Below are 57671 nucleotides of genomic sequence, written 5' to 3' on the forward strand. Positions count from 1 at the left end.
GGGCCATCGCGATGTTCCTCTCGGTAGTGATCCTTGGTCGTTTCACCACAGAGACTCACGCGATGGCCCTCTACATCAGCACCGACACGCCGCCACTATTTACACCACGCCCCGGGACGTTCCCAGAATCGTGTAGCGCGAGCCGGACTATTCGCCTTACCAATTTAGCCGCGATTCGTTGCTGGCAGGCAATTCGGGAGGTTCGCAGTGGGACTACCCATAGTGTTGTGGAGCGTTTGGCTGGCCCTCACCGTCTACATCTTTAGTGTCGATGGTGTCGACATGGTTGCAAAGGGTGCCATGTCGTTTGGCGTTGCTGTTGCGGTAGTGGGCGTGCTGCTGAAGCGTGTGCCGGATACGAGCGTTGAAGGCCTTGTGAAGACATGCCCCGACTGCGCCGAAGACGTGAAATATGAAGCTAGAGTTTGCAAGCACTGCGGGTACCGCTTCTCCGACCGTCTCTAGTTTGCCTTCCGCTCTAGCGGCACAACGGTATCCGCTGTCAGCGGTACCGGCCGGGTAGAAGGGCTAGCTTTCCGCCGGTTTCGGAATTTTGAGCACGGCTCTGTAGATGTCCACAGTGGTGCTGATCTTCGCATGACCCAACCGGCGGCTCACGTCCCGAACGTCCTCGGTGGCCAGTGGAGAAACCGCTGCGCTATGGCGCGAGTCGTGCCGGCGCGAATGAGGGGGGAATCCTAGAGCCATTTCGCCCTTTTCCGCGGCCTGCGCCGCCGACAATCCGTCACTGATTACCGCCATCACGGCCCGATACAGCTGCTCAGCCACGGTCAACTCCCTCATCTAGGGAGTGTCAAGCATCAGCCGAAGTAACTGTCAAGCATCAGCCGAAACACTGTCAGGCATCACCCGAAGCCGAAACGTCAAGCATCAACCGAGGTCATACACGGTCTCGGTGCCCCCGGCACGACTCGAACGTGCGACCTAGGGATTAGAAGGCCCTTGCTCTATCCACCTGAGCTACGGAGGCAATACGCAGGTCAGTCTATCCAACCGCGCGCAGCTACCCGATTAGCCCGCGCCACGCGCCTGAAAGGCCTTCCCGCCCCGTGGGTATCGGTTATCGTGTGGACCTCGACACACGTTCATCATCGGTCGGCAACGGGCCGTTAACCGAACGAGGCGTGTGCATGACGTCGAGGGGTGACGTGGCAATGAGCGTGGCCGGCGATCTCACTTCGCGCTGCTCCTGGGCCGGCGCCCAGGCGGCCCGCCTGGCGGCCGAGGCCCGGGACGTCTATCAACTCGGCAATCTGGTGCTGCGCGGCGGGCCGTTCGCGCTGGGCTGTTTCGCCGGTTGGCTTTTCACGGAGTTTCCGCCGCACGTGCTCACCGGACACGCGCTGTCGCGGGTCTCGCATCCCTCCATCGGCCGGGTGGGCAAAACACTGGCCGCGCAGCGCGCCGACCACACCCTGACCGCGGCGCTGCAGGAGTCGCTCGGCCCCGATTTCCGGGACCAGGTATGCCACCCGACCAGCGTGGCGTCGGTGTGCGCCCGGCGGGGTGGCCTGCTGGGCCGGCCGGGGCCGCACCGCCGCTACGCGGCGCAGACGTCCGACATCTCCTACGGTCCGGGCGGGCGCGACAACCTGCTGGACATCTGGCGGCGCGACGACCTGGCGCCCGGCTGCCGGGCACCGGTGCTGATCCAGGTGCCCGGCGGCGCGTGGGCGCTCAACGGCCGGCGCCCGCAGGCCTACACGCTGATGAGCCGGATGGTGCAGCTCGGCTGGATCTGCGTCTCGATCGACTACAGCAAGAGTCCGCGCAGCACCTTCCCGGCGCACCTGATCGACGTCAAACGGGCGATCGCCTGGGTGCGGGAGAACATCGCCGACTACGGCGGGGACCCCGACTTCATCGCGATCACCGGCGGTTCGGCCGGCGGGCACCTGGCCTCGCTGGCCGCGCTCACCCCCAACGACCCAGCCTTTCAGCCCGGCTTCGAAAACGCCGACACCGCCGTGCAGGCCGTCGCGCCCTATTACGGCGTCTACGACTTCACCGACTTCGAGAACATGCACCCGCTGATGGTCCCGTTCCTCGAGCAGTTCGTGCTCAAGGCCCGCTACGCCGACGACCCGCAGCGGTTCGCCGCCGCCTCGCCGATCTCCTACGTGCACGCCGACGCGCCGCCGTTCTTCGTGTTGCACGGCCAGAAGGACGAACTGGTGCCCAGCGGCCAGGCCCGGGCGTTCTGCGCGGCGCTGCGCGCGGCCGGCGCCCGCACGGTGGGCCACGCCGAACTGAGCAACGCGCACCACGCCTTCGACATCACCCCTACCGTCCGGTCCCGGCTGGCCGCCGACGCCGTCGCCGATTTCCTGGGCGTGGTCTACGGGCGGCGCGTCAGCTCGCTGGTGGATTCGCTGCCGCTGCCGGCGACTTCCGCCAGTTGAACGCCGGCTGAGCCGCAGTCGAGCGCCGGCTGAGCCACAGTCTTCGCCGCTTCTTTCACCAGCGCGGCAACCCGACTAGCGTTGTGGAGACCACCGCGGCGGACGGGTGCAAGGCAGGAGGCTTGATCGACGGTGACAAGGTTGGCGCGTCGAGCTGATGACCATGACTGAGTCCGTCGAGACGATCAAATTGTCCGACGAGCTCGGGCCGGTCGACTACCTCATGCATCGGGGCGAGGCGAATCCCCGAACCCGGTCGGGCATCATGGCGCTGGAGCTCCTCGACACCACCCCGGACTGGCAGCAGTTCCGGGCGCGATTCGAAAACGCCTCCCGGCGGGTGCTGCGGCTGCGGCAGAAGGTGGTGGTGCCGACCCTGCCCACCGCCGCGCCGCGCTGGGTCATCGATCCCGACTTCAACCTCGATTTCCACGTGCGCCGGGTGCGGGTCGCCGAACCCGGCACGCTGCGTGAGGTATTCGACCTCGCCGAGCTCATCCTGCAGTCGCCGATGGACATCTCCCGGCCGCTGTGGACGGCCACCCTGGTCGACGGTCTGGCCGACGGGAAAGCCGCGACGCTGCTGCACGTCAGCCACGCCGTCACCGACGGTGTCGGCGGGGTCCAGATGTTCGCCGAAATCTATGACCTGGAACGCAATCCACCGCCCAAGCCGCCGCCGCCGCTGCCCGTCCCGCAAGACCTGTCGCCCAATGACCTGATGCGGCAAGGCATTAACCACCTGCCGTTCGCGGTGGTGGGCGGTGTCGTGAGCGCGCTGTCCGGGGCGGTGTCGGTGGCCGGTCGGGCGGTGCTGGAGCCGGCGTCCACCGTGTCGGGGATCGTCGGGTACGCCATGTCGGGCATGCGGGTGCTCAACCGGGCCGCCGAGCCGTCGCCGCTGCTGCGCCGGCGCAGCCTGGCCACCCGCAGCGAAGCGATCGACATCCCGCTCGCCGACCTGCACAAGGCCGCCAAGGCCGGCGGCGGATCGATCAACGACGCGTACCTCGCCGGGCTGTGCGGCGCCTTGCGGCGCTACCACGAGGCGTTCGGAGTGCCGATCAGCACGCTGCCGATGGCGGTGCCGGTCAACCTGCGCGCCGAGGCCGACACCGCCGGCGGCAACCGGTTCACCGGGGTCAACCTGGCCGCTCCGATCGGCACCGTCGACCCGGTCTCCCGGATGAAGAAGATCCGCGCCCAGATGACCCAGCGCCGCGACGAGCCCGCGATGAACATCATCGGCTCGCTGGCACCGGTGCTCAGCGTGTTGCCCACCGCGGTGCTGGAAGGGATCACCGGCTCGGTGATCGGCTCCGACGTGCAGGCCAGCAACGTTCCCGTCTTCCCCGGAGACACCTACATCGCCGGCGCAAAGGTGTTGCGCCAGTACGGGATCGGCCCGCTTCCCGGTGTGGCGATGATGGTGGTGCTGATCTCCCGGGGTGGATGGTGCACCATCACGGTGCGCTACGACCGGGCCTCGGTGCGCGACGAGGCGTTGTTCGCCCAGTGCCTGCTGGAGGGTTTCGACGAGATCCTGGCCCTGGCCGGTGACGGCGCGCCGCGCGCGGTGCCCGCCTCGTTCACGGAGTCCGCCGTGTCGGCGCGATCGGCCAGCGGCTCATGAGCGATTCGCGTCAGCCGGCACCGCAGCGCGGCACCGAGGATTCCGGGCCGCGGGAGACCGACATGCGGCTGCCGGGCTCGGTGGCCGAGATCATGGCGAGTCCCCCCGGGCCCAGGATCGGCGCGTTCTTCGATCTGGACGGCACCCTGGTCGCCGGGTTCACCGCGGTCATCCTGACCCAGGAGCGGCTGCTGCGCCGCGACATGGGGGTGGGGGAGCTGCTGGGCATGGTGCAGGCCGGCCTCAGCCACACCCTGGGCCGTATCGAGTTCGAGGACCTGATCGGCAAGGCCGCGGCGGCCCTGGCCGGACGGCTGATCGACGACCTGGAAGAGATCGGCGAGCGGATGTTCGTCCAGCGGATCGAATCCCGGATCTACCCGGAGATGCGCGAGCTGGTGCGCGCCCACATGGCGCGCGGGCACACCGTGGTGCTCAGCTCGTCGGCGCTGACCATCCAGGTGAACCCGGTCGCGCGGTTCCTCGGCATCCCCAACACCCTCACCAACAAATTCGAGACCACCGAAGACGGCATCCTGACCGGTGGCCTGGAAAAGCCGATTCTGTGGGGACCGGGCAAAGCCGCTGCGGTGCAACGCTTTGCGGCCGAGCACGACATCGATCTCAAAGAGAGCTACTTCTACGCCGACGGTGACGAGGACGTCGCCCTGATGTATCTGGTCGGCAATCCGCGGCCGACCAATCCCGAGGGCAAGATGGCGGCCGTCGCCAAGCGCCGCGGTTGGCCGATCCTGCGGTTCAGCAGCCGCGGCCCGGTGGGTCTGCGGCGGCAGTTGCGCACCCTCGCCGGATTCGGGTCGATGTTCCCGGTCGCGGCCGGTGCGGTGGGCGTCGGTGTGCTGACCCGCAACCGGCGCCGCGGCGTCAACTTCTTCACCTCCACGTTCTCCCAGTTGTCGCTGGCCATCGCCGGGGTGCACCTCAACGTCATCGGCAAGGAGAACCTGACCGCCCAACGCCCCGCGGTCTTCATCTTCAACCACCGCAACCAGGTCGACCCGGTGATCGCCGGGGCGCTGGTGCGCGACAACTGGGTTGCGGTGGGCAAGAAGGAACTCGAGAAGGACCCGGTGATGGGCACGCTGGGCAAGTTGCTGGACGGCGTGTTCATCGACCGCGACGACCCCGCCGCCGCGGTGGAGACGCTGCACACGGTCGAAGACCGGGCCCGCAACGGCCTGTCGATCCTGATCGCCCCCGAGGGTACCCGGGTCGACACCACCGAGGTCGGCCCATTCAAGAAGGGGCCCTTCAGGATTGCGATGGCCGCCGGGATCCCGATCGTGCCGATCGTGATCCGCAACGCCGAACTCGTCGCCGCCCGGAACTCGACCGTCATCAACCCCGGCACCGTCGACGTGGCCGTCTTTCCGCCGATCTCGGTGCAGGACTGGACACTTGACACGCTGCCGGAGCGCATCGCCGAGGTGCGCCAGCTCTATCTGGACACCCTGGCCAACTGGCCGGTAGGCGAACTCCCCGAGGTCGACCTGTACGCGGAGAAGAAAGCGGCGCAAAAGGCGCGCAGCCGGGCCGCCAAAAGCCCCGCGACAAGCCCTGCCAAAACCCCCGCCAAGAAATCGGCGGCGAAGAAGACCGCGGCCACCTCGGCGGCCAAGACGCGCGCGAAAAAGACTGCGGCCGAACCGAAGTCGCGCACCACCCCGGCCGCACCGAACCCGGAAGCCGCCGCGTCGCACAACGGGGAAGTGAGCCCCTCCCGCGCTACCGATCCGATCGGCGCCGACCCACCCGAAGCGCCGCCCCGAGGGCGTCCGTGACCGAACCGGCGGCAGACGCCAGCGCGCTGCTCACCGAACAAGACTCGCTGGTGTTGGCGTCCATGGCCTCCCCGGTCGAGGTGGACCTGGTCACCGCCTGGCTGGAGCAGCGGCGCGCCGGCCACCCGGGTGCGCAATTCGAGCTGGTCAAACTGCCCGCGCTGGACGCGCCGCCGACGGAGATGACCGCGCTGGCCGAGCGTCTCGAGGCCGGCGACGACCGCTCGGTGGTGCCGGTGCGGGTGTTCTGGCTGCCGCCGCCGGATCGCGGGCGAATCGCCAAGCTGGCCGGGCTGTTTCCCGGCCGCGACCCCTACCACCCCAACCAGCGTCTGCAAGCACAGATCCTGCGCCGCGCCCCGCAGCGGGCCCGGGTGGTGGCCGGTGAGGCGGCCACCGTCTCCGAACTGCGCCGCCAGTGGCGCGACACCACCGTCGGCGACGACCAGCGCGACTTCGCCCAATTCGTCATCCGCCGCGCCATCTTGGCGATGGAGCGGGTCGAATACCGGATACTGGGACCGCAATACAAGTCGCCGCGACTGGTGAAGCCGGAGATCTTGGCGTCCAACAGGTTTCGAGCCGGGCTGGCGAAGATCCCGGGCGCCACCGTCGAGGAAGCCGGGAAGATGCTCGACGAGCTCGCCACCGGGTGGAGCCGGGCATCGGTCGATTTGGTCTCGGTGCTCGGCCGGTTGATCAGCCGTGGCTTCGACCGCGAGATCGACTACGACGAATACCAGGTGGCGGCGATGCGCACCGCTCTGGAAGCTCACCCCGCGGTGCTGCTGTTCTCGCACCGGTCCTACATCGACGGCGCGGTGGTGCCGGTGGCCATGCAGGAGAACCGGTTACCGCCGGTGCACGTCTTCGCCGGCATCAACCTGTCGTTCGGGGCGATGGGGCCGCTGCTGCGGCGCTCCGGTGTCATCTTCATCCGCCGCAACATCGGCAACGACCAGCTCTACAAGTACGTCCTGCGCGAATACGTCGGCTACATCGTCGAGAAGCGGTTCAACCTGAGCTGGTCCATCGAGGGCACCCGCTCGCGCACCGGCAAGATGCTGCCGCCCAAACTCGGCCTGCTGTCCTACGTTGCCGACGCCTACCTGGACGGTCGCAGCGAAGACATTCTGCTGCAACCGGTTTCGATCAGCTTCGATCAGCTGCACGAGACCGCGGAGTATGCCGCCTACGCTCGCGGTGGTGAGAAGACGCCCGAAGGCGTGGGCTGGCTGTACAACTTCATCCGGGCGCAGGGCGAACGCAACTACGGCAAGATCTACGTCCGATTCCCCGAGGCCGTGTCGATGCGCCAATACCTGGGTGCGCCGCACGGCCCGCTGGCGCAGGACCCCGACGCCAAACGCCTTGCGCTGCAGAAGATGTCCTTCGAAGTCGCCTGGCGGATCCTGCAGGCGACCCCGGTGACGGCGACCGGGCTGGTGTGCGCGCTGCTGCTGACCACCCGCGGCGCGGCGTTGACCCTGCGCCAACTGCATCACACCCTGCAGGACTCGCTGGATTACCTGGAACGCAAACAGAATCCGATGTCGACCAGTGCCCTGCGGCTGCGCTCGCCGGACGGTGTGCGGGCGGCGGTGGACGCGCTGTCCAACGGGCACCCCATCACCCGGGTCGACGGCGGCCGGGAGCCGGTGTGGCAGATCACGCCCGAACACCAGCACGCCGCGGCGTTCTACCGCAACTCGGTGATCCATGCCTTTCTGGAGACCTCCATCGTCGAACTGGCGCTGGCACACGCCAAGCACGTCGACGGCGACCGCATGCAGGCCTTCTGGGACCAGGCGATGCGGCTGCGCGATCTGCTCAAGTTCGACTTCTACTTCGCGGACTCGGCGACGTTCCGGGACAACATCGCCGAAGAGATGGCCTGGCACGACAATTGGGAGGACCACGTCGCCGCCGGCGGCGACGAGATCGACGCGCTGCTGTTCGCCAAGCGGCCGCTGATGGCCGAAGCGATGCTGCGGGTGTTCTTCGAGGCCTACGAGATCGTCGCCGACGTGCTGCGGGACGCCCCGGCGGACATCGGGCACAAGGAACTGACGCAGCTGGCCCTGGGGGTGGGCCGGCAGTACGTGGCACAAACCCGGATCCGCAGCAGCGAATCGGTGTCGACCCTGCTGTTCGCCACCGCGCGTCAGGTCGTCGAGGACCAGGACCTGATAGCGGCCGCCCCGGACCTGGCCGAACGACGGGACGCGTTCCTGCGCGAGCTGCGCGCCATCCTGCAGGACTTCGACTACGTCGGCCGCATCGCGCGCGAGCAGTTCGTGGCCCGGGAGGCCAAGGCGCGTCGGGAGAGCCTGGACAGCCGACCGGGATAGCCGACCGCCCCGCCAATACCCTGGGGGGATGACCGTCGCCCCGCCGGCCGGCACCGCCTCGACCGAGGCCGTCCCGCAGCACCGCACGCAGGTGTGGCCGGTGCTGGCCGGCGTCGCCGTGCTGGCCGGCTGCACGGCCGCAGGGATCGGCACGCTGTCGCTGGCGAGCGCGTTGACCGCGACCGGGCTGCCCGACCCGGGCCCGGTGACCACCCTGGGACTGCCCTTCCTGCGCGCGGCCGGCGAGATCGCCGCGGTGCTCGCGGTCGGCTCCTTCCTGTTCGCCGCCTTCCTGGTGCCGCCGCAACCCAGCGGTGTGCTCGACGCCGACGGCTACCGGGCGCTGCGACTGGGCACCGTCGCGTCCGGGGTGTGGGCGGTGTGCGCCGCCCTGCTGGTCCCGCTCACCCTGTCGGACGTGTCCGGTCACCCCGTCGCCGACCTGCGCCCCGCCCAGATGTGGTCGCTGGCCGGTCTCATCACCACCGCCTCGGCCTGGCGCTGGACCGCTATCCTGGCCGCGGCCATCGCGCTGGCCAGCCTGCCGGTGCTGCGCTGGTCGTGGGCCCCGGTGCTGCTGGCCGCGTCGCTGACGACGCTGATCCCGCTCGGCCTGACCGGGCATTCGTCCGCCGGCGGCTCGCACGACCTGGCCACCAACGGCCTGCTGATCCACCTGGTCGCCGCCGCCCTGTGGGCCGGCGGCTTGCTGGCCCTGCTGGCCTATGCGCTGCGCGGCGGTCAGGGCGGCGGTCACCTGGGCCTGGCGACGCGGCGCTTCTCGGCCATCGCGCTGTGGTGTTGGGTCGCCATGGCGCTGAGCGGACTGGTCAACGCCGCGGTGCGGGTCCAGCCGAGCGACCTGCTGGCCACCGGCTACGGCCGGCTGGTGCTGGCCAAAGCCGCGGCGCTGTGCCTGCTGGGCGGCGTGGGTTGGCGTCAGCGGCGGGTGAATGTGGCGGCGCTGCAAGCGGTTTCGACTCTCGCGCGGGCGCGCCGCGCGCTGCTGCGGCTGACCCTGATCGAGGCCGCGCTGTTCGGCCTGACCTTCGGCATCGCCGTCGGGCTGGGCCGCACCGCGCCCCCACCGCCGCCGGCCCGGTTGCCCTCGATCGCCGAGGCCGAGATCGGCTACGACTTCGACGGACCGCCGACGCTGACGCGCATCCTGTTCGACTGGCGCTTCGACCTGATCTTCGGCACCGCCGCCATCGTCCTGGCCGGGCTGTATGTCGCCGGTGTGGTGCGGCTGCGCCGCCGCGGCGACCGCTGGCCACCGGGCCGCATGTCGTCCTGGCTGCTCGGCTGCCTGGTGTTGCTGTTCGTCACGTCGTCGGGGGTCGGCCGCTACATGCCGGCCATGTTCAGCATGCACATGGTGGTGCACATGTGCCTGTCCATGCTGGTGCCGATCCTGCTGGCGCTGGGCGCCCCGGTCACCCTGGCGTTACGCGCGCTGCCCGCCGCCGGCCGCGGCGATCCGCCGGGACCGCGCGAATGGCTGTTGGCCGCGCTGCACAGCCGGTTCTCCCGGTTGCTCACCAACCCCGTGGTGGCCACCGTGCTGTTCGTGGCCGGTTTCTACGGGCTGTATCTGTCCAACCTGTTCGACACCACCGCGAGCAGTCATGCCGGGCACCTGCTGATGAACCTGCACTTCCTGCTCAGCGGCTACCTCTTCTACTGGGTGGTGATCGGGGTGGACCCGACGCCGCGGCCGATCCCGCCGCTGGCCAAGCTGGCCGTGGTGTTCGCCTCGCTGCCGCTGCACGCCTTCTTCGGGGTGGTGCTGATGGGAACCCGGAAGGTGCTGGGCGCCGACTACTACCGCTCGCTGGGCTTCAGCTGGCACACCGATCTGCTCGGCGATCAACGGCTGGGCGGCGGCATCGCCTGGTCGGCGGGCGAATTCCCGCTGGTGATCGTCATGCTGGCGCTGCTGGTGCAGTGGGCGCGCAGCGACCGGCGCACCGCCAAGCGGCTGGACCGGGCCGCCGACCGCGACGACGACGCCGAGCTGGCGGCCTACAACGCGATGCTCGCCCAGCTGGCCGGGCGGGACAAGCCGGGCGAAGGGTCCGCGACCGGTCAGGCGTAGTGATACCGGGCCTGCAGGATCTGCAGGTCGTGAACTCGCCGATTCATCCACAGTCGCCGTTCCTTCCACAGGTTCGCGGCCCGGGGCGCGTCGGGCCCTCGCCTCGTCGGTGCCGCCGGGCTTACTGGCGGCCATGAGAACGGTGACGCGCTCAGGAGCCCGTCGCCACGCCAGAGAAACACCAGGAAGGGATCAGCCCATGTTCGAAACCCCGCTGACCGTGGTCGGCCACATCGTCAACAACCCCGAACGACGCCAGGTCGGCGCCCAGGAGGTCATCAAGTTTCGCGTCGCGAGCAATTCACGCCGCCGCACCGCCGACGGCGGCTGGGAGCCGGGCAACTCGCTGTTCATCAACGTCAATTGCTGGGGCCGGCTGGTCACCGGGGTGGGCGCCGCGCTGGGCAAGGGCGCACCGGTGATCGTGGTGGGCCACGTCTACACCAGCGAGTACGAGGACCGCGACGGCAACCGTCGCTCGTCGCTGGAGATGCGGGCAACCTCCGTCGGGCCCGATGTGTCCCGGGCGATCGTGCGCATCGAGAAGCCCGGCTACACCGGTCCCAGCACCGACGAGGCCACCCCGGCCGCGGCGGAGGCGGCCGACGCCGCTGGTGAGGACGCCGATCGCGGCGACACCGTCGAGCCCGTCGACACGGGCCCGGTGCCACTGTCCGCTTAGCTGCGGGATCCGCCCACCGCGCGATGCCTAGGATGGTCCGCGAGATCACTCGCTAAATCAGAAAGGCACAACCGCGGCATGGCTGAGTTCATCTACACGATGAAGAAGGTCCGCAAGGCGCACGGCGACAAGGTGATCCTGGACGACGTCACGTTGAGCTTCTATCCAGGCGCCAAGATCGGTGTCGTCGGCCCTAACGGCGCCGGTAAGTCGAGCGTCTTGCGGATCATGGCGGGCCTGGACAAGCCGAACAACGGTGAAGCCTTCCTGGCCACCGACGCCACCGTCGGCATCCTGCAACAGGAGCCGCCGCTGAACGAGGAGAAAACCGTTCGCGGCAACGTCGAGGAGGGCCTGGGCGAGATCAAGGTCAAGCTCGACCGCTTCAACGAGGTCGCCGAGTTGATGGCCACCGACTACTCCGACGAGTTGATGGAGGAGATGGGCCGGCTGCAGGAGGAGCTCGACCACGCCGACGCCTGGGACCTCGATTCGCAGCTCGAGCAGGCGATGGACGCGCTGCGCTGCCCGCCGCCCGACGACCCGGTGACGAACCTGTCCGGTGGCGAGCGCCGCCGGGTGGCACTGTGCAAGCTGCTGCTGTCCAAGCCCGACCTGCTGTTGCTGGACGAGCCCACCAACCACCTGGACGCCGAAAGCGTGCAGTGGCTCGAACAGCACCTGGCGGCCTACGCGGGCGCGGTGCTGGCGGTCACCCACGACCGCTACTTCCTGGACAACGTCGCGCAATGGATTCTCGAACTCGACCGCGGCCGCGCCTACCCCTACGAGGGCAACTATTCGACCTATCTGGAGAAGAAGGCCGACCGCCTGGCGGTGCAGGGCCGCAAGGACGCCAAGCTGCAGAAGCGGCTGAGCGAGGAGCTGGCCTGGGTGCGGTCCGGGGCCAAGGCGCGTCAGGCCAAGAGCAAGGCCCGCCTGCAGCGCTACGAGGAGATGGCGGCCGAGGCGGAGAAGACGCGCAAGCTCGACTTCGAGGAGATCCAGATCCCGGTCGGGCCCCGGCTGGGCAACGTGGTGGTCGAGGTCGAACACCTGGACAAGGGCTACGACGGGCGGACCCTGATCAAGGACCTGTCCTTCACCCTGCCGCGCAACGGCATCGTCGGCGTCATCGGCCCCAACGGGGTCGGCAAGACCACGCTGTTCAAGACCATCGTCGGGCTGGAACAACCCGACAGCGGCACCGTCAAGGTCGGCGAAACGGTCAAGCTCAGCTACGTCGACCAGGCCCGCGCCGGGATCGACCCGAAAAAGACGGTGTGGGAGGTCGTCTCGGACGGGCTGGACTACATCGAGGTCGGCCAGAACGAAGTGCCGTCGCGCGCCTACGTGTCGGCGTTCGGGTTCAAGGGGCCGGATCAGCAGAAGCCGGCCGGCGTGCTGTCCGGCGGCGAACGCAACCGGCTCAACCTGGCGCTCACCCTCAAGCAGGGCGGCAACCTGATCCTGCTGGACGAGCCGACCAACGACCTGGACGTCGAGACCCTGGGCTCGCTGGAGAATGCGCTGGTGAATTTCCCGGGCTGCGCGGTGGTCATCTCGCACGACCGCTGGTTCCTGGACCGCACCTGCACGCACATCCTGGCCTGGGAGGGTGACGACGACAACGAGGCCAAGTGGTTCTGGTTCGAGGGCAACTTCGGAGCGTACGAGGAGAACAAGATCGAACGGCTCGGCGCCGAAGCGGCCCGGCCGCACCGAGTGACCCACCGGAAGCTGACGCGCGACTAGTGTCAGCTCTGCCCCGCGCCGTCGAGAAACGGGGTGTTCGAGCGCATTGACAACCGTCGGCAGTTGGGAGCAATCGGCATGACGATCGATCCCAGAGCTCAGCAGGATCTCAAGCCGTGGACGACCTTCACCCGACAGCAGGACATCCCCGAGTGGATCTCGAAAGCCTATGTGGAGAGCTATCGCGGTCCGCATAGCGACGAATCCGGGGGCGCCGAGGCCGGGCCCATCGACCTGACGGTCCCGACGGCGATCGTCACCCCGGCCATGCTCAGCGCGCACTACCGGCTCGGGCTGCATCGCCCCGACGGCGAAAGCCGGGTCGCCGTCTACCCGGCCGACGATCCCGCCGGGTTCGGGCCGGCGCTGCAGGTCGTCACCGACCACGGCGGCATGCTGATGGACTCGGTCACGGTGCTGCTGCACCGCCTCGGCGTCCCCTACACGGCCATCATGACGCCGGTGTTCGACGTGCACCGCAGTCCCGACGGCGACCTGCTCAGCTTCGAACCCAAGCCGCAGGGCGCCCCGCAGTACGCCGGCGAGGCCTGGATCCACGTGCAGCTGCTGCCGTCCGTTGACAGCAAGGGCCTCACCGAGGCGGAGCGGCTGCTGCCCAAGGTGCTGGCCGACGTCCAGCAGGTGGCCAGCGACGCCTCGGCCCTGATCGCCGTGCTCGACGAGCTGGCCGCCGCGGTGGAAGCCAACCGTGACAACCACTTCTCGGCGCCGGACCGCGACGACGTCGCCGCGCTGCTGCGCTGGCTGGGCAACGGCAATTTCCTGCTGCTGGGTTATCAGCGCTGCCGGGTGCACGACGGCCTGGTCTCCGGCGACGGCTCACCGGGGTTGGGCGTGCTGCGCACCCGCACCGGGTCACGGCCCCGGCTCACCGACGACGACCGGCTGCTGGTGTTGGCGCAATCCGTGGTGGGCAGCTACCTGCGCTACGGCGCCTACCCGTATGCGATCGCGGTCCGCGAGTACGTCGACGCCGCGGTGATCGAGCACCGCTTCGTCGGGCTGTTCACCGTTGCCGCCATGAACGCCGACGTGCTGGAGATTCCCACCATCTCCCGCCGCGTCCGCGAGGCGCTGGCCATGGCCGACAGCGACCCGATCCATCCCGGCCAGCTGCTGCTCGACGTCATCCAAACCGTGCCCCGCTCGGAACTGTTCACGCTGAGCTCCGAGCGGCTGCTGGCGATGGCCAAAGCGGTGGTGGACCTGGGGCCGCAACGAAACGCGTTGCTGTTCCTGCGCGCCGACAGCCTGCAGTACTTCGTCTCCTGCCTGGTCTACCTGCCGCGCGACCGCTACACCACCGCGGTGCGGCTGCAGATCGAAGACATCCTGGTCCGCGAATTCGGCGGCACCCGACTGGAATTCACCGCCCGGGTCAGCGAATCCCCTTGGGCGCTCATGCATTTCATGGTTCGCCTGCCCACCGACGATCCCGCCGCCAAGCCCGTGGACGTCTCAGAGGACAACCGGGTCCGCATCCAGGGCCTGCTGAGCGAAGCGGCCCGCACCTGGACCGACCGGCTGGTCGCGGCCGCCGCCGAGGGCGCGGTGGGGCACGCCGATGCGGAGTACTACGCGGACGCTTTCCCCGAGGTCTACAAGCAAGCCATCAGCCCGGCCGATGCGATCGGTCACATCGCCATCATCAAAGAGCTGCAAGACAATTCGGTCAAGCTGGTGTTCACCGACGGCGAGGACGGATCGGCGCAGCTGACCTGGTTCCTGGGCGGGCGCACGGCCTCGCTGAGCCAGTTGCTGCCGATGCTGCAAAGCATGGGTGTGGTGGTGCTCGAAGAGCGGCCGTTCACCGTCACCCGCTCCGACGGGCTGCCGGTGTGGATCTACCAGTTCAGGATCTCACCGCACCCGACCATCGAGCTGGCGTCCACGCCGGACGAGCGCGACGCGATGGCCGAGCGATTCGCCGACGCCGTCACCGCGATCTGGCAGGGCCGCCTCGAGGTCGACCGCTTCAACGAACTGGTGATGCGCGCCGGCCTGCGCTGGCAGCAGGTGGTGCTGCTGCGCGCCTACGCAAAGTACTTGCGGCAGGCCAACTTTCCCTACAGCCAGTCCTACATCGAGGCGGTGCTCAACGAGCATCCGTCCACCGCCCGCTCCTTGGTGGCGCTGTTCGAGGCGCTGTTCGACCCCGACCCCGACTCCTCGGCGGGCCGCGACGCGCAGGCGGCCGCCGCGGCGGTGGCCGCCGACATCGACGCGCTGGTCAGCCTGGACACCGACCGCATCCTGCGGGCGTTCGCGTCGCTGGTGCAGGCCACGCTGCGGACCAATTACTTTGTCACCCGCGAGGGTTCGGCCCGTGCGCGCAACGTGTTGGCGATCAAGCTGGACGCCCAGCTGATCGACGAGCTGCCCCTGCCGCGCCCCAAGTACGAGATCTTCGTCTACTCGCCCCGGGTCGAGGGCGTGCACCTACGGTTCGGGCCGGTGGCCCGCGGCGGGCTGCGCTGGTCGGACCGCCGCGACGACTTCCGCACCGAAATCCTGGGGCTGGTCAAGGCGCAAGCCGTCAAGAACGCCGTCATCGTGCCGGTCGGGGCCAAGGGCGGCTTCGTCGTCAAGCGGCCGCCGCTGCCCAGCGGGGACGGCGCCGCCGACCGCGACGCCACCCGCGCCGAGGGGGTGGCCTGCTATCAGCTGTTCATCTCGGGCCTGCTCGACGTCACCGACAACGTCGACCACGCGACCGGAAAGGTCAGCCCGCCACCGGAAGTGGTGCGCCGCGACGGCGACGACGCCTACCTGGTGGTGGCGGCCGACAAGGGCACCGCCACCTTCTCCGACATCGCCAACGACGTCGCCAAGTCGTACGGATTCTGGCTGGGTGACGCGTTCGCCTCCGGCGGGTCGGTCGGCTACGACCACAAGGCCATGGGCATCACCGCCCGGGGCGCCTGGGAGGCGGTCAAACGGCACTTCCGGGAGATGGGCGTCGACACCCAGACCGAGGACTTCACCGTGGTGGGAATCGGCGACATGAGCGGCGACGTGTTCGGCAACGGCATGCTGCTGTCCAAGCACATCCGGCTCCTGGCCGCCTTCGACCACCGACACATCTTCCTCGACCCGAACCCCGACGCCGCGGCGTCCTGGGAGGAACGCCGCCGCATGTTCGAGCTGCCCCGGTCCAGCTGGGACGACTACGACAAGTCCCTGATCAGCGAGGGCGGCGGGGTGTACAGCCGCGAGCACAAATCCATTCCGGTCAGCCCCCAGGTCCGCGACGCGCTGGGCTTGGGCGGCTCAGGCGGCGGCGACGTCACCGAGATGACCCCGCCCAACCTGATCAAGGCGATCCTGCAGGCGCCGGTGGACCTGCTGTTCAACGGCGGCATCGGCACCTACATCAAGGCCGAGTCCGAGTCGGACGCCGACGTCGGCGACCGCGCCAACGATCCGGTGCGGGTCAACGGATCCTCGGTGCGCGCCAAGGTGATCGGCGAAGGCGGCAACCTCGGGGTGACGGCGCTGGGCCGCGTCGAGTTCGACCTGTCCGGCGGCCGGATCAACACCGACGCGATGGACAACTCCGCCGGCGTGGACTGCTCCGACCACGAGGTCAACATCAAGATCCTGATCGACTCGCTGGTCACCGCGGGCAAGGTCAAGCCGCAGGAGCGCAAACCGCTGCTGGAGTCGATGACCGACGAGGTTGCCGCGCTGGTGCTCACCGACAACGAGGACCAGAACGACCTGATCGGCACCAGCCGGGCCAACGCGCCCAGCCTGCTGCCGGTGCACGCCCGGCAGATCCAGTACCTGGTCGACGAGCGCGGCCTCAACCGCGAGCTGGAAGCGCTGCCGTCGGAAAAGGAGATTCAGCGCCGCGCCGAGGCCGGGATCGGCCTCACCTCACCCGAACTGTGCACGCTGATGGCGCACGTGAAACTGGACCTCAAAGAACAGATGCTGCAGACCGAGCTCACCGAGCAGGATGTGTTCGCGTCCCGATTGCCGCTGTACTTCCCGACGCCGCTGCGGCACCGGTTCACCCCGGAGATCCGCGCGCATCAGCTGCGCCGCGAGATCGTGGCCACCATGCTGATCAACGAGCTGGTGGACGCCGCCGGCATCAGCTACGCCTTCCGGATCGTCGAGGACGTCGGCGTATCGGCGGTGGACGCGGTGCGCACCTACGTGGCCACCGATGCCATCTTCGGTGTGGGGGAGATCTGGCGCCGCATCCGCGCCGCGAATCTGCCTGTGGCGCTGTCGGATCGGCTCACCCTGGATACCCGGCGGCTGATCGACCGGGCCGGCCGCTGGCTGCTCAACTACCGTCCCCAGCCGTTGGCGGTGGGCGCCGAGATCAACCGATTCGCCGCCAAGGTCAAGGCGCTGACACCGCGCATGTCGGAATGGCTGCGCGGGGACGACAAGGCCATCGTCGAAAAGGAAGCCGCCGAGTTCGAGTCCCAGGGCGCCCCCCGTGACCTGGCCTACCTGGTGGCCGCCGGTCTCTACCGGTTCAGCCTGCTCGACATCATCGACATCGGCGACATCAACGACATCGACGCCGCCGAGGTCGCCGACACCTATTTCGCGCTGATGGACCGGCTCGGCACCGACGGCCTGCTGACCGCGGTGTCCGAGCTGCCGCGCAACGACCGGTGGCACTCTTTGGCGCGCTTGGCGATTCGCGACGACATCTACGCCTCGCTGCGCTCGCTGTGCTTCGATGTGCTGGCGGTGGGCGAGCCCGACGAGAGCGGCGAAGAGAAGATCGCCGAGTGGGAACACCTGTCCGCCTCCCGGGTCGAGCGGGCCCGCCGCACACTGATCGAGATCCAGGAAAGCGGGGCCAAGGATCTCGCGACGCTGTCCGTCGCCGCGCGACAAATCCGTCGCATGACCCGCACCAGCGGAAGAGGTTCATCGAGTTGAGCGTCGGATTCGTCGCGGCCGTGCCAGTGCGCTGGTCGGATATCGACATGTACCAGCACGTCAACCACGCCACCATGGTCACCATCCTGGAGGAGGCGCGGGTTCAGTTCCTGCGGGAGGCGTTCGAGGTCGACATCCTGACCATCGGGCTGCTCATCGCCGAGGTCAAGGTGACCTACAAAGGCCAACTGCGGCTTGTGGATTCGCCGCTGCAGGTGACCATGTGGACCAAGCGGCTGCGGGCGGTCGACTTCACGCTGGGCTACGAGGTGCGCTCGGTCAACGCCGACCCCGAGTCCCGGCCGGCCGTCATCGCCGAATCGCAACTGGCCGCCGTGCACATCGAAGAGGAGCGGCTGGTGCGGCTCTCACCGCAACATCGAGAGTATCTGCAGCGGTGGATTCGGTAGCCGAGCGCGGGCTGTGGCTGGACGCCCAGTCACGGGCCGCCCACCGCGCCGACCTGGCCGCGTTCGTCGACCGCGCGCTGCGGCTCGACGACGCCGCGATCATCCGTCTGCGCACCCGTTCCCCGGGACTTCTCACCGCCTGGGTGGCAACGGGTTTCGACGTCCTGGCCAGCAGGGTGGTGGCCGGCGAGGTGCGGCCCGCGGATCTGTCGGTCGGGGCGGACGCGCTCGCGCGCGGCCTGGCCGCGATGGACGACTCGGGCTACGTCGATCCGGGCTTCGCGATGGACTCCGCGTGGCGCGGGGCGCTGCCCCCGGAATCCGGCTTCACCCACCTCGAGGACATACCCGCCGGGGTGATGCTCGACCTGGCCCAGCAGGGCGCGCGACTTGCCAAGCAGCACAGCAGTTCTCACGGCCCACCGGTTTCCCTGTTGGATCAGGAGGTCATCCAGGTGAGCTCCGGCGACGTAGAGGTGGGCCTGCCGATGCGGTGCGTGTTCGCGTTGACCGCCATGGGTTTTCTGCCCCAATCGCCCGACGCGGTCGACGCCGGCGAGTTGATCCGGGTGCGCATCCTGCCGACCTGGTTGCGGCTGGACGCGCGGTTCGGTTCGGTGTACCGGCGCCGCGGCGATCCCGCGCTGCTGCTGGGCTGAGCGACGCGGAGCCGGCGCCGGAAAACGGATCAGGCTGAGTTTAATGCTGACCGACCTGCGGTCGCGCGGATCAGGGGCCGTAGCGCAGCCACAGCGGCAGCACCGCGTCCAGGTAGTCCATGAACTTCTTCAGCCCCACCCGGAATTGCCCGTAGCCGTACGGGTCTTCGGCGTACTGGGGGAACGCGATGCCCACCCCGAACAGGCCGGGAGCAAGGATCCCGGTGGTCGGGTTGTAGTCCAGCCGGCCCCATTGCGGCGTCTCGGGCAACGTTCTGCGCTCGAAGCCGACGGTGTAGACCACCCGGTCGCAGCGTGCCAGATTCTCGGCGAACTCCGGGCTGGACACCAGACACCGGTGCAGCCGTTCCGGCAGCACCCCGTCTATGTTCTCCCGCGCCCACACCGCGGCCTGGCCCTTCAGGCCGGTGTCGTCGAAGAGAATCCAATCATCGAAGTAGACAGCGTATTTCAGCGGGCTCCGGTAGAAGTTGATCACCTTTTCGACCGGCTGGCGCAGCAGGTTGGGCAGCACGATCATCGACGAGTGCGATGAACCGAACACGCCCATTGTCGCCCCGGAAAGCGGTTGGCGCGCGAGCTTTTCGGGATCCAGCGCGACTTCCACCGGAATCTCCTCCAGGCCGGGGTGGCAAAGCTTTCTGGGCACCGCCCCGACCGCCAGGATCACGTTTCTGGAGAAGATCTCGCGCTGCTCGGTCTCGATCCGCCACCGCCGGTCCGACAGGTACAGCGCGGTGGCGGTGGTGGTGACGGTGTCGACCCGCTCGCGCAGCTGCCGGGTGACCCACAGCAGGGGTTCGGCCACCAGCGCCAGCGCGCAGGTTTCGCCGGCGTCGATTTCCCGCAGCGGCATGGGCGGTGCCTCGGAGAACCGAAATGACTTGCAGCCGTTGAAGTATTCGAGAAACAGCCCGGCGTGCGTGTTGCTGGACACCGATCGCCACTTCTGGCCGATGTCTCCGGCGGCGAAGGCGGGGTCGATCCAGGCGATGCTGTCCGCCCCGTGATCGAGCAGCCGGCCCACCGCCGCGATGCCCGCCGGCCCGGCGCCGATCACTGTCCACTCGTAGCAAGCCATGGGTCAACATATAGAGCAGCGGGCGGCGAAATGCTCGCCCCGGCCGCACCGCTAGGCCAGCCAGGCCGCCGCGTCCGGGGGCAGCTTCCCGTCCAGCAGCGGCGCGCTCGCCAGCACCAGTTCGCCCGGCGGCAGCGGCACGGGCTGCTCGCCGCTGTTGAGGGCGCACACCAGCCCGCCGGGACGCCGGAACGTCACCGCATCGGCGGTCGCCTCCAGCCACTCGACGCCGTCGCCATCGAATTCCACACGGCGCCTTCGCAATTCGAGGGCCCGCCGGAAGAACGACAACGTCGAGTCGGGGTCGTCGCGCTGCTTTTGCACCGTCAGCGCCGCCCACTCCTTCGGCATCGGCAGCCAGGTGTCGGTGCGCGAGGAGAACCCGAACGGGGGAGCCTGGCCCGACCAGGGCATCGGCACCCGGCATTTGTCCCGGCCCCGCTCGGTGTGTCCCGAGCGCTCCCAGGTCGGGTCCTGCAGCACCTCGTCGGGCAACTCGACGTCGGGCAGGCCCAGCTCCTCGCCGTTGTAGATGAACACCGCGCCGGGCAGGGCGAGCATCACCATCGCCATCGCGCGGGCGCGGCGCAGCCCGACCTCGCCGCCGCCGTAGCGGGTGACCTCCCGGCCGACGTCGTGGTTGGACAGCGTCCAGGTCGGGGTGGCCTCCTGCAGGGCGGTGGCGGCCAGCGAGTTCTGGATCGCGTCGTGGATCTGGGCGGCGTCGAAGTCGATCTTGGTCAGCCGGAAGTTGAACCCCAGATGCAGTTCGTCGGGCCGCAGGTACTCCGCCCAGCGGACGTTGTCAGTGACCCACACCTCGCCGACGGTCACCGCGCCCGGATAGTCGTTGACCACCTTGCGGATGTCGCGGTGGATGTCGTGCACGCTCGGGTGGTTGAAGCGCGGGTCGTCGTCGCTGTGGTGCAACACCTTGGACTCGAGGTCCGGCGAATCCGGCAGGCCGGCCGGTTTGGCCATGCCGTGCGCCACGTCGATGCGGAAGCCGTCCACGCCGCGCTCCAGCCAGAACCGCAGCGTCTTCTCGAAGTCGTCGAAGACGTCCGGGTGCTCCCAGTTCAGGTCGGGCTGCTCGGTGTCGAACAGGTGCAGATACCACTGGCCGGGATTGCCGTCGGGTTCGAGCACCCGGGTCCAGGCCGACCCGCCGAACACCGAGGTCCAGTTGTTCGGCGGCAGCTCGCCGTCCGCGCCGCGGCCGTCCCGGAAGAAGTAGCGCTGCCGGGCGTCGGAACCCGGCCCGGCGGCCAGCGCCGCCTGGAACCACGGATGCGCCGAGCTGGTGTGGTTGGGCACCACGTCCATGGTGATCTTGATGCCCCGCCGGTGCGCCGCGGCGATCAGCCGTTCGATCGCGGCCATCCCGCCGAACAGCGGGTCGATGTCGCGCGGGTCGGCGACATCGTAGCCGTGGTCGGCCATCGGGGAGACGGTGACCGGATTGAGCCAGATCGCGTCGACGCCCAGTTGCTCGAGGTGGTCCAGATGCGCCGTCACCCCGTCGATGTCGCCGACGCCGTCGCCGTCGCTGTCGGCGAACGACCTCGGATACACCTGATAGAACACCGCGCTCGACCACCACGGCTTGGATTGCATTGCACCCCGCTCGGTTTCGTGGACTGACATCACTTCGTGGGCTGACATCACAACGGAGAGTTCACCAGCGAGTGCGCGGCCATCTCCAGATAGTCGAGCAGCTCGCGACGGTGCTCGTCGTCCAGTGTCTTCGAGTCGATCGACGCCACCGCCGTGTGCATGCAGCGCAGCCAGGCGTCGCGGGCCAGGGGAGTGATCCGGAACGGCGCGTGACGCATCCGCAGCCGCGGATGCCCGCGCCGGTCCGAGTAGGTGCGCGGGCCGCCCCAATACTGCTCGAGGAACATCCGCAGCCGTTCCTCGGCGCCCTCGAGGTCATCGAGCGGATACAGCTCGCGCAGGATCTCGTCCTCGGGCACCTGGGCGTAAAACCGCGACACGATCGCCTGAAACGTCTCGGCACCGCCGACCGCGTCGTAAAAGCTCACCTGATCCATCGCCGTCCATTGTGGTGCATCCGCGCCGTCACGCACCGGAGCGGCCCGAGCCCACTCCGGCTGTTCACCGGATCGACACGGCGTTCACCTGCAATAGGCGTGCGATTGGCGGCGAATCATGGTGGACTGTTCGCGGAGGATCTATGGCGCAGGGCAAGAAGCGCCGCCGCCACCGCAGCCAGGTGGCCGCGGCAGGGTTGACCGGGCCCCCGACCGCGTCCTCACTGCACAGTGTTGAAACCCATCCGCCCACCCGCCCGGATAGCACGTCCATCTGGAGTCGCCGGCGGGTGCTGCTGCTGAATTCCACCTACGAGCCGCTGACCGCGCTGCCGATGCGGCGCGCCATCGTCATGGTGATCTGCGGCAAGGCCGACGTGGTGCATCACGATCCGGCGGGCCCGGTCATCCACTCGGCGACCAGCTCGATCGTGATGCCGTCGGTGATCCAGCTGCGCAGCTACGTCCGGGTGCCCTACCGGGCACGGGTCCCGATGACCCGCGCCGCGCTGATGCACCGCGACCGGTTCTGCTGCGCCTACTGCGGGGCCAAGGCCGACACCGTCGACCACGTGGTGCCGCGCAGCCGCGGGGGTGATCACTCCTGGGAGAACTGCGTCGCCTGCTGCTCGACGTGCAACCACCGCAAGGGCGACAAACTGCTCAACGAGCTCGGCTGGACGCTGCGCCGGCCGCCGCTGCCGCCCACCGGCCAACACTGGCGGCTGCTGTCGACGGTCAAGGAGCTGGACCCGGCCTGGGCCCGATATCTCGGTGAAGGTGCGGCCTGAGCCACATTCCGGTGTCCGGACGAGTGCAGCCCGGTGCGTGGGATACGGTTTGCGTCGTGAGTCCTATGCAGATGCACCTGTTCATCGTCGGAATACCGCTGTTGCTGGTGATCGTCTTGTCGGTGCTGATCTGGTCCCACAAGGGACCGCACCCGGCGACCTACAAGCTGGGCGAGAAGTGGACCCACCCGCCGATCCTGTGGGCGGCCGTCGATGAGGACGTCGGCCACGCCGGTCACGGGGGACACGGCACGTCGGAATTCACAGTCGGAGGTGGCGCCAGTGGCACGTGGTGAGGTAGCGACGAGGGAACCCGCCGAGCTGCCCAACGGCTGGGTGATCACCACCAGCGGCCGGATCTCCGGGGTGACCGAGCCCGGTGAGCTGTCCGTGCACTACCCGTTCCCGATCAAGGACCTGGTGGCCATCGACGACGCGCTGAAGTTCGGGTCGCGGGCGTCCAAAACGCGGTTTGCGATCTATCTGGGCGACCTGGGCACCGACACCGCCGCGCGGGCCCGCGAGATCCTGGCCGAGGTGCCCACCCCGGACAACGCGGTGCTGCTGGCCGTCTCACCCGATCAGAAGGTCATCGAGGTGGTCTACGGTTCCGCGGTCCGGGGTCGCGGCGCCGAATCGGCCGCGCCGCTGGGTGTCGCCGCGGCCTCCTCGGCGTTCCAGCGGGGCGATCTGGTGGACGGCCTGGTCAGCGCGATCCGCGTGCTGAGCGCAGGGATCTCGCCGGCCTAGTCAGCTGTCGCGTCGAAGCGACGCGCCCGCAGCGCACGCTTCACCCCGGCCTGGCCCTCGAGCACCAGCCGCCGCAGCGCCGCCGGCACCTGGGGGTCCGACAAGAACCTGTCCGCCGCCGCGATGCCTTCGTCGCTGATGTCCCAGGCCGGATACAGGCCGACCACCACCGTCTGGGCCACTTCGCTGGATCGCCGCGCCCACACGCCCGGGATCGCCTCGAAGTAGCGCGGGGTGAACGGCTTGAGCAGCTCGTGCTGCCCGGGCTGGGCGATGCCCGCGATCATCGAGCGGGCTGTGATGTTGGCCAGGGTGTCGTCCTCGACCACCGTCGTCCACGCCTGCTCCTTGACCGGCAGCTGCGGCCGCGCCGCCGCGGCCTGCGCGGCGTGCCGCTTGCCGGCGGCCGTCGGGTCACGCTGCACCTCGGCATCGATGAACGGCGTCGCGGGCCCGTCGGCGTCGATCTCACCGGCGGCGGCCAGGGCGGTGACGATCCGCCACCGCAGGTCGGTGTCGATCTCCAGGCCGGCCAGCCCCAACTCGGCCGGGTCATGGTCGAGCAGATCCGCCAGCGTCACCACATGGCGCGTCGACAACAGCGACGAGCACAGCGCGTTGACGAAGGCCAGCTGGTGATCCGACCCGGGCTCGGCGGCGCGCGCCAACTCCAGCAGCCGGTCGGCGAACTGCGGCCAACCGTGGTCGCGCGCCCATCCCGGCTCGGCGTAGGAGCCCAGCGCCGTCTGCGCCTGCAGCAGCAGCCGCTGCGCCACGCCGACCTCGGTTTCGCCCTGCACGCCGCCCGCCACCAGGGCCACGAAGTCGCGGGCCCGCAGTTCGGCCTCGCGGGTCATCTCCCAGGCCGCCGACCAGACCAGCGAGCGCGGCAACGGCTCGGCGATGTCGGCGATGCGATCCAGCGCGGTGCCCAGCGACTCGGCGTCCAGCCGCACGGAGCAGTAGGTCAGGTCGTCGTCGTTGACCAGAACCAGTTTGCCTCGCGAAACACCAACCAGCGCAGGCACTTCCGTGACAGGACCCTCGACGTCGAGTTCCTCCCGGTGCACTCGCACCAGCTTCCCCGACCCGTCGTCGTCGTAGATGCCGATCGCCAGCCGGTGCACCCGGGTCTCCCCGGCGCCCGGGGCGGCACCACTTTGGGTCACCGCGAACCGGGTGAAGCGGGCGCGGTCGTCGACGTCGAAATCCGGCCGCAGCGTGTTCAGCCCGGTGGTCTTCAGCCACTGCCGACCCCAGTCGGACAGGTCGCGGCCGGATGCCTTCTCCAGCGCGGCGACCAGATCGTCGAAGGTGGCGTTGCCGAACGCGTGGGCGCGGAAGTAATCGCGCAGCCCGGCCAAAAAGTGCTCCAGCCCGACGTAGGCGACGAGTTGTTTGAGCACCGAAGCCCCCTTGGCGTAGGTGATCCCGTCGAAGTTCACCTCGACCGCGGCCAGGTCCGGGATGTCGGCGGCGATCGGATGCGTCGACGGCAGTTGATCCTGGCGGTAGGCCCACGACTTCTCCACCGTCGCGAACGTCGTCCACGCCTCGGTGAATTCCGTTGCCTCGCTTTGGCACAGCACCGACGCGAAGGTGGCGAACGACTCGTTCAGCCACAGATCGTCCCACCAGGCCATGGTGACCAGGTCCCCGAACCACATGTGCGCCATCTCGTGCAGCACCGTCTCGGCGCGCCGCTCGTAGGAGGCCCGGGTGACCTTGCTGCGGAACACGTAATCCTCGAGGAAGGTCACCGCGCCCGCGTTTTCCATTGCGCCGGCGTTGAATTCGGGCACGAACAGCTGATCGTATTTGCCGAACGCGTAGGGCATCCCGAAGTTCTTGTGGTAGAAGCCGAATCCCTGCTTGGTCTGGGTGAAGAGCCGTTCGGCGTCCATGTACTGCGCCAGCGAGGCCCGGCAGTAGATGCCCAGCGGGATCTCCCCGTGCTCGTCGACGTAGCTGTCCTTCCACTCGGCGTACGGGCCGGCGATCAGGGCGACCAGATAGGTGCTCATCCGCGGCGTGGTGGCAAACGTGTGCACCCGGTGTTGCGCCGCGTCGTTCACCGACACCGCCGCGCTGTTGGAGATCACCTTCCAGTGCCGGGGCGCGGTCACCCGCACGTCGAAGGTCGCCTTGAGGTCGGGCTGGTCGAAGCAGGCGAACATCCGCTTGGCGTCGGCGGTTTCGAATTGCGAGTACAGGTAGACCTCGTCGTCGACCGGGTCGACGAAGCGATGCAGACCCTCGCCGGTGTTGGAGTAGCGGCAGTCCGCGTCGACCACGACGACATTGCGGTCGGCCAGCCCCTGCAACGAGATCCCGGTGGATTCGTCGTAGCCGGAGACGTCGATGTCGCGACCGTTGAGCGTGGCGCTGCGCACGGTGTCGGCGGCAATGTCGATGACGGTGTCGGCGCCGGCCAGCGCGTCGAACACCACCGTGGTGATCGAGCGGAAGGTCCGTTCGCCGGGAGCGCCGTTCCTGTCGGTGAGGTCGAGGTCGATCCGGTAGCCGGCGACGGTGACCAGCGCGGCACGCTCGACGGCTTGTTCGCGGGTGAGATTGGGAAGTACCACGTGTCCAACTTACGGGGCGGGCAAACCGGGAACAGGATGCAGACGCCTACGGTTGTGCAGATCAGTCTTTCAACTCCACGAGCAACTCCCACACGAGAGGATCCGCCATGGCGCAGCAGGCCCCCGCGAAGAACAAAGCCGATTTCTGGTTCGACCCGCTGTGCCCGTGGGCATGGATCACCTCACGCTGGATCCTCGAGGTGGAAAAGGTCCGCGACATCGAGGTGAACTTCCACGTGATGAGCCTGGCGGTGCTCAACGAGAACCGCGAGGGCCTGCCCGACGAATACCGGGAGCGGTTGGCCAAGGCGTTCGGCCCGGTGCGGGTGGCCATCGCCGCCGAGCAGGCGCACGGCGCCGAGGTGCTTGCGCCGCTGTACACGGCGATGGGCACCCGCATCCACAACGAGGGCAACAAGGACCTCACCGACGTGATCAAGCAGTCGCTGGCCGAGGTGGGCCTGCCGGCCGAGCTGGCCGAGGCCGCCGACACCGACGCCTACGACGACGCGCTGCGCAAGAGCCACCACGCCGGCATGGACCCGGTCGGCGACGACGTCGGCACCCCCACCATCCACGTCAACAACGTGGCGTTCTTCGGGCCGGTGCTGTCCCGGATCCCGCGCGGGGAGGAAGCGGGCAAGCTGTGGGACGCCTCGGTGACGTTCGCGTCCTACCCGCACTTCTTCGAACTCAAGCGAACCCGCGACGAGAAGCCCGAATTCGACTAGCCTGCCGCACACAGCCGCGGGCCCGGCGGCCCGCGGCTGTGTAAGGATTGCGGGCATGCGCGTCTACCTCGGCTCTGACCACGCCGGATTCGAGCTCAAGCAGCAGATCATCGCCCACCTCGAGCAGTCCGGCCACCAGCCGATCGACTGCGGCGCCTTCAGCTACGACGCCGACGACGACTACCCGGCGTTCTGCATCGCCGCCGCGACGCGCACCGTGGCCGACCCGGACAGCCTCGGCATCGTGCTCGGGGGGTCGGGCAACGGCGAGCAGATCGCCGCCAACAAGGTCCCCGGCGCCCGCTGTGCGTTGGCCTGGAGCGTGGAAACGGCGCAGCTGGCGCGCGAGCACAACAACGCCCAGCTGATCGGCATCGGCGGTCGCATGCACACCGTGGCCGAGGCGCTGGCCATCGTCGACGCCTTCGTGACCACGCCGTGGTCGAAAGCCCCACGCCACCAACGTCGTATCGACATACTGGCCGAATACGAACGCACCCACCAAGCCCCGCCGGTACCCGGCTCCGTGGGCTGAGGTCGGCAGGGTCCGCACGTGCCCGAAGGCCATACCCTGCACCGGCTGGCCCGGCTGCATCAACGCCGGTACGCCGGCGCGCCGGTGGCGGTGTCCAGCCCGCAGGGCCGCTTCGCCGAGGCGGCCGCGGTGGTCGACGGCGGGGTGTTGCGGCGCACCAGCGCCTGGGGCAAACACCTGTTTCACCACTACGCGGGCGGCCCGATCGTGCACGTGCACCTGGGACTGTACGGCTCTTTCAGCGAATGGGAACGTCCCGGCGACGGGCCGTTGCCCGACCCGGTCGGGCAGGTGCGGATGCGCATGGTCGGCGCCGGCCACGGCACCGACCTGCGCGGCCCGACGGTCTGCGAGGTCATCGACGAGGGGCAGGTCAGCGACGTGCTGGCCAGGCTGGGCCCCGACCCGTTGCGCGACGACGCCGACCCGTCCTGGGCCTGGCAGCGAATTGCCAAGTCGCGCAGACCTATTGGCGCGCTGCTGATGGACCAGACCGTGATGGCCGGGGTGGGCAACGTGTACCGCAGCGAGTTGTTGTTCCGGCACGGCATCGACCCGTACCGGGCGGGCCGCGACGTGGGCGAGGCCGAGTTCGATGCGGCCTGGACCGATCTGGTGGCGCTGATGAAGGTGGGCCTGCGGCGCGGCAAGATCATCGTGGTGCGGCCCGAACACGACCGCGGCGCGCCGTCCTATCGCCCCGACCGGCCGCGCACCTACGTGTACCGGCGGGCCGGCGAGGCCTGCCGGGTGTGCGGCGAGCCCGTCCGGACCGCGGTGCTGGAGGGCCGAAACGTGTTCTGGTGCCCCACCTGTCAGAAGTGAGCCCGCCCGCTCGATCGCCTCGGTTGGCAGGAAGCTCACAGCACGAAACGCCGGGGCCATTGTTTAGCCAAAGCATCTATGCGGGTATGAGTGTTCTTCGTGAAAACTCTTCCACGTTTGGCCGCAACGGCCCTCGCGATCGGTGGGCTGGGCCTGGCCGGCTTGGGCATCGCCCCGCAAGCCCAGGCCCATCCCGGGCCCTTCCCGCAATGGTGCCCCGGCGAATTCTGGGATCCGGGCTGGGGAAACAACTGGGACTGGAACAACTGCCATGACTGGCGTGGGGGCCCGCCCCCGCCGCCTCCGGGTCCGCCGGGACCGCCACCCCCGGGCTGGGGCCACCCTGGTCCGGGCGGACCGCCGCCGCCGCACGGCTGGCACCCCTGACGCCGCGTACGTCCACGTAACCCGAACGCGCCCCGCCGATCCCGGCGGGGCGCGTTCGCGTCGCAGTTAGCGGACGCCCAGCACGGAGTAGACCTCGTTGGACAGCGCCAGGCTGCGCGGATCGGCGTTGGCCTTGGTGGCGTCGAAGCGATTCATCACGTACGCGTAGCCGATCCGGTGTTCCAGGTCGACGAATCCGAACGAGCCGCCTAGCCCGCCGTGGCCGAAGATCCGCGGGTTGGGTCCGTTGACGCACCGCTGGTTGAGCATGTACCCCAGGCCCCAGCCGTGGTCGGCGACCCGCGGTCCCAGCACCAGGTCGGTGTCCAGCCCGCCCTGGCACACCCGCACCCGGTCCATGTGCTCGCGGCTGAGCAACTTCTCCTGGGCCAGCGCGTTGTAGAAGGTCGCCAAGCCGAGCGCCGACACCTGCCCGTTGGTGCCCGGGAACTCCAGTTCGCGCCACAGGTTCAGATCGTGCGAGCCCAGCTCGTCGTCGGGGGCGAAACCCATCGAGATGGACAGCCCGGCCTTGGGGTGCTCGGCAAGGCTCCTCGGGTCGGTGGGGGCGTTGGCGTCGGCCAGCAGGTCGCGGGCGTGCGGCTTGTTGACCCGCTCGGCGCAGCGGTGTTGTTCGGCCAGCGGCAACCCGATGTGGACGTCGGCGCCGAACGGTCCGGCGATCTCGGTGCGCAGGTAGTGGCCGATGGTTCGGCCGGTGACCCGGCGGAACACCTCGCCCATGATGAAACCGAAGGTGGTCATGTGGTAACCCTGGGCGGTGCCCGGCTCCCACCACGGCTCGGCGGCGGCCAGCTGTTCGCAGACGTAGTCCCAGTCGGCGACCTGTTCCCAGCGCATCCGGGTGCGCGGCCCGATCACCCCGGATCGGTGGCTCATCACCATCGCCAGGGTGATGTCTTGTTTGCCCGCCTGGGCGAACTCGGGCCAGTAGCGGGCCACCGGCGCCTGCAGGTCCAGCTGCCCGCGGTCGGCCAGTTGGTGCACACAGGTGGCGGACAGGCCCTTGGTGCCGGACAGCACCGTGGTCAGGGTGTTCTGCTGCCAGGGGCGGGTGCGCGCGGCGTCGGCCCAGCCGCCCCACAGATTGACGACCAGCGACCCGTCCACCCAGACGGCGACGGCCGCGCCGACCTCACCGCCGTGGGTGAAATTGCGCTCGAAGGCGTCGCGTACCCCGACGAAGTCCGGCGCACATGAGCCATGAATCGGCGCGTCCGTCTTCAGGTCGCTCATGGCGCCTCTCTATCGAGAAGATAGTTAGCCCGAGCGGGCGACGGGAATCGAACCCGCGTAGCTAGTTTGGAAGACTAGGGCTCTACCATTGAGCTACGCCCGCATGTGTCTAGTCGAGCGTGACTGTAGCTGGCGACGAAGATCAAATCTAATCGACGCGGCTTTGTGACCACCCCGTGAGGTCCGCGCGGTCGCTGCGAAGCCTGTGGCGGACCTGGCTTCGAGGGGCCTTAGGATCATCGAGGTCAGCGCGGGGTGTAGCGCAGCTTGGTAGCGCATCCGCTTTGGGAGCGGAAGGCCGCAGGTTCAAATCCTGTCACCCCGACCAGCACGACCGGCCCCGTGCCCCGCGCACGGCCCACCGACCGCCAGCAACGAGTACCGAGGAGCACACCCGTGAAGAGCACCGTCGAGCAGTTGAGCCCTACCCGGGTGCGCATCAACGTGGAGGTCCCCTTCGCCGAACTCGAGCCCGACTTCCAGCGGGCCTACAAGGAACTGGCCAAGCAGGTGCGGCTGCCCGGCTTCCGGCCCGGCAAGGCGCCGGCGAAGTTGCTGGAGGCCCGCTTCGGCCGGGAGGCGATGCTCGACCAGGTCGTCACCGAGGCGCTGCCCGGCCGGTACGGACAGGCCGTCGCCGAGTCGGAAGTGCACCCGCTGGGCCAGCCCGAGATCGAGGTCACCAAGAAGGAGTACGGGCAGGAGCTGGCCTTCACCGCCGAGGTCGACGTCCGTCCCGAGCTGAACCTGCCGGACCCGGGCGCCCTGAAGATCTCGGTGGACCCGATCGAGGTCACCGACGAGGACGTCGACGCCGAACTGCAGTCGCTGCGCGCCCGCTTCGGCACCCTGACCGGGGTGGAGCGCCCGGTGGCCGAGGGGGACTTCGTCTCGATCGACCTGTCGGCCACCATCGACGGGCAGGAGGTGCCCGGCGCCACCGCCCAGGGGCTGTCGCACGAGGTCGGCTCCGGCCGGCTCATCGAGGGGCTGGACGAGGCCCTGATCGGGATGTCCGTCGACGAATCCCGGGAGTTCACCACCAAGCTGGTGTCGGGCGAGCACGCCGGCCAGGACGCCCAGGTGACGGTCACGGTCAAGTCGGTCAAGGAGCGCGAGCTGCCCGAGCCCGACGACGAGTTCGCCCAACTGGCCAGCGAATTCGACACCATCGACGAGCTGCGGGCCAACCTGCGCGAGCAGGTCGGCCGGGTCAAGCGGGCGCAGCAGGCCGAACGCATCCGCGACGCCGCGATCGACACCCTGCTCGAGCAGGTCGACATCCCGTTGCCGGAAGCAATCGTCAAGGCCCAGGTGGACAGCGCCCTGCACGGCGCGCTGCACAGCCTCAACCACGACGAGTCCAAACTCGAGGAAGTGCTTGCCCAGCAAGGGAAGTCCCGCGAGGAGTTCGAGAACGAGACGCGCACCGCCGCCGAGACGGACGTCAAGAAGCAGTTACTGCTCGACGCACTGGCCGACAAGCTGCAGGTCCAGGTCGGCCAGGAAGACCTGACCGAGCGGCTGGTGGCGACCTCGCGGCAGTACGGCATCGAGCCGCAGCAGTTGCTGGCCTACCTTCAGGAGAACAACCAGCTGCCGGCCATGTTCGCCGATGTGCGACGGGCGCTGGCCATCGCCGAGGTGATCCGGGCGGCGACGGTCACCGACACCGCCGGCAACACCATCGACACCAGTGAGTTCTTCGGCAAGCGCCCGTCGGGCGACGGCGCCGCCGATGAGGACGCCGATCAGGCCGACGAATCCACCACGGCCGACGCCGGCGAATGACCTTGCCGGTCACGCTGTGAGCGAACGCGCCCCGTTTCCGGGGTGCGTGGCCGCGAAACGGCGGGCCCGGTTGGTTAGTGTCGGTGCAGAGAAGAACTCGAGAAAGCAGGTAACCCAGTCGTGTCTGACATGCGTTCGCCCTCGCAGGGTCTCAACCTCACGGACTCGGTCTATGAGCGCTTGCTGTCCGAGCGCATCATCTTCCTGGGTTCGGAGGTCAACGACGACGTCGCCAACCGGCTGTGCGCGCAGATCCTGCTGCTCGCCGCCGAAGACCCCACCAAGGACATCTCGCTCTACATCAACTCCCCGGGCGGTTCGATCAGCGCCGGCATGGCCATCTACGACACCATGGTGCTGGCGCCCTGCGACATCGCCACCTACGCGATGGGCATGGCCGCCTCGATGGGCGAGTTCTTGTTGGCGGCGGGCACCAAGGGCAAGCGCTACGCGCTGCCGCACGCCCGCATCCTGATGCACCAGCCGCTCGGCGGGGTCACCGGCAGCGCGGCCGACATCGCCATCCAGGCCGAGCAGTTCCACGTCATCAAAAAGGAGATGTTCCGGCTCAACGCCGAATTCACCGGACAGTCGATCGAACGCATCGAGGCCGACTCCGACCGCGACCGCTGGTTCACCGCCCAGGAAGCCCTCGAGTACGGGTTCGTCGACCACATCATCACCCGCGCCGCCACCATCACCAACGGAGAAGCACAGTGAACCCTCAGATCCAGCCCCAGGCGCGCTACATCCTGCCGTCGTTCATCGAGCACTCCAGCTTCGGGATCAAGGAATCCAACCCGTACAACAAGCTGTTCGAGGAGCGCATCATCTTCCTCGGCGTCCAGGTGGACGACGCGTCGGCGAACGACATCATGGCGCAGCTGCTGGTGCTGGAGTCGCTGGACCCGGACCGCGACATCACCATGTACATCAATTCGCCCGGCGGCGGATTCACCTCGCTGATGGCCATTTACGACACCATGCAGTACGTGCGCGCCGACATTCAGACGGTGTGCCTCGGTCAGGCCGCCTCGGCGGCGGCGGTGCTGCTGGCCGCCGGCACCCCGGGCAAGCGGATGGCGCTGCCCAACGCGCGGGTGCTGATCCACCAGCCGTCGCTGCAGGGCGTGATCCAGGGGCAGTTCTCCGACCTGGAGATCCAGGCCGCCGAGATCGAGCGGATGCGCACGCTGATGGAGACCACCCTGGCCCGTCACACCGGCAAGGACGCCGCGACCATCCGCAAGGACACCGACCGGGACAAGATCCTGACCGCCGAAGAGGCCAAGGACTACGGGATCATCGACACCGTGCTGGAGTACCGCAAGCTGTCGGCGCAGACGGCCTAACTCGCTGCGCCGAACGTGCACTCAGGGCAATTTTTTGGCGGAATTTTCGCCGTCACTGCACGCTCGGCGAACGGCCGCGATGTCGGTGGGCCGCACCCGGCAGCATCCGCCGACGATACGTGCTCCCGCCGAGATCCATTGGCTTGCAAGTTCTACGGAAAACTTTGATCGGCCCGTCCAGGCGCGACCATCCCAGTGTTCGCCGCTGTTGGGATACACGATCACGGGTTTGCCGACGGCTCGGGCCGGCCCGATCGCCGGAAGCACATCATCCGGCGCGCAGCAATTGACGCCGACAGCGACAATCTCGGGCACCCCTGCCGCCACCGCGAAAGCGTCGGCTAGCGGCTGACCCGCCCGGGTGTGGGCGCCGTCAATGGTGTAGCTCAGCCACGCCGGCACACCGAGCGAGCGCACCAGATTCACCAGCGCCTCGGCCTCGTCGACGTCGGGGATGGTTTCCGCTGCCAAGACGTCCGCGTCGGCGTCGGCCAACACCTCCAGCCGCGGCCGGTGCCAGTCCTCCAGCTGCCTCACGCTGAGCCCGTAGCGGCCGCGGTATTCGGAGCCGTCCGCAAGTGCGGCGCCGTACGGGCCCACCGACGCGGCCACGTGGCCCGCAACACCTGCCTCATCCCGCGCAGCCTTGGCGAGTTCGACACTGCGCCGAAGCAATCCGGCGGTGTCGGAACGGCTGATTCCGCGGGCCGCGAAGCCCTCGAAGGACGCCTGGTAGCTGGCCGTCGTCGCGATCATCGCCCCGGCGCGGAAGTAGGCGGCGTGCACCGCGACGATCTCCTGCGGGGCGTCGGCCAGCAGCCGCGCCGACCACAACGGGTCGGAGAGGTCGTGACCGCGCGCTTCCAGCTCGGTGGCCAGGCCGCCGTCGAGCAGCACGGGATCGCTGGGCCAGGTGAAGCCCCCGGCTGAACCCACCTGGCCACTGTAGGGTGATTTCGTGGGGGTTCGCCCGCGCCTCGAGCCGGCCGCCAGCCTCGGTCGCATCACGACCGCGACACGCCAAAGACACGCAAAGCGCGTCTATCGCGAGTCACGGGCACCGTGTGGCTATATGTTTCATCCATACGGAAAGAGGCACGAACCCCCGCAAATACCATGAGCGCGATTCGGCGTTTATGGTCGCGGCGGGCCCGATCAAGCGGGTAGCGTCGGTGAATACATGCGGGACAGGCAAGACCAACGGCGAACAGGAAGTAGGCCCTCAGCACCATGGCGCGCATCGGAGACGGCGGTGACCTGCTGAAGTGCTCGTTCTGCGGAAAGAGCCAGAAACAGGTCAAGAAACTCATTGCTGGCCCCGGCGTGTACATCTGCGATGAGTGCATCGACCTCTGCAACGAGATCATCGAAGAGGAGCTCGCCGACGCCGACGACGTGAAGCTCGACGAGCTGCCCAAGCCGATCGAGATCCGGGAGTTCCTCGAGGGATACGTCATCGGGCAGGACACCGCCAAGCGGACGCTGGCCGTGGCGGTGTACAACCACTACAAGCGCATCCAGGCCGGCGAGAAGGGCCGCGACTCGCGCCACGAACCGGTCGAGCTGACCAAGTCCAACATCTTGATGCTGGGGCCGACCGGATGCGGCAAGACCTACCTGGCCCAGACGCTGGCCAAGATGCTCAACGTGCCGTTCGCCATCGCCGACGCCACCGCGCTCACCGAGGCCGGATACGTCGGTGAGGACGTGGAGAACATCCTGCTGAAGCTGATCCAGGCCGCCGACTACGACGTCAAGCGCGCCGAGACCGGCATCATCTACATCGACGAGGTGGACAAGATCGCGCGCAAGAGCGAGAACCCGTCGATCACCCGCGACGTGTCGGGGGAGGGCGTGCAGCAGGCCTTGCTGAAGATCCTGGAGGGCACCCAGGCGTCGGTGCCGCCGCAGGGCGGCCGCAAGCACCCGCACCAGGAGTTCATCCAGATCGACACCACCAACGTGTTGTTCATCGTGGCGGGCGCCTTCGCCGGGCTGGAGAAGATCATCTACGAGCGCGTCGGCAAGCGGGGCCTGGGTTTTGGCGCCGAGGTGCGCTCCAAGGCCGAGATCGACACCACCGATCACTTCGCCGAGGTCATGCCCGAGGACCTGATCAAGTTCGGTCTGATCCCCGAGTTCATCGGCCGGTTGCCCGTGGTCGCCTCGGTCACCAACCTGGACCGCGAGTCGCTGGTCAAGATCCTGTCCGAGCCGAAGAACGCTCTGGTCAAGCAGTACACCCGGCTGTTCGAGATGGACGGCGTGGAGCTGGAGTTCACCGACGACGCGCTGGAGGCGATCGCCGATCAGGCCATCCACCGCGGCACCGGGGCCCGCGGCCTGCGCGCGATCATGGAAGAAGTGCTGCTGCCGGTGATGTACGACATCCCCAGCCGCGACGACGTCGCCAAGGTTGTGGTGACCAAGGAGACCGTGCAGGACAACGTGTTGCCGACGATCGTGCCGCGCAAGCCGTCGCGCACCGAGCGTCGCGACAAGAGCGCCTGACGCGACCCCGCGCCCCTGCCGCGGCTAAGCGCGGCGGTTAACGCTCACGACGTGACCAATAACACAGTCTGGTGCGGTCCGCGTCGGCGCCACCACCCTGACTTGGGCTTTTGGTGAGTTAACGCCCGCGTGTGGTGGGTATCAGGTGACCATGTACGCGCGAAATGAGTGCCATAATTGGTACCGCCAGTGACATAAAACCGTGATGGCCGGAGACTCACTTCGCCGGCGCGTAATCTGAAGCTGCGCGAACTGTCTGTCCGGTGAACAAATGGAGGGCAACGACGTGGATCCGAACGGCAGCGGAGCCGGATCAGACTCACAGAATGGGGCTTCCCCCAACGGATCTAGCCGTCAGCGCCTGGAACAGGTCGTCATCCGCTTCGCCGGTGACTCCGGTGACGGCATGCAGCTCACCGGCGACCGGTTCACCTCCGAGGCAGCGCTTTTCGGCAACGACCTGGCGACCCAGCCGAACTACCCCGCCGAGATCCGCGCGCCCGCAGGCACTCTGCCCGGTGTCTCGTCGTTCCAGATTCAGATCGCCGACTACGACATCCTGACCGCCGGCGACCGGCCCGACGTCCTCGTCGCGATGAATCCCGCTGCGCTGAAGGCCAATATCGGCGACCTGCCGCGCGGCGGCATGGTGATCGCGAACTCCGACGAGTTCACCAAGCGCAACCTGACCAAGGTGGGTTACGTCACCAACCCGCTGGAGACCGACGAGTTGTCCGACTACGTGGTGCATTCCGTCGCGATGACCACGCTGACGCTCGGTGCTGTCGAATCCATCGGCGCGTCGAAGAAGGACGGTCAGCGGGCCAAGAACATGTTCGCGCTCGGTCTGTTGTCGTGGATGTACGGTCGGCCGATCGAAACCAGCGAAAAGTTCATCCGGGAGAAGTTCGCCCGCAAGCCCGAGGTCGCCGAGACCAACGTGCTGGCGCTCAAGGCCGGCTGGAACTACGGCGAGACGACCGAGGCGTTCGGCACCACGTACGAGGTTTCCCGCGCGACGCTGCCGGCCGGTGAATACCGGCAGATCTCCGGCAACACCGCGCTGGCCTACGGCATCGTCGCGGCCGGTCAGCTGGCCGACATTCCGGTCGTGCTGGGCAGCTACCCGATCACGCCGGCCTCCGACATCCTGCACGAGCTGTCCAAGCACAAGAACTTCAACGTCATCACCTTCCAGGCCGAGGACGAGATCGGCGGGATCTGCGCCGCGATCGGCGCCTCCTACGGCGGCGCGCTGGGCGTCACCACCACGTCCGGGCCGGGCATCTCGCTGAAGTCCGAAGCGCTCGGGCTGGCCGTGATGACCGAATTGCCCCTGCTCGTCGTCGACGTGCAGCGCGGCGGGCCGTCGACCGGCCTGCCCACCAAGACCGAGCAGGCCGACCTGCTGCAGGCGTTGTTCGGCCGCAACGGCGAGTCGCCGGTCGCGGTGCTGGCGCCGCGCTCGCCGTCGGACTGCTTCGAAACCGCGCTGGAGGCGGCGCGCATCGCGGTGTCGTACCACACCCCGGTGATCGTGTTGTCCGACGGCGCGATCGCCAACGGCTCGGAGCCGTGGCGCATTCCGGACGTCAGCACGCTGCCGCGCATCACGCACGCCTTCGCCAAGCCGGGCGAACCGTTCCAGCCCTACGCCCGCGACCCCGAGACGCTGGCCCGGCAATTCGCCGTTCCGGGCACGCCGGGCCTCGAGCACCGCATCGGCGGGCTGGAAGCCGCGAACGGCTCGGGCAACATCTCCTACGAGCCGGTCAACCACGACCTGATGGTGCGGTTGCGCCAGGCCAAGATCGACGGCATCTCGGTGCCCGATCTCGAGGTCGACGACCCCACGGGCGACGCCGAGCTGCTGCTGATCGGGTGGGGCAGCTCTTACGGCCCGATCGGTGAGGCCTGCCGGCGCGCGCGGCGCAAGGGCATCAAGGTGGCGCACGCCCACCTGCGCTACCTCAACCCGTTCCCGGCCAACCTGGGCGAGGTGTTGCGGCGGTACCCGCAGGTGGTGTGCCCGGAGATGAACCTGGGGCAGCTGGCCCTGCTGCTGCGCGGCAAGTACCTGGTAGACGTGCAATCGGTCAGCAAGGTACAGGGCGTGGCGTTCCTGGCCGACGAGATCGGTCGCGTCATTCGCGCCGCGCTGGGCGGCACGCTGGCCGAGGTCGAGAACGACAAGACGATGGTCGCCAGGATGGCGGCGGCAACGGTTGGAGCCAGCGCATGAGCGCACTGGTGACAACACAGAGCGAAGCGATGAGGAGGAGCGGCGCTCGTGACTGACGTGGTCGGCAACTTGGCGGGTAAGGACCTCGGTCTGACCGCGAAGTTGACCAAGAACGACGGGGTTCCCACAACGGACCAGCCGCAGAAGGCCAAGGACTTCACCAGTGACCAGGAGGTTCGCTGGTGCCCGGGCTGCGGGGACTACGTCATCCTCAACACCATCCGCAACTTCCTGCCGGACCTGGGGCTGCGCCGCGAGAACATCGTGTTCATCAGCGGCATCGGCTGCTCGAGCCGCTTCCCGTACTACCTGGAAACCTACGGCTTCCACTCCATCCACGGCCGCGCGCCGGCCATCGCCACCGGGTTGGCGCTGGCCCGCGAGGACCTGTCGGTGTGGGTGGTCACCGGTGACGGCGACGCATTGTCGATCGGCGGCAACCACCTGATCCACGCGCTGCGCCGCAACGTCAACATCACGATCCTGTTGTTCAACAACCGGATCTACGGGCTGACCAAGGGGCAGTACTCGCCCACGTCGGAGGTCGGCAAGATCACCAAGTCGACCCCGATGGGATCGCTGGACCACCCGTTCAATCCGGTGTCGTTGGCCCTGGGCGCCGAGGCGACCTTCGTCGGCCGCGCACTGGACTCCGACCGGGCCGGTCTGACCGAGGTGCTGCAGGCGGCGGCCGGGCACCGGGGTGCCGCCGTCGTCGAGATCCTGCAGGACTGCCCGATCTTCAACGACGGCTCGTTCGACGTGCTGCGCAAGGAGGGCGCCGAGGAGCGGGTCATCAGCGTCCGGCACGGCGAACCAATTGTGTTCGGCGCCAACGGCGAATACTGCGTGGTGAAGTCCGGTTTCGGCCTGGAGGTCGCCAAGACCGCCGACGTGTCGGTCGACGAGATCGTGGTGCACGACGCGCACACCGACAACTCGGCGTACGCCTTCGCGTTGTCGCGGCTGTCGGACCAGAACCTCGAGCACACCGTGCTGGGTATCTTCCGCGACATCAGCCGGCCCACCTACGACGACGCCGCGCGCGCCCAGGTCCAGGCCGCCCAGTCGGCCAAGGCGTTCGACTCCGCGGCGCTGCAGTCGCTGCTGCGTGGCCGCGACACCTGGACCGTCGACTGACGTGGCCGACTCGATGCAACTGGCAGGGATCGTGCTTGCCGGCGGTGAATCGCGGCGGATGGGCCGCGACAAGGCCACCCTGCCGGGGCCCCGCGGGGCCGCGACGCTCCTCGAGTACGTCGTCGGGGTGCTCACTCAGCGCTGCGACCCGATCTTGGTGATGGCCGCCCCGGGGCAACCGTTGCCCGAGGTGACGGCGCGCATCATCCGCGACGAGATACGCGGCCAGGGGCCGCTGCCGGCGACCGGCCGGGGCCTGCGCGCCGCCGCCGAGGCAGGCGCCCGGTACGCGTTCGTCTGCGCCGTCGACATGCCGCTGCTGTCCCCCGAATTGATCGATGACCTGGTGCATTTGGCCACCGAGACCAAGGCCGAGGTGGTGCTGCCGTGGGACGGCCGCAGTCACTACCTTGCCTCGCTGTACCGCACCGATCTGGCCGAGCGGATCGACCGGCTGGTCGCCGGCGGCGCCCGATCGATGCGAGCCCTGATCGACGCCTCCGACGCCCAGCAGATCGTGCTGCCGGAATCGCGGTTCCTGGCCAACGTCAACACCGAGGCCGACCTGCGCGCCCTGGCGCAGGCGCGGGCCTGACAATCGGCCGGCGAATTCAGCGAATTCCCCTCTGCCGCCGAATTCGCGGCTGGTATCAATGCGGTAGCGCAAGCGAATGCGGCGTTATTGTTCCCTTTCGAATCGGTCTGGCCCGTCCATACCAGCGTCCCATCGTGATCTGTTGGGGCAGCGGCGATTTGAATGCACGTGTCGGAATCGGGTGCCGGCGTCCCACGGTTTTGCAAGCGGGCCGCCCAGCCATGACGCTGTCGGGCGTGGCAAATTCGAATCGGTGAATTCCCGCGACCCCGGTGTGCACGGTGGGTATCGCGCGGTGCCTGTGAAAGACGCTGCAGCACTGTCTATTTGGTGAAATCTATTGCGGGCGTTGGTAATACGATGACGACGGACCGCGGCATCGGTGTACCCAGTGGACAATTTGTTTTCCAAAAAACCATGCAGCGCAACGCTACTCGGCGTACGGGCGCACGATGTGCTGCTACTCGGCGTGGCGCGCGCTGTTGCGGCGCCCGCTGCGTTATTCTCCCGAACCCCCATCGGTGGGGGTCGAATGCGTTGAAGCACCACCGGATCGGGCTGTTCACCCGGCAAACGATGGTGCGCCAGCTCACAAAATACGCGTGATTCGGCTCACCATTTGTTTGCCCGGGCACTCCGCGAGCTCCCGCCGAAAATGCCCGCACGACCTGCGAAAATGCCCGCGCTATCGCGGCGTGATCGGCTCGTTACCGAAACGAGATATCCAGTTTCCGAAGATGACGAATGCAGCGGCGTCTTCTACGGTCCGTGTTAGCCCACAACGGGTTACGGAAGAGTAATCGAAAATTGAATCCACGGACCCGCGTGTGAGCGGCGGCACGGACGGCGACAGCCCGCCCGTGACCGGTGGGTGAAGCCCGCCGGCAGACCTGGCCCGCCGCTGTCGTGCCCGACCCAGACGGCACGTCCCGAAGCAGGCATTTCAACCAACAGCCTCAGCCCACCTCCGTGGGCTTGCTTTGGCGCGCGCGCACCGCGAAAGGAAGGATATTGAGGAACGTCCGCAAGACGCTCATTCTCGCCGCGGTCACGGGCACGCTCGTGACCATCCCGTCCGCTACTGCTCACGCAGACGCGGAGCAGGTGGGCTTCGACCCGAACATGCCGGCCGCCGGCCCCGCCCCGGACGCGCCACCGCCCCCGGCCCCGGATGCGCCGCCGGCCCCGGCTCCGGACGCCCCGCCGGCCCCGGACGCTCCGCCGCCCCCGGCTCCGGACGCCCCGCCGCCGCCGGCCCCGGATGCGCCGCCGGCCCCGGGCCCGGACGTCCCGCCGCCTCCCGCTCCCAAGGCGTACAGCGTGAACTGGGACGCCATCGCGCAGTGCGAGTCGGGCGGCAACTGGGGGATCAACACCGGTAACGGCTACGCCGGTGGCCTGCAGTTCACCTCGAGCACCTGGCACGCCAACGGCGGCAGTGGCTCCCCGGCCGGCGCCAGCCGCGAGGAGCAGATCCGGGTCGCCGAGAACGTGCTGCACTCGCAGGGCATCGGCGCGTGGCCGGTGTGCGGCCGCCGCGGCTGATCCCAGCCATCCAAGAAGTGCCGGGCCTAGTGCCCGGCACTTCTTGGCTCCAGGGGTAGCGTCGGGCCGGTGACCGCAACACCGCGCGAATTCGACATTGTGTTGTATGGGGCTACCGGCTTCGTCGGCAAGCTCACCGCCGAGTACCTGGCCGGGGCGGCACCGGACAAGCGGATTGCGCTGGCCGGCAGGTCCACCGAGAAGCTGCGTGCCGTCCGCGACTCGCTCGGCGACGCCGCGCAGTCCTGGTCGGTCCTGCAGGCCGACGCCAGCTCGCCCGCCACCCTCAACGAGATGGCGGCCTGCACCCAGGTCGTCATCACCACGGTCGGCCCGTACACCCGCTACGGGCTGCCGCTGGTGGCCGCGTGCGCGGCCGCCGGCACCGACTACGCCGACCTGACCGGAGAGGCGATGTTCGTCCGGGACAGCATCGACTCCTATCACAAGCAGGCCGCGGATACCGGCGCCCGCATCGTGCACGCCTGCGGATTCGATTCGGTGCCGTCGGACCTCAGCGTGTACGCGCTGTACCGGGCGGCGCGCGATGACGGCGCCGGCGAGCTCGTCGACACCGACCTGGTGGTGCGTTCCTTCTCCGGCGGGGTGTCCGGTGGCACCGTCGCCTCGATGCTCGAAGTGCTCGACACCGCATCTTGCGATCCCGAGGCCCGGCGCCAGCTCGCCGACCCCTACACGTTGAGCAGCGACCGCGGCGCCGAACCCGACGTCGGGCCGCAGCCCGATCTGCCGTGGCGACGGGGTCGCCAGATCGCGCCGGAACTGGCCGGGGTGTGGACCGCGGGCTTCGTCATGGCGCCCTACAACACCCGGATCGTGCGGCGCAGCAACGCATTGCTCGACTGGGCCTACGGCCGGTCGTTGCGTTACAGCGAAAGCATGAGCCTGGGCTCGTCGCCGCTGGCGCCGGTGGCCTCCGCGGTGGTGGGCGGAACGGCCGCCGCGACGTTCGGGTTGGGCAGCCGCTATTTCCGGTTCCTGCCGCGCCGGCTGGTGGAGCGCATCGTGCCCAAGCCGGGAACCGGCCCCAGCCCGGCGGCCCGCGAGCGCGGTTACTACCGGATCGAGACGTACACCACGACCACCAGCGGCGCCCGCTACGTGGCCCGGATGGAACAGCGCGGGGACCCCGGCTACAAGGCGACCTCGGTGCTGTTGGGGGAGAGCGGGCTGGCGCTGGCCTTCGACCGCGACAAGCTCCCGCCGCTGTACGGGGTTCTCACCCCCGCGGCCGCAATGGGCGACGCGCTGCTGGACCGATTCCCCGGCGCGGGCGTGTCCTTGCAGGTCGACCGGCTCGCCGGGTGACCCGGCTCACGGTTCGGGCACTTACATGAAGGTAAACGTCGCTCCCTAGAATTGACGGGTGACCGCCAGCCGCAGCCCCGCCACCGACCTGCCCAAGTCGTGGGACCCGGCCGCGGCCGAATACGCGATCTATCGCCAGTGGGTGGACGCCGGGTACTTCACCGCGAACCCGGCCAGCGACAAACCCGGCTACTCGATCGTGTTGCCGCCGCCCAACGTCACCGGCAGCCTGCACATGGGCCACGCGCTGGAGCACACCATGATGGACGCCCTGACCCGGCGCAAGCGGATGCAGGGCTACGAGGTGCTCTGGCAGCCCGGCATGGATCACGCCGGCATCGCGACCCAGAGCGTGGTGGAAAAGCAGCTCGCGGTCGACGGCAAGACCAAAGAGGACTTCGGTCGCGAGCTGTTCATCGAGAAGGTGTGGGACTGGAAGCGCGAGTCCGGCGGCGCCATCGGCGGCCAGATGCGCCGGCTGGGCGACGGGGTGGACTGGAGCCGCGACCGGTTCACCATGGACGAGGGCCTGTCCCGGGCTGTGCGCACCATCTTCAAAAGGCTCTACGACGCCGGGCTGATCTACCGCGCCGAGCGGCTGGTCAACTGGTCGCCGGTGCTGCAGACGGCCCTCTCCGACATCGAGGTCAACTACGAGGAGGTCGAGGGCGAGCTGGTGTCGTTCCGCTACGGCTCGCTCGACGACTCGGGCCCTCACATCGTGGTGGCCACCACCCGGGTCGAGACGATGCTGGGCGACACCGCCATCGCGGTGCATCCCGACGACGAGCGCTACCGGCACCTGGTCGGTAGCAGCCTGCCGCACCCGTTCGTGGACCGGCAGCTGCTGATCGTCGCCGACGAGCACGTCGACCCCGAATTCGGCACCGGCGCAGTCAAAGTCACGCCCGCGCACGACCCCAACGACTTCGAGATCGGGCTGCGCCACCAGTTGCCGATGATCTCGATCATGGACACCAGGGGCCGAATCGCCGACACCGGAACACAATTCGACGGCATGGACCGGTTCGCGGCCCGGGTCGCGGTGCGCGAGGCGCTGGCCGCGCAGGGCCGCATCGTCGAGGAGAAGCGACCCTACCTGCACAGCGTCGGGCATTCCGAGCGCAGCGGCGAGCCGATCGAGCCGCGGTTGTCGCTGCAATGGTGGGTCCGGGTGGAATCGCTGGCCAAGGCCGCCGGTGACGCGGTTCGCAACGGCGACACGGTGATTCACCCGACCAGCATGGAACCGCGCTGGTTCGCCTGGGTGGACGACATGCACGACTGGTGCATCTCGCGGCAGCTGTGGTGGGGCCACCGCATCCCGATCTGGTACGGGCCCAACGGCGAACAACGCTGCGTCGGCCCGGACGAAACACCGCCCGAGGGCTGGGAGCAGGACCCCGACGTGCTGGACACCTGGTTCTCCTCGGCGCTGTGGCCGTTCTCCACCCTGGGCTGGCCGGAGAAGACGCCGGAGCTGGAAAAGTTCTATCCCACAAGCGTTCTGGTCACCGGCTACGACATCCTCTTCTTCTGGGTGGCCAGAATGATGATGTTCGGCACCTTCGTCGGCGACGACGACGCCATCACCCTGGACGGCCGGCGCGGCCCGCAGGTGCCGTTCACCGACGTCTTCCTGCACGGGCTGATCCGCGACGAGTCCGGTCGCAAGATGAGCAAGTCCAAGGGCAACGTCATCGACCCGCTGGACTGGGTGGACATGTTCGGCGCCGACGCCCTGCGGTTCACCCTGGCCCGCGGCGCCAGCCCCGGCGGCGATCTGGCGATCGGGGAGGATCACGTCCGGGCGTCGCGCAACTTCTGCACCAAGCTGTTCAACGCCACCCGCTATGCGCTGCTCAACGGCGCGCAGCTGGCGCAGCTGCCGCCACTCGACGAGCTGACCGACGCCGACCGATGGATCCTGGGGCGGCTGGAAGAGGTTCGCGCGGAAGTCGATTCGGCGTTCGACAACTACGAGTTCAGCCGGGCCTGTGAATCGCTCTACCACTTCGCCTGGGACGAATTCTGCGACTGGTACGTCGAATTGGCCAAAACACAACTGGCCGAAGGAATTACACACACCACGGCGGTGCTGGCAACAACGCTGGACACGCTGCTGCGGCTGCTGCACCCGGTGATCCCGTTCATCACCGAGGCGCTGTGGCAGGCCCTGACCGGCAACGAGTCCCTGGTGATCGCCGACTGGCCGCGGTCGTCCGGCGTCGGCCTGGATCAGGTTGCCGCGCAACGGATCACCGACATGCAGAAGCTGGTGACCGAGGTCCGCCGGTTCCGCAGCGACCAGGGGCTGGCGGACCGGCAGAAGGTGCCGGCCCGACTGGCCGGTGTCACGGAATCCGATCTGGACACCCAGGTGAGCGCGGTGACCTCGCTGGCCTGGCTCACCGACGCGGGGCCCGACTTCCGCCCGTCGGCGTCGGTGGAGGTGCGGCTGCGCGGCGGCACCGTGGTCGTCGAGCTCGACACCTCGGGCAGCATCGACGTCGCCGCCGAGCGGCGCCGGCTGGAAAAGGATCTGGCCGCCGCCCACAAGGAGCTGGCGTCGACCACCGCCAAACTGGCCAACGAGGACTTCCTGGCCAAGGCGCCCCCGCACGTCGTCGACAAGATCCGGGACCGACAGCGGCTGGCGCAGGAGGAAAGCGAGCGGATCAACGCGCGGCTGGCCGTGCTGCAATGACCGAGCCGCCCGACTGGGCGCCGGAGCACGACGTTCCCGACCCGGTCCCCACCCCGGACGAGATCGCCGCGCTGCTGCAGGTCGAACACCTGCTGGACCAGCGCTGGCCGGAGACCAAGATCGAGCCCAGCCTGACCCGGATCAGCGCACTGCTGGACCTGTTGGGCTCGCCGCAGCGCGCCTACCCGTCCATCCACGTCGCGGGCACCAACGGCAAGACCTCGGTGGCCCGGATGATCGACGCGCTGGTCACCGCGCTGCACCGGCGCACCGGGCGCACCACCAGCCCGCACCTGCAATCCGCGGTGGAGCGCATCTCGATCGACGCCAAGCCGATCAGCCCGGCCCGGTATGTCGACACCTACCGCGAAATCGAGCCGTTCGTGCAGATGGTCGATCAGCAATCGCAAGCCGCCGGGGGACCGGCGATGAGTAAGTTCGAGGTGCTCACCGCGATGGCGTTCGCCGCGTTCGCCGACGCCCCGGTCGACGTCGCCGTGGTCGAGGTGGGCATGGGGGGACGCTGGGACGCCACCAACGTGGTCAACGCCCCGGTCGCGGTCATCACCCCGATCTCCATCGACCACGTCGACTACCTGGGCCACGATCTCGCCGGGATTGCCGGGGAGAAGGCCGGCATCATCACCCGGGCGCCCGCGGGGGCACCCGACACCGTCGCGGTCATCGCCCAGCAGCCGCCGGAGGTGATGGAGGTGCTGTTGGCGCAGTGCGTGCAGGCCGACGCCGCGGTGGCCCGCGCGGGCTCGGAGTTCGCGGTGCTGGGCCGGCAGGTCGCGATCGGCGGGCAGCTGCTGCAGCTGCAGGGGCTGGGCGGGGTGTATTCCGACGTCTACCTGCCGCTGCACGGCGAGCACCAGGTGCACAACGCCGCGCTGGCCCTGGCGGCGGTCGAGGCGTTCTTCGGCGCCGGCGCCCAGCGCCAGCTCGACGTCGACGCCGTTCGTGCCGGTTTCGCCGCCGTCACAAGCCCCGGCCGGCTTGAGCGAATGCGCAGCGCCCCAACGGTTTTCATCGACGCCGCGCACAATCCCGCCGGCGCGGCGGCCCTGGCGCGCACGCTGGCCGACGAATTCGACTTCCGCTTCCTGGTCGGCGTGCTCAGCGTCCTCGCCGACAAGGACGTCGACGGCATCCTGGCCGCGCTGCAGCCGGTGTTCCACTCCGTGGTGGTCACCCACAACGGGTCCCCGCGGGCGCTCGACGTCGAGTCGCTGGCCCTGGCGGCGCGCGAGCAGTTCGGCCCCGATCGGGTGAGCACCGCCGAGAACCTCAGCGACGCCATCGACGTCGCGACCGCGCTGGTCGACGACGCCGTCCGGGACGGGTTGGTGGACGGGCAGGCCGAGGACTTCGCCGGGACCGGGATCGTCATCACCGGCTCGGTGGTCACCGCCGGCGCGGCGCGAACCCTGTTCGGTCGTGATCCGCAATGACCCGGCCCGACCCACCCGAAGGCCCGCAGCAGCGCGGCGCGGCCGACCCGTGGCGCAGCTTCGGCGCGGTGATGGCCGCCACCCTGATCCTGGAGGCCATCGTCGTGCTGCTGGCGATCCCGGTGGTGGGCGCGGTCGGCGGCGGGCTGACGCGGGTGTCGCTGGGCTATCTGATCGGGCTGGCCGTTCTGCTGGTGCTGCTGGCCGGGGTGCAGCGCAGACCGTGGGCGATCTGGGTCAACCTGGGCGCGCAGGCGATCCTGCTGGCCGGCTTCGCCGTGTACCCGGGGGTGGGGTTCATCGGTGTGCTGTTCACCGGGCTGTGGGCGCTGATCGCCTACTTCCGCGCCGAGGTCCGCCGCCGGCAGGGATGACGCCCGGCGTCTGGCCAGCTGGTTATGTACGCTGTCCGCCGTGACCGAACGGACATTGGTACTGATCAAGCCGGACGGCGTCCAGCGGCAGCTGGTGGGGGAGATCATCGGCCGGATCGAGCGGAAGGGCCTCACCCTCGTCGCGCTGGAGCTGCGGCACGTCAGCCAAGATCTGGCCGCCCAGCATTACGCGGAGCACGAGGGCAAGCCGTTCTTCGCGTCGTTGCTGGAGTTCATCACCTCCGGTCCGGTGGTCGCGGCCATCGTCGAGGGGCCGCGGGCGATCGCGGCGTTCCGGCAGCTCGCCGGGGGAACCGACCCGGTGGAGAAGGCGATTCCCGGCACCATCCGGGGCGATTTCGGGTTGGAGACGCAGTTCAACCTGGTGCACGGGTCCGATTCGGTCGAGTCGGCGAAACGGGAAATCGGATGTACTCGGTCAGCACGTTGGTCGCAGTCGGCTGATGGGTGGTAGGCCGTCGAGTGCGCTGTGGCGGCGTTGAGTGTTGTAGAACTCAAGCCAGGGTGCAAGCGCGTGGGCGCGGTCGGCATTGGAGGCAAAAACTCGGCGGTATGACCATTCGACCTGCAGGGTGCGGTTGAATCTCTCGACCTTGCCGTTCTGCCAAGGGCAGTGCGGTTTGATGAACAGGTGTTTGGCGCCGATCGCCGCGATGGCATTCGCCACCTCGGCGGAGCGCCGGTAGCTTAAGTGGTTGTCGGTAATGACACGTTCGATACGTGAAATACCTTGCTGTGCAAAGTAACCAGCGGCTCGCCCGATGAATCCGGCGCATGTCAGGCCCTTCTCGTCGGCCAAGATCTCCGAGTACGCCAGCCGGCTGTGATCGTCGACCATCGAGTGCACATAGTCATAGCCGATCCCGCGACCACGGACCTCTTCGCGGCGGCCGTGAGCGCGCCACCCGCCCCCGTCAGGGATGCGGCCGAGTTTCTTGACGTCAACGTGGACCAATTCCCCGGGATGGTCGCGCTCGTAGCGCACGGCGGTGGCCTTCGATGCTTTGATCAGTGCACCGGTCATCGGATCGCAGTCGCGCAGACAAGGCTCACCCTGACGGCGCAGGATACGTCCCACCGTGCGCGCCGGGATGCCCAATTCTGGCCCCAACCAGTCCTGGCCGCGACGATGAGCCCGGCGAGCGGCTACGACCTGCCGCTCCACTGCGAGGGACGTGCGGCGCGGCGAGCAATGAGGGCGTGAGGATCGATCCCACAACCCGCACTCGCCCTCGGCGGCATAACGGCTAATCCAGGTATGCACGCACTTGCGGGAGACACCCATTGCTGCAGCGATGTGGGCGGGCTTCCAACCGGCCTGATGACGTTGGACGATCAGCAATCGGCCGTGAAAAGTCGTGCGGGCATTACGGTGGGACACGAGAACCTCCGGACGGTGATGGGCCTTCGACAAGCCACACCCCACCCGGGGGTTCTCCTCACATCAAGCCGACACGCCCGCTACCAACGTCCCGACCGAATACNGCGGGCATTACGGTGGGACACGAGAACCTCCGGACGGTGATGGGCCTTCGACAAGCCACACCCCACCCGGGGGTTCTCCTCACATCAAGCCGACACGCCCGCTACCAACGTCCCGACCGAATACGCCTAGAGCTGCGGCGATGCCGCCGCCTGCCGGGGGCGGGCGGTTCCGCCCGAGCCGGCGGCCTCAGGTGCGGGTGGGCCGGTGCCGTGATGTGGGATACTGATCTCGGGTGAACGTCGCCGGACCGGCGTCAGACACCCGAATGAAGACTTGGACAAGCGCGACCATAGCCCCGTCGCCTTGGTTCGCTGCATGTCAGGCCGTCATTCAGCACGGCGCCGAGTGGGTTCTACCGAGCCGCTCGGGGCGAGACCATCACAAGCCCGGGAGAAGTGACCCGGGCCCATAGCGAAGCCCTCGCGTGGCCGCGTCGCAACGACGCGCCCGGGGGCTTGAGGAGAATACGTGGTAGACGGTGCACCGACTGCAGACCCATCAGAAGAATCGACCCGGTCCGGGGACCTGCCCGACCGTTTGAGAGTTCATTCGCTGGCCCGAACGCTGGGAACCACCAGCAAGCGGGTGCTGGACGCGCTCAGCGAGCTGGACGGCCGCGTGCGCAGCGCGCACTCCACGGTGGACCGCGAGGACGCGGTCCGGGTGCGTGACCTGCTCGCCGCCCAGCCGTCGGCAGAACCGGAGCCGGCTGCCGAGGACGCGGCGAGCGGCGGACCGGACGCCGGGATCACCGGCGAACCCGAATCCCGGCTGCTGCTGGAAACCCCCGACGCTACCGAGCGGCCGCATTACATGCCGCTGTTCGTCGCGCCGCAGCCGCTGGAAAGCAGCGACGACGACGGCGATGCCGACGAGACCGCCGACTCCGACGACTCGGACGGCGACGACGACGAGCAGGCCGACCGGCCGTCCAGCCGGCGGCGCCGCCGCGGCCGTCGCGGACGCGGGCGAGGCCGCGGCGAGCAGGGCGGATCCGACGGGCCGGGCGACGGCGACAACGACGAGCCGCAAAACCGGGGCAAGAAGGGCGGCCAGTCGGACGGCGACGACGACTCCGACGGCCAGGACGCCGAGGACGCCGACGACTCCGACACCGGTGACGACGGCTCGGCCGACGGCGGTAATCGCCGCCGCCGCCGGCGCCGGCGCCGCAAATCCGGGTCCGGCGACGACAACGAGGACGGGCCCTCGCCCGACGATCCGCCCAACACCGTCGTGCACGAGCGGCCTCCCCGCAACGGCAAAAACGGCGGGGACGACGGCAACGGCAGCTCGAGCAGCGAGATCAAGGGCATCGACGGCTCGACCCGGTTGGAGGCCAAGCGGCAACGACGCCGGGACGGCCGCGACGCCGGCCGGCGCCGCCCCCCGGTGCTGACCGAGGCCGAATTCCTGGCGCGTCGCGAGGCCGTCGAACGGGTCATGGTGGTGCGCGACCGGATCCGCACCGAGCCGCCGCATCAGGGCTCGCGGTACACCCAGATCGCGGTGCTCGAGGACGGCATCGTGGTCGAGCACTTCGTCACCTCGGCCGCTTCGGCGTCCCTGGTGGGCAACATCTACCTGGGCATCGTGCAGAACGTGCTGCCCTCGATGGAGGCGGCCTTCGTCGACATCGGCCGCGGCCGCAACGGGGTGCTCTACGCCGGCGAGGTCAACTGGGAGGCCGCCGGCTTGGGCGGATCCGACCGCAAGATCGAGCAGGCGCTCAAACCCGGCGACTACGTCGTCGTCCAGGTCAGCAAGGATCCGGTCGGGCACAAGGGCGCCCGGCTCACCACGCAGGTGTCGTTGGCGGGCCGCTACCTGGTTTACGTGCCGGGGGCGTCCTCGACGGGCATCAGCCGCAAGCTGCCCGACACCGAACGCCAGCGGCTCAAGGAGATCCTGCGCGAGGTGGTGCCGTCGGACGCCGGGGTGATCATCCGGACCGCGTCCGAGGGTGTCAAAGAGGACGACATCCGCGGCGACGTCACCCGGCTGCAGGAGCGCTGGAAGCAGATCGAGGCCAAGGCGATCGAGATCAAGGAGAAGGCGGCCGGCGCGGCGGTGGCGCTCTACGAAGAGCCCGACGTGTTGGTCAAGGTCATCCGCGACCTGTTCAACGAGGACTTCGCCGGCCTGATCGTCTCCGGCGACGACGCCTGGAACACCATCAACGAATACGTGAATTCCGTTGCGCCCGACCTGGTTTCGAAGGTCACCAAGTACGAGCCGGCCACCGGCCCGGACGGCACGCCGGGGCCGGACGTGTTCGCGGTGCACCGCATCGACGAACAACTCGCCAAGGCGATGGACCGCAAGGTGTGGCTGCCGTCGGGCGGCACGCTGGTGATCGACCGAACCGAGGCCATGACGGTGATCGACGTCAACACCGGCAAGTTCACCGGCTCGGGGGGCAACCTGGAGCAGACGGTGACCAAGAACAACCTCGAGGCGGCCGAGGAGATCGTGCGCCAGCTGCGGCTGCGCGACATCGGCGGCATCGTGGTCATCGACTTCATCGACATGGTGCTGGAGTCCAACCGCGACCTGGTGCTGCGCCGGCTGACCGAGGCGCTGGCCCGCGACCGCACCCGTCATCAGGTGTCGGAGGTTACGTCGCTCGGGTTGGTGCAGCTGACCCGCAAGCGGTTGGGCACCGGGCTGGTGGAGGCCTTCTCGACGTCCTGCCCGAACTGCGGCGGCCGTGGCATCCTGCTGCACGCCGACCCGGTGGACTCGGCCCCGTCGAACGGGCGGAAGTCCGAGTCCGGGGGGCGCCGCGGCCGGCGCAAGAAGAGCAAGGCCGAGGAGCCGGTGGTGGCCAAGGTGCCGGTCCACTCGCCCGGCGAGCATCCGATGTTCAAGGCGATGGCCGCCGGCTCGTCCACGCAGGCGGCTTCCGACGAGGACGAATCCGCCGCCGAGGAGGCCGGTGACGAGCTCGAGCGGAAGAAGGCGGCGCGCGCCGAGGAGCTCGAAGCGGCCGAGGACACCGAGGACCTCGAGGACGTCGACGATGAGGACTCCGACGACTCCGACGACTCCGATGATGAGGACCTCGATGACGAGGACATCGACGACGAGGAAGACCTGGGCGACGACGACGAGGACCTCGAGCTGGACGACGACGACCTGGACACCGAGGACTCCGACGACTCGGAGGATTCCGACGATTCCGAAGACCAGCGGGACTCGGCGGCCGAGCGCCCGGGCGTTTCGGCCCTCGGCCGGCCACGGCGTCGGCGCGCGGCCGGCCGGCCGGCCGGACCGCCGATCCACGCGGACTGAGCGCCGCGCCGGGGGTGCCCGGTTTGACCCTGTAGCCGCTGGTCACGTACCCTTGGACAGTTGTCGTCGGGCCGGGTGGCTACTTTGGCCGGCGGCAGCGGGACTTCCCCGGGAATCGGCGCAGGCCCGCAACCCAGACCCACCACGTGCACCGCGGCTGGTTCGCGCGCGACGCGCCGAGCGGCGGCTACAAGAAGGAGCAGGAGCAACGATGGCGACCTACGCAATCGTCAAGACGGGCGGCAAGCAGTACAAGGTCGCCGTCGGGGACGTGGTCAAAGTCGAGAAGCTCGACTCCGAGCCGGGTTCGAACGTGTCGCTGCCGGTCGCCCTGGTGGTCGATGGCGCCAAGGTGACCAGCGACGCCGCGGCGCTGGCCAAGGTCGCGGTCACCGGCGAGGTGCTCGAGCACACCAAGGGCCCCAAGATCCGCATTCACAAGTTCAGGAACAAGACCGGCTACCACAAGCGTCAGGGACACCGTCAGCAGCTGACGGTCCTCAAGGTCACCGGTATCAAGTAGCTCGGGAGGCGACAGACATGGCACACAAGAAGGGCGCTTCCAGCTCGCGCAACGGCCGGGATTCCGCCGCGCAGCGGCTCGGGGTGAAGCGGTTCGGCGGCCAGATCGTCAAGGCCGGCGAGATCATCGTCCGCCAGCGCGGCACCAAGTTCCACCCGGGCACCGGCGTCGGCCGCGGCGGCGACGACACGTTGTTCGCCAAGCAGGCCGGCGCCGTCGAATTCGGCATCAAGCGCGGCCGCAAGACCGTCAACATCGTGGCGGCCGGGCAAGCCGCCGACTGAGCGCCGCGAGCGTGCACTCACCGCGATAATTCGAGGCAATTCTCGCGGTAGCTGCACGCTCGGCGAACGAGACGGCTGAGAGGATCCACGATGCCTCGGTTCGTCGACCGCGTCGTCATCCATGCGCGCGCCGGGTCCGGGGGCAACGGCTGCGCCTCGGTCCATCGCGAGAAGTTCAAGCCGCTGGGCGGCCCGGACGGGGGCAACGGTGGCCGCGGCGGCAGCATCGTCTTCGTCGTCGACCCCCAGGTGCACACCCTGCTGGACTTCCACTTCCATCCGCACATCAGCGCGCCGTCCGGCAAACAGGGCATGGGCAACAACCGCGACGGCGCCGCCGGCGCCGACCTGGAAGTCAAGGTGCCCGACGGCACCGTCGTGCTCGACGAGAACGGCCGGCTGCTGGCCGATCTGGTGGGCGCGGGCACCCGCTTCGAGGCCGCCGCGGGCGGACGCGGCGGCCTGGGCAACGCCGCGCTGGCGTCGCGGGCCCGCAAGGCTCCCGGGTTTGCGCTGCTGGGCGAGCCGGGCGAAACCCGTGAGCTGACACTGGAACTCAAGACCGTCGCGGACGTCGGCTTGATCGGCTTCCCCTCGGCCGGCAAATCGTCGTTGGTGTCCGCGATCTCGGCGGCCAAGCCCAAGATCGCCGACTACCCGTTCACCACGTTGGTGCCCAACCTGGGCGTGGTGTCGGCCGGCGAGCACACCTTCACCGTCGCCGACGTGCCCGGCCTGATCCCGGGCGCATCAGCGGGCCGCGGCCTGGGCCTGGACTTCCTGCGGCACATCGAGCGCTGCGCGGTGCTGGTGCACGTCATCGACTGCGCCACCGCCGATCCGGGCCGTGACCCGATCTCCGACATCGACGCGCTGGAAGCCGAACTCGCCGCCTACACGCCCACCCTGCAAGGCGACGTGACGCTGGGTGATCTCACCGAGCGGCCCCGCGCGGTGGTGCTCAACAAGATCGACGTGCCCGAGGCGCGCGAACTGGCCGAGTTCGTCCGTGACGAGATCGCCGAGCGCGGCTGGCCGGTGTTCCTGGTGTCGACGGTGGCTCGAGAAGGGTTGCAGCCCTTGACCTTCGGGCTGTGGCAGATGATCTCCGAGTACCAGTCCGCCCAGCCGGAGATCGTGCCGCGGCGCCCGGTGATCCGCCCGGTTCCCGTCGACGACAGCGGTTTTCGGGTGGAACCCGATCCGCGGCAGCCGGGCGCGTTCGTGGTCAGCGGTGCGCGGCCGGAGCGCTGGGTGCGCCAGACCAACTTCGACAACGACGAGGCGGTGGGGTATCTCGCCGACCGGCTGGCCCGGCTCGGCGTCGAAGAGGAGTTGCTGCGGCTGGGCGCGCGACCCGGCTGCGCGGTCACCATCGGGGACATGACGTTCGACTGGGAGCCGCAAACGCCTGCCGGACAACAGGTTGTGCTGTCCGGCCGCGGTACCGACGCGCGGCTGGAGCGCACCGAGCGGGTCGGCGCCGCCGAGCGCAAGGCCGCCCGCAGGCAGCGCCGCACCGGCGACGATGCAGAGCGCGGAACCACAGAACGCGGTGAGAACACGTGACCGCCCACCGCGACGCCATCCGCACGGCGCGCAGCCTGGTGGTCAAGGTGGGCACCAACGCGTTGACCACGCCGGCCGGGGTTTTCGACGCCGGCCGGCTGGCCGGGCTCGCCGACGCCATCGAGGCGCGGATGAAGGCCGGCACCGACGTCGTCATCGTCTCGTCGGGTGCCATCGCCGCGGGCATCGAGCCGCTCGGATTGTCCCGTCGCCCCAGGGATCTGGCGACCAAGCAGGCCGCGGCCAGCGTCGGTCAGGTGGCACTGGTGAATTCCTGGAGCGCGGCGTTCGCCCGCTACGGCCGCACCGTCGGGCAGGTGCTGCTGAGCGCGCACGACATCTCGATGCGCGCCCAGCACACCAACGCCCAGCGCACCCTGGATCGGCTGCGCGCCCTGCATGCGGTGGCGATCGTCAACGAGAACGACACCGTGGCCACCAACGAGATCCGGTTCGGCGATAACGACCGGCTCTCGGCGCTGGTGGCCCACCTGGTCGGCGCCGAGGCGCTGGTCTTGCTGTCCGACATCGACGGCCTTTACGACTCGGACCCGCGAAAGACCAAGGGAGCCAAGTTCATTCCGGAGGTGACGGGCGCGGAGGATCTGGCCGGCGTGGTCGCCGGCCCGGGCAGCGACCTGGGCACCGGCGGCATGACGTCGAAGATGTCCTCGGCGCTGCTGGCCGCCGACGCCGGGGTGCCCGTGCTGCTGGCCGCCGCGGCCGACGCCGCCAGCGCGCTCACCGACGCTTCGGTCGGCACGGTTTTCGCCGCCCGGCCGGTGCGGATGTCGGCCCGGCGGTTCTGGGTGCGCTACGCCGCCGAGGCGGCCGGCGCGCTGACCCTGGACGAGGGCGCGGTGCGCGCCGTGGTGCATCAGCGCCGCTCGCTGCTGCCCGCGGGCATCACCGCGGTGTCCGGCCGGTTCTACGCCGGCGACGTCGTGGAACTGCGCGGGCCGGACGCGGTGCCGGTGGCCCGCGGCGTGGTGGCCTACGACGCCACCGAACTGGCGACCATGATGGGGCGCTCGACCAGTGAGCTGCCCGGCGAGCTGCGCAGGCCCGCGGTGCACGCCGACGACTTGGTGGCGGTGTGAGCGGTGCCGTGCGGTCAGCTCCCCGAGGCGGGCTTGAGATACAGTGCGCCCCAAACGATTTCGGCCAGCGTGTCGGCCAGCTCCGCGTCGTAGGCGGACGGCTGGGCCGGTAGGTTCTGCTGGCAGGCCCGCTCGACCATCCAGGTCAACGCGCTCGCGGTGGTGGCCGCGGCCAGCCGCGGGCGGATCGACCCGTCGGCCTGACCGTCTTCGATGACCCGGGTGAGCTGGCCGGAGATGCCGGTCAGTATCTCGCGGTAGGTCTGCGCCGTCAGCGGGTCGTAGCCGGACATCTCGTTGAGCGCCACCAGCACCGCCTGATGCCGGCGATAGGTGGCGATGATGCGGGTCATCGCCGCCCGCACGTCGTCGGGGTCGTGCCGCCCGGCCACACTCCACCAGCGCCGCGCGCCGTCGGTGAGCTCGCCGAACACCCGGCTGGCCAGCCGGCGCAGCAGATGGCCCTTGTCCTCGAAGTAGATGTAGAAGCTGGCCCGCGAGATGCCGGCCGCACCGGCGAGCCGATCCACGCTGAGCTCGGTGAAGCTGGCGCCGTCACGCATCAGCCGTTCGGTGGCGTCCAACAGCCGGCGCTCCAGCTGCTCGCGGCGCTGCTCGCGGCCCGGGCTGCGGCGGCCCGGCGGCGTGCGGGTCACCGACGGCATACGGCCAGCCTAGCCGACTATTCGACATATTGACTAGACACACTGTCTAGGAATATCGTCGCCGATGTGCTGTGACCGGTGTCATAGCGGAGAGGATCGGCATCATGGCCGTGCTGACGGGCGAGTCCGGGACCGGTCGATCGGGCCGCGCCTACGACGAGATCGACCTGTCGTCGCGGGCGTTCTGGTCCGGCACCGCCGCGGAGCGAGAACGCTCGTTCGCGGTGCTGCGCGCCGAGCGGCCGGTGAGCTGGCATCCGCCGGTCGAAGACTCGTTGCTGCCCGATCCCACCGATCCCGGCTTCTGGGCGGTCACCCGGCGCGCCGACATCGTGACGGTCAGCCGCAACAACGACGTCTTCCTGTCCGGGCACGGGGTGATGTTCGAGAGCATTCCCGCGGAGCTGCTCGAGGCGTCGCAGTCGTTCCTGGCGATGGACCCGCCGCGGCACACCAAGTTGCGCAAGCTCGCGCACGCGGCGCTCAGTCCCCGCCAGGTGCGCCGCATCGAGGACTCGATCAAGGCCAACGCCAAGGCGATCGTCGAGGAACTGCGCGCCGCCGGCAGCGGCTGTGACTTCGTCGACCACTGCGCCAAGGAGCTACCCATCCGCACGCTTTCGGACATGATGGGCATTCCCGAATCCGAGCGGGAACGCATGGCGCACGCCACCGACGCCCTGGTCTCGTGGGCCGACCCGGAGTTCCTCAACGGGCGCCCGGCGCTGGAAGTCCTGCTGGAAAACCAGATGTATCTGCACCAGGTCGTCGGCGACCTGGCCACCCAGCGCCGCGAGCGGCCCGGCGACGACCTGATCAGCAGCCTGGTCACCGCCGAGGTCGACGGCGACCGCCTGGAGGACGCGGAGGTGGCGGCGTTCTTCGTGCTGCTGTCGGTGGCCGGGAACGACACCACCCGGCAGACCATCAGCCACACCCTCAGGGCGCTCACCGTATTCCCTGACGAAAGGGCTTGGCTGCTCGAGGATTTCGACCACCGCATCGGCACCGCGGTCGAGGAGTTCATCCGCTGGGCGAGCCCGGTGATGACCTTCCGCCGCACCGCGGCAACCGATGTCGAACTCGGCGGTCAGACCATCCTGGCGGGGGAGAAGGTGGTCATGTTCTATCCGTCCGGCAACTGGGACACCGAGGCGTTCGACCATCCCGAACGTCTGAACCTGGGCCGTGACCCCAACCCGCACGTCGGCTTCGGCGGCGGCGGGCTGCACTTCTGCCTCGGCGCGCACGTGGCCCGGGCGCAGCTGCGGGCCATCTTCTCCGAGTTGTTCCGGCAGCTGCCCGGCATCCAGGCCGGCGAGCCCACCTATTTGGCGGGCAATTTCGTGCATGCCATCCGCGCCATGCCGTGCACCTTCTGACGCGTGTGGCGCTAATGCGTTGGCAGCGGCGATAACTCGTCGGCGAGCAGGGCCAGCAACTCCGAACACCCGCCGTCGACCTTGACGGTGGCCAAGTGGTCGCCCCGGGTGCCGCCGCGGTTGACGATCGCGATCGGGATGCCCCGCGCGGCGGCATGACGCACGAACCGGTAGCCGGAGAACACGGTCAGCGACGACCCCGCGACCAGCAGCGCGTCGGCCTCGTCGATGAGCCGATAGGCAGCTGCCACAACATCTTTGGGCACGCTCTCGCCGAAATAGACGATGTCGGGCTTGAGCATGCCGGCGCAGCGCGCGCAGTCCAGATAACGGAACGACGCGGTGTCGGCGACGACCGCGTCGGCGTCGGGGGCCACCGCCAGCCCGCCGATCGCCTCGGCGCGCTCGATGAACCCCGGGTTGAGCGCTTCCAGCCGCTCGGCCAACGCGGCGCGGCTCGTGGTGTCACCGCAGCCCAGGCAGATCACCCGCGCGTAGCTGCCGTGCAGGTCGATGACGTTTCGGCTGCCCGCCTTGGTATG

Annotated in this window: 47 protein-coding genes and 3 tRNA genes (1 of these 50 running past the window's edge); 38 read left to right on the forward strand and 12 right to left on the reverse strand. The window is 68.8% G+C overall.

Annotated features, from left to right (window positions below; all coding sequences use genetic code 11):
• Positions 1–207 precede the first annotated feature (207 nt).
• Positions 208–465, forward strand: a complete 258-nt coding sequence (locus H7I87_RS28965) for a zinc ribbon domain-containing protein (RefSeq protein WP_080708750.1) — start codon at positions 208–210, stop codon at positions 463–465.
• Between the two features lie 63 nt (positions 466–528).
• Here the strand turns inward: H7I87_RS28965 and H7I87_RS10215 are convergent, their stop codons facing one another.
• Positions 529–789, reverse strand: a complete 261-nt coding sequence (locus H7I87_RS10215; protein WP_224119968.1) for a site-specific integrase — start codon at positions 787–789, stop codon at positions 529–531.
• Positions 790–917: 128 nt separating this feature from the next.
• Positions 918–991 (reverse strand) — tRNA-Arg (locus tag H7I87_RS10220).
• Between the two features lie 184 nt (positions 992–1175).
• Between H7I87_RS10220 and lipQ the strand changes: the two genes are divergently transcribed.
• The 10 genes from lipQ (at position 1176) to H7I87_RS10270 (ending at position 18745) form a co-directional block, all read left to right on the forward strand.
• Complete coding sequence (lipQ, locus tag H7I87_RS10225) at positions 1176–2423, forward strand: esterase LipQ (protein WP_031349526.1); 1248 nt, start codon at positions 1176–1178, stop codon at positions 2421–2423.
• A 163-nt stretch (positions 2424–2586) separates the two neighbouring features.
• Positions 2587–4056 carry a WS/DGAT/MGAT family O-acyltransferase gene (locus H7I87_RS10230; protein ID WP_085989677.1) on the forward strand — a complete coding sequence of 490 codons (1470 nt, stop codon included), beginning with the start codon at positions 2587–2589 and terminating at the stop codon, positions 4054–4056.
• A 62-nt stretch (positions 4057–4118) separates the two neighbouring features.
• Positions 4119–5858, forward strand: a complete 1740-nt coding sequence (locus H7I87_RS10235; RefSeq protein ID WP_085989676.1) for an HAD-IB family hydrolase/lysophospholipid acyltransferase family protein — start codon at positions 4119–4121, stop codon at positions 5856–5858.
• Positions 5855–8209 carry a glycerol-3-phosphate 1-O-acyltransferase gene (locus H7I87_RS10240; RefSeq protein WP_019733471.1) on the forward strand — a complete coding sequence of 785 codons (2355 nt, stop codon included), beginning with the start codon at positions 5855–5857 and terminating at the stop codon, positions 8207–8209. The genes H7I87_RS10235 and H7I87_RS10240 overlap by 4 nt, the downstream gene beginning before the upstream one ends.
• Positions 8210–8237: 28 nt before the next feature.
• Complete coding sequence (locus H7I87_RS10245; RefSeq protein WP_023861356.1) at positions 8238–10307, forward strand: bifunctional copper resistance protein CopD/cytochrome c oxidase assembly protein; 2070 nt, start codon at positions 8238–8240, stop codon at positions 10305–10307.
• 199 nt (positions 10308–10506) lie between these two features.
• A complete protein-coding gene (locus tag H7I87_RS10250; protein ID WP_003875830.1) occupies positions 10507–10989 on the forward strand; it encodes a single-stranded DNA-binding protein in 483 nt (160 codons plus the stop codon).
• Between the two features lie 78 nt (positions 10990–11067).
• On the forward strand, positions 11068–12744 hold the full coding sequence (gene ettA / locus H7I87_RS10255) for an energy-dependent translational throttle protein EttA (RefSeq protein WP_003875831.1): 1677 nt from the start codon (positions 11068–11070) through the stop codon (positions 12742–12744).
• Positions 12745–12822: 78 nt separating this feature from the next.
• Entirely contained in the window at positions 12823–17676 is a 4854-nt protein-coding gene (locus tag H7I87_RS10260) for an NAD-glutamate dehydrogenase (protein ID WP_033724857.1), read from the forward strand.
• Positions 17673–18086: an acyl-CoA thioesterase gene (locus tag H7I87_RS10265; RefSeq protein ID WP_009975926.1), complete on the forward strand. Its 414-nt coding sequence runs from the start codon at positions 17673–17675 to the stop codon at positions 18084–18086. Before H7I87_RS10260 ends, H7I87_RS10265 begins: the two co-directional genes overlap by 4 nt.
• Positions 18074–18745 (forward strand): DUF8010 domain-containing protein, encoded by a 672-nt coding sequence (locus tag H7I87_RS10270; protein WP_019732618.1) that lies wholly within the window; start codon positions 18074–18076, stop codon positions 18743–18745. The genes H7I87_RS10265 and H7I87_RS10270 overlap by 13 nt, the downstream gene beginning before the upstream one ends.
• Before the next feature lie 70 nt (positions 18746–18815).
• On the opposite strand, the gene H7I87_RS10275 is transcribed toward H7I87_RS10270, so the two are convergent.
• The 3 genes from H7I87_RS10275 to H7I87_RS10285 form a co-directional block, all read right to left on the reverse strand.
• Entirely contained in the window at positions 18816–19826 is a 1011-nt protein-coding gene (locus H7I87_RS10275) for a pyridine nucleotide-disulfide oxidoreductase (RefSeq protein ID WP_033726743.1), read from the reverse strand.
• Between the two features lie 72 nt (positions 19827–19898).
• Complete coding sequence (locus H7I87_RS10280) at positions 19899–21512, reverse strand: glycoside hydrolase family 13 protein (RefSeq protein WP_224112373.1); 1614 nt, start codon at positions 21510–21512, stop codon at positions 19899–19901.
• A complete protein-coding gene (locus H7I87_RS10285) occupies positions 21512–21901 on the reverse strand; it encodes a globin (RefSeq protein WP_019733393.1) in 390 nt (129 codons plus the stop codon). The genes H7I87_RS10280 and H7I87_RS10285 overlap by 1 nt, the downstream gene beginning before the upstream one ends.
• Before the next feature lie 143 nt (positions 21902–22044).
• Here H7I87_RS10285 and H7I87_RS10290 point away from each other — a divergent pair, with 143 nt between their 5' ends.
• The 3 genes from H7I87_RS10290 (at position 22045) to H7I87_RS10300 (ending at position 23442) form a co-directional block, all read left to right on the forward strand.
• Positions 22045–22692: an HNH endonuclease gene (locus H7I87_RS10290; RefSeq protein ID WP_003875839.1), complete on the forward strand. Its 648-nt coding sequence runs from the start codon at positions 22045–22047 to the stop codon at positions 22690–22692.
• Between the two features lie 65 nt (positions 22693–22757).
• On the forward strand, positions 22758–22988 hold the full coding sequence (gene ctaJ / locus H7I87_RS10295) for an aa3-type cytochrome oxidase subunit CtaJ (protein ID WP_003877446.1): 231 nt from the start codon (positions 22758–22760) through the stop codon (positions 22986–22988).
• Positions 22975–23442: a DUF5130 domain-containing protein gene (locus H7I87_RS10300; RefSeq protein ID WP_019733394.1), complete on the forward strand. Its 468-nt coding sequence runs from the start codon at positions 22975–22977 to the stop codon at positions 23440–23442. Before ctaJ ends, H7I87_RS10300 begins: the two co-directional genes overlap by 14 nt.
• On the opposite strand, the gene pepN is transcribed toward H7I87_RS10300, so the two are convergent.
• A complete protein-coding gene (gene pepN, locus H7I87_RS10305) occupies positions 23439–26030 on the reverse strand; it encodes an aminopeptidase N (RefSeq protein ID WP_033719559.1) in 2592 nt (863 codons plus the stop codon). The genes H7I87_RS10300 and pepN overlap by 4 nt on opposite strands.
• Before the next feature lie 107 nt (positions 26031–26137).
• Between pepN and H7I87_RS10310 the strand changes: the two genes are divergently transcribed.
• From H7I87_RS10310 to H7I87_RS10325, 4 genes are all read left to right on the forward strand, one after another.
• Entirely contained in the window at positions 26138–26761 is a 624-nt protein-coding gene (locus H7I87_RS10310) for a mycothiol-dependent nitroreductase Rv2466c family protein (RefSeq protein ID WP_009975933.1), read from the forward strand.
• Between the two features lie 55 nt (positions 26762–26816).
• The gene (locus H7I87_RS10315; protein ID WP_019733395.1) at positions 26817–27296 is read left to right on the forward strand and encodes a ribose-5-phosphate isomerase; all 480 of its coding nucleotides are present in this window, start codon (positions 26817–26819) and stop codon (positions 27294–27296) included.
• Between the two features lie 18 nt (positions 27297–27314).
• Positions 27315–28121, forward strand: a complete 807-nt coding sequence (locus H7I87_RS10320; protein ID WP_019733396.1) for an Fpg/Nei family DNA glycosylase — start codon at positions 27315–27317, stop codon at positions 28119–28121.
• A 117-nt stretch (positions 28122–28238) separates the two neighbouring features.
• Entirely contained in the window at positions 28239–28508 is a 270-nt protein-coding gene (locus H7I87_RS10325) for an Mtp family mycobacterial-type pilin (RefSeq protein WP_080708751.1), read from the forward strand.
• 66 nt (positions 28509–28574) lie between these two features.
• Here the strand turns inward: H7I87_RS10325 and H7I87_RS10330 are convergent, their stop codons facing one another.
• Both H7I87_RS10330 and H7I87_RS10335 read right to left on the reverse strand, forming a co-directional pair.
• Positions 28575–29765: a serine hydrolase domain-containing protein gene (locus H7I87_RS10330; protein ID WP_003875846.1), complete on the reverse strand. Its 1191-nt coding sequence runs from the start codon at positions 29763–29765 to the stop codon at positions 28575–28577.
• Positions 29766–29797: 32 nt separating this feature from the next.
• A tRNA-Gly gene (locus tag H7I87_RS10335) sits at positions 29798–29868 on the reverse strand.
• A 148-nt stretch (positions 29869–30016) separates the two neighbouring features.
• On the opposite strand from H7I87_RS10335, the gene H7I87_RS10340 reads away from it, so the two are divergent.
• The 4 genes from H7I87_RS10340 (at position 30017) to clpP2 (ending at position 32908) form a co-directional block, all read left to right on the forward strand.
• Positions 30017–30093, forward strand: a tRNA-Pro gene (locus H7I87_RS10340).
• Positions 30094–30161: 68 nt separating this feature from the next.
• Positions 30162–31556 carry a trigger factor gene (gene tig, locus H7I87_RS10345; RefSeq protein ID WP_033726746.1) on the forward strand — a complete coding sequence of 465 codons (1395 nt, stop codon included), beginning with the start codon at positions 30162–30164 and terminating at the stop codon, positions 31554–31556.
• A gap of 129 nt (positions 31557–31685) precedes the next feature.
• Entirely contained in the window at positions 31686–32276 is a 591-nt protein-coding gene (locus H7I87_RS10350; RefSeq protein WP_009975941.1) for an ATP-dependent Clp protease proteolytic subunit, read from the forward strand.
• On the forward strand, positions 32273–32908 hold the full coding sequence (gene clpP2 / locus H7I87_RS10355; protein ID WP_003875849.1) for an ATP-dependent CLP protease proteolytic subunit ClpP2: 636 nt from the start codon (positions 32273–32275) through the stop codon (positions 32906–32908). The genes H7I87_RS10350 and clpP2 overlap by 4 nt, the downstream gene beginning before the upstream one ends.
• 21 nt (positions 32909–32929) lie before the next feature.
• On the opposite strand, the gene mmuM is transcribed toward clpP2, so the two are convergent.
• Positions 32930–33844: a homocysteine S-methyltransferase gene (mmuM, locus tag H7I87_RS10360; RefSeq protein ID WP_170924210.1), complete on the reverse strand. Its 915-nt coding sequence runs from the start codon at positions 33842–33844 to the stop codon at positions 32930–32932.
• A gap of 294 nt (positions 33845–34138) precedes the next feature.
• Here mmuM and clpX point away from each other — a divergent pair, with 294 nt between their 5' ends.
• From clpX to ndk, 10 genes are all read left to right on the forward strand, one after another.
• Positions 34139–35419, forward strand: a complete 1281-nt coding sequence (clpX, locus tag H7I87_RS10365; protein WP_003875851.1) for an ATP-dependent Clp protease ATP-binding subunit ClpX — start codon at positions 34139–34141, stop codon at positions 35417–35419.
• Positions 35420–35705: 286 nt separating this feature from the next.
• Positions 35706–37661 carry a 2-oxoacid:acceptor oxidoreductase subunit alpha gene (locus H7I87_RS10370; protein ID WP_085989646.1) on the forward strand — a complete coding sequence of 652 codons (1956 nt, stop codon included), beginning with the start codon at positions 35706–35708 and terminating at the stop codon, positions 37659–37661.
• A 48-nt stretch (positions 37662–37709) separates the two neighbouring features.
• Positions 37710–38801 (forward strand): 2-oxoacid:ferredoxin oxidoreductase subunit beta, encoded by a 1092-nt coding sequence (locus tag H7I87_RS10375; protein ID WP_019732231.1) that lies wholly within the window; start codon positions 37710–37712, stop codon positions 38799–38801.
• Between the two features lie 13 nt (positions 38802–38814).
• Positions 38815–39396, forward strand: a complete 582-nt coding sequence (gene mobA, locus H7I87_RS10380; protein WP_050483928.1) for a molybdenum cofactor guanylyltransferase — start codon at positions 38815–38817, stop codon at positions 39394–39396.
• A 1011-nt stretch (positions 39397–40407) separates the two neighbouring features.
• Positions 40408–40941 carry a transglycosylase family protein gene (locus tag H7I87_RS10385; protein WP_033726747.1) on the forward strand — a complete coding sequence of 178 codons (534 nt, stop codon included), beginning with the start codon at positions 40408–40410 and terminating at the stop codon, positions 40939–40941.
• A 69-nt stretch (positions 40942–41010) separates the two neighbouring features.
• Entirely contained in the window at positions 41011–42270 is a 1260-nt protein-coding gene (locus tag H7I87_RS10390) for a saccharopine dehydrogenase family protein (protein WP_019733422.1), read from the forward strand.
• A gap of 58 nt (positions 42271–42328) precedes the next feature.
• Positions 42329–44977 (forward strand): valine--tRNA ligase, encoded by a 2649-nt coding sequence (locus H7I87_RS10395; RefSeq protein ID WP_033726748.1) that lies wholly within the window; start codon positions 42329–42331, stop codon positions 44975–44977.
• Positions 44974–46431 carry a bifunctional tetrahydrofolate synthase/dihydrofolate synthase gene (folC, locus tag H7I87_RS10400; RefSeq protein WP_033719564.1) on the forward strand — a complete coding sequence of 486 codons (1458 nt, stop codon included), beginning with the start codon at positions 44974–44976 and terminating at the stop codon, positions 46429–46431. The genes H7I87_RS10395 and folC overlap by 4 nt, the downstream gene beginning before the upstream one ends.
• A complete protein-coding gene (locus H7I87_RS10405; protein ID WP_003875859.1) occupies positions 46428–46805 on the forward strand; it encodes a DUF4233 domain-containing protein in 378 nt (125 codons plus the stop codon). Before folC ends, H7I87_RS10405 begins: the two co-directional genes overlap by 4 nt.
• Positions 46806–46845: 40 nt before the next feature.
• A complete protein-coding gene (gene ndk / locus H7I87_RS10410; protein WP_264002667.1) occupies positions 46846–47280 on the forward strand; it encodes a nucleoside-diphosphate kinase in 435 nt (144 codons plus the stop codon).
• On the opposite strand, the gene H7I87_RS10415 is transcribed toward ndk, so the two are convergent.
• Entirely contained in the window at positions 47245–48207 is a 963-nt protein-coding gene (locus tag H7I87_RS10415) for an IS481 family transposase (RefSeq protein ID WP_080708752.1), read from the reverse strand. The genes ndk and H7I87_RS10415 overlap by 36 nt on opposite strands.
• A gap of 573 nt (positions 48208–48780) precedes the next feature.
• On the opposite strand from H7I87_RS10415, the gene rne reads away from it, so the two are divergent.
• The 5 genes from rne to proB all read left to right on the forward strand — a co-directional run bounded on the left by rne (position 48781) and on the right by proB (position 55082).
• Positions 48781–51606 carry a ribonuclease E gene (gene rne, locus H7I87_RS10420; RefSeq protein WP_033726750.1) on the forward strand — a complete coding sequence of 942 codons (2826 nt, stop codon included), beginning with the start codon at positions 48781–48783 and terminating at the stop codon, positions 51604–51606.
• Positions 51607–51817: 211 nt separating this feature from the next.
• Positions 51818–52129 carry a 50S ribosomal protein L21 gene (gene rplU, locus H7I87_RS10425; protein WP_003875862.1) on the forward strand — a complete coding sequence of 104 codons (312 nt, stop codon included), beginning with the start codon at positions 51818–51820 and terminating at the stop codon, positions 52127–52129.
• 17 nt (positions 52130–52146) lie between these two features.
• Positions 52147–52413, forward strand: coding sequence for a 50S ribosomal protein L27 (gene rpmA, locus H7I87_RS10430; RefSeq protein WP_003875863.1), 267 nt, complete (start codon positions 52147–52149; stop codon positions 52411–52413).
• A 90-nt stretch (positions 52414–52503) separates the two neighbouring features.
• Complete coding sequence (gene obgE / locus H7I87_RS10435) at positions 52504–53982, forward strand: GTPase ObgE (RefSeq protein ID WP_009975971.1); 1479 nt, start codon at positions 52504–52506, stop codon at positions 53980–53982.
• Positions 53979–55082: a glutamate 5-kinase gene (proB, locus tag H7I87_RS10440; RefSeq protein ID WP_011724310.1), complete on the forward strand. Its 1104-nt coding sequence runs from the start codon at positions 53979–53981 to the stop codon at positions 55080–55082. Before obgE ends, proB begins: the two co-directional genes overlap by 4 nt.
• A gap of 14 nt (positions 55083–55096) precedes the next feature.
• On the opposite strand, the gene H7I87_RS10445 is transcribed toward proB, so the two are convergent.
• Positions 55097–55747, reverse strand: coding sequence for a TetR/AcrR family transcriptional regulator (locus H7I87_RS10445; protein ID WP_011724311.1), 651 nt, complete (start codon positions 55745–55747; stop codon positions 55097–55099).
• 104 nt (positions 55748–55851) lie between these two features.
• Here H7I87_RS10445 and H7I87_RS10450 point away from each other — a divergent pair, with 104 nt between their 5' ends.
• Entirely contained in the window at positions 55852–57129 is a 1278-nt protein-coding gene (locus H7I87_RS10450) for a cytochrome P450 (RefSeq protein WP_031347823.1), read from the forward strand.
• A gap of 11 nt (positions 57130–57140) precedes the next feature.
• On the opposite strand, the gene H7I87_RS10455 is transcribed toward H7I87_RS10450, so the two are convergent.
• Positions 57141–57671: the 3' portion of an NAD-dependent protein deacetylase gene (locus H7I87_RS10455; RefSeq protein WP_023861362.1), read on the reverse strand. It continues 318 nt past the right edge of the window; 531 of the gene's 849 nt are visible here — the last part of the coding sequence; the start codon falls outside the window, past its right edge; the stop codon is at positions 57141–57143.

This window comes from Mycobacterium timonense (assembly GCF_025821985.1).
GTDB classification, from domain to species: domain Bacteria; phylum Actinomycetota; class Actinomycetes; order Mycobacteriales; family Mycobacteriaceae; genus Mycobacterium; species Mycobacterium avium.

What these genes read in the sequence shown, in the direction of transcription:
- lipQ (WP_031349526.1), top strand. Translation starts at nt 1,176, where the DNA reads ATGAGCGTGGCCGGCGATCTCACTTCGCGCTGCTCCTGGGCCGGCGCC.
- H7I87_RS10230 (WP_085989677.1), top strand. Translation starts at nt 2,587, where the DNA reads ATGACTGAGTCCGTCGAGACGATCAAATTGTCCGACGAGCTCGGGCCG.
- H7I87_RS10235 (WP_085989676.1), top strand. Translation starts at nt 4,119, where the DNA reads ATGCGGCTGCCGGGCTCGGTGGCCGAGATCATGGCGAGTCCCCCCGGG.
- H7I87_RS10245 (WP_023861356.1), top strand. Translation starts at nt 8,238, where the DNA reads ATGACCGTCGCCCCGCCGGCCGGCACCGCCTCGACCGAGGCCGTCCCG.
- H7I87_RS10250 (WP_003875830.1), top strand. Translation starts at nt 10,507, where the DNA reads ATGTTCGAAACCCCGCTGACCGTGGTCGGCCACATCGTCAACAACCCC.
- ettA (WP_003875831.1), top strand. Translation starts at nt 11,068, where the DNA reads ATGGCTGAGTTCATCTACACGATGAAGAAGGTCCGCAAGGCGCACGGC.
- H7I87_RS10260 (WP_033724857.1), top strand. Translation starts at nt 12,823, where the DNA reads ATGACGATCGATCCCAGAGCTCAGCAGGATCTCAAGCCGTGGACGACC.
- H7I87_RS10280 (WP_224112373.1), bottom strand. Translation starts at nt 21,512, where the DNA reads ATGTCAGCCCACGAAGTGATGTCAGTCCACGAAACCGAGCGGGGTGCA.
- H7I87_RS10285 (WP_019733393.1), bottom strand. Translation starts at nt 21,901, where the DNA reads ATGGATCAGGTGAGCTTTTACGACGCGGTCGGCGGTGCCGAGACGTTT.
- H7I87_RS10290 (WP_003875839.1), top strand. Translation starts at nt 22,045, where the DNA reads ATGGCGCAGGGCAAGAAGCGCCGCCGCCACCGCAGCCAGGTGGCCGCG.
- ctaJ (WP_003877446.1), top strand. Translation starts at nt 22,758, where the DNA reads ATGCAGATGCACCTGTTCATCGTCGGAATACCGCTGTTGCTGGTGATC.
- H7I87_RS10310 (WP_009975933.1), top strand. Translation starts at nt 26,138, where the DNA reads ATGGCGCAGCAGGCCCCCGCGAAGAACAAAGCCGATTTCTGGTTCGAC.
- H7I87_RS10315 (WP_019733395.1), top strand. Translation starts at nt 26,817, where the DNA reads ATGCGCGTCTACCTCGGCTCTGACCACGCCGGATTCGAGCTCAAGCAG.
- H7I87_RS10330 (WP_003875846.1), bottom strand. Translation starts at nt 29,765, where the DNA reads ATGAGCGACCTGAAGACGGACGCGCCGATTCATGGCTCATGTGCGCCG.
- H7I87_RS10350 (WP_009975941.1), top strand. Translation starts at nt 31,686, where the DNA reads ATGCGTTCGCCCTCGCAGGGTCTCAACCTCACGGACTCGGTCTATGAG.
- clpX (WP_003875851.1), top strand. Translation starts at nt 34,139, where the DNA reads ATGGCGCGCATCGGAGACGGCGGTGACCTGCTGAAGTGCTCGTTCTGC.
- mobA (WP_050483928.1), top strand. Translation starts at nt 38,815, where the DNA reads ATGCAACTGGCAGGGATCGTGCTTGCCGGCGGTGAATCGCGGCGGATG.
- folC (WP_033719564.1), top strand. Translation starts at nt 44,974, where the DNA reads ATGACCGAGCCGCCCGACTGGGCGCCGGAGCACGACGTTCCCGACCCG.
- H7I87_RS10405 (WP_003875859.1), top strand. Translation starts at nt 46,428, where the DNA reads ATGACCCGGCCCGACCCACCCGAAGGCCCGCAGCAGCGCGGCGCGGCC.
- rplU (WP_003875862.1), top strand. Translation starts at nt 51,818, where the DNA reads ATGGCGACCTACGCAATCGTCAAGACGGGCGGCAAGCAGTACAAGGTC.
- rpmA (WP_003875863.1), top strand. Translation starts at nt 52,147, where the DNA reads ATGGCACACAAGAAGGGCGCTTCCAGCTCGCGCAACGGCCGGGATTCC.
- obgE (WP_009975971.1), top strand. Translation starts at nt 52,504, where the DNA reads ATGCCTCGGTTCGTCGACCGCGTCGTCATCCATGCGCGCGCCGGGTCC.
- H7I87_RS10445 (WP_011724311.1), bottom strand. Translation starts at nt 55,747, where the DNA reads ATGCCGTCGGTGACCCGCACGCCGCCGGGCCGCCGCAGCCCGGGCCGC.
- H7I87_RS10450 (WP_031347823.1), top strand. Translation starts at nt 55,852, where the DNA reads ATGGCCGTGCTGACGGGCGAGTCCGGGACCGGTCGATCGGGCCGCGCC.